This is a genomic window from Paenibacillus sp. FSL R5-0923, assembly GCF_038009145.1.
GTDB lineage: Bacteria > Bacillota > Bacilli > Paenibacillales > Paenibacillaceae > Paenibacillus_AQ.
Genome location: NZ_JBBPAT010000001.1, coordinates 2940388 through 2998058 on the forward strand (window position 1 = coordinate 2940388; position 57671 = coordinate 2998058).

Here is a 57671-nt window from a genome sequence, read left to right on the forward strand (position 1 = left end):
ATTCCTTGGCTCCCACGGCGACAAAATTGAAGCGGTTCTTGCTAACAACGATGATATGGCCCTCGGTGCAATCGAAGCTCTGAAAGCCTCAGGCTACTTTACGGGTGACAAATTCATGCCGGTAGTAGGTGTGGATGCAACTGCTCCTGCGATTCAAGCGCTGGAAGATGGAACAATGCTTGGAACGGTGCTAAATGATGCGAATAACCAAGGTAAGGCTGCCATCACAGTTGCCGCTCTGCTTGCTAAAGGCGAAACGCCTACGAAAGATAATGTAGGCTTTGATATCACTGATAACCAATACGTATGGATTTCCTACAAAAAGATTACGAAAGACAACATAGCTGACGCTAAGTAATTAACCTCGGCTACAGAGTTACTCATGATCATATGACAGCACGGGGAGCGGATAACCGCTCCTCGGTATTTCTTTTAGGCAGGGAACAGGATGGAACCGCTGTGCCTCTCATAAAAAAGAAAAAAAGCGTAGGGGGCGTAACAACATGGAAAAAGCTGAGTTTTTGCTGGAAATGAACAACATTACTAAAGAATTCCCCGGCGTCAAAGCGCTGGATGATGTTAGTTTAAAGGTGAGACCGGGTTCGGTGCATGCCCTTATGGGCGAGAATGGTGCAGGTAAGTCCACACTTATGAAATGTCTTTTTGGTATTTATTCACCGGATGCCGGTGAGATCTTTTTGGATGGCGAGAAGGCTTCCATCAGCAGTTCAAATGATGCTTTAAAAAGTGGTATTTCGATGATTCACCAGGAGCTGCATCCCGTGCCGTTCCGAAGTGTTATGGAGAATATCTGGCTAGGACGTTTTCCAACGAAGGGAATCGGACCGATTCAGTTTATTGACCATAAGAAAATGTTCACTGACACGGAAAATTTGTTTAAAGATCTGGATATCGACCTGAATCCCGAAACATTAGTGGGTAAGCTTTCCGTATCCAAAATCCAATCCATTGAAATTGCGAAGGCTGTCTCTTTTCACTCCCGAGTTATTGTAATGGATGAACCCACTTCTTCCTTAACCAGTGTGGAGGTGGAACATTTATTCCGGATCATACGGGATCTCAGAAGTAGAGGCGTAGCTATTATCTATATATCTCACAAAATGGAAGAGATTCTCGCAATCTCTGACGAAGTTACTATTATGCGTGACGGTAAAAAAATCGGAACCTGGCCAGCCGCGGAATTAACTACAGATATTATCATTTCAAAAATGGTGGGCCGCGATTTGACCAGCCGTTTCCCTGAACGCTTCAACGTACCTGGTGAAGTATACATGAAAGTGGAAGGCTTAACCTCTCCGGAGGAAAGATCTTTTAAAGATGTGTCTTTCGAATTAAGACGTGGAGAGGTCCTTGGTGTTGGGGGTCTGGTAGGTGCCCAGAGAACTGAAGTAATTGAGGCGTTGTTCGGTTTGCGAGCCTTGAAATCCGGAACGATCTCTATTAAAGGCAAGGTTGTTACTATCAATTCTCCGAAAGATGCTAAGAAACACGGAATGGCTTTGCTTACCGAAGAGCGTCGTGTAACCGGTATCTTCCCAGTTTTATCTGTCCATGAGAATGGTGCGATTGCTAATCTCCATCGTTACCAAAAACCGTACCTCTTGCTGAATAGCAAGAAGAAAAAAGTTGAAGTAGATAAAATGATTGAAAAATTACGAACTAAAACACCTACAACCAAAACGTTAATCATGAATCTTTCTGGTGGTAATCAGCAAAAGGTGCTACTCGCCAGATGGCTGCTTACTGAGCCCGAAATCCTCCTTCTGGACGAGCCGACCCGTGGTATCGACGTAGGGGCTAAATTCGAGATTTACTCCATAATTGCCGACTTGGCCCAGCAAGGGAAAAGTATCATTATGATCTCCTCTGAAATGCCGGAGCTGCTCGGAATGTCTGACCGTGTAATGGTCATGTCGGAAGGACGACTTACAGGAATATTAGAAGGCGAGCAAGCTACGGAAACCGAAGTTATGCGTCTCGCTGCACAGCATTAAGGAGTACGGATAGGAGAATATGCTTGCGTAATTTTAAGGGGGATCACTACTAATGAACGTTAAAAAAGCTCAATCCTTTGTGACTCAAAACGCAATTTACATCGTGCTGGTACTGCTGATTATGGGGATCATCATATATGATCCAAACTTTATGTCCATCAACACCCTGCGTGACGTACTGATTCAGTCGTCTACACGCGTTATCATCGCGCTTGGGGTTGCCTTTATCCTTATTACGGCAGGTACTGACTTGTCCGCTGGACGGGTGGTTGGTTTTACGGCGGTTATCTCCGCTTCGATGCTGCAAATCCCAGACTATTCCCGTCGGTTTTTTCCAGATCTTCCGCAAGTGGAAGTAATCCTTCCTATAGCAATTGCTATCATTGCTGGTCTTCTCTGTGGACTTATAAATGGTATTGTCGTTTCCAAGCTTCACGTTCCGCCATTTATCGCTACCCTGGGTACAATGCTCATCGTGTACGGGCTGAACTCCCTGTACTTTGATATGGACCCGAACCAATCCCAGCCGATTGGTGGTCTGCGTCCTGACTTCACCAAAATTGGTTCCGGCTTTATCGGAAGCGGTCAATATTCAATCCCCTATATCGTGCTGATAGCCCTGGCGGTCGCCGCCATTGTGTGGGTGGTATTCAATAAAACCAAGCTGGGTAAGAACATGTATGCGATTGGCGGAAATATGCAGGCAGCTAAAGTATCCGGTATCGATGTTTCCAAGAACCTGATATACATCTATGCCATTGCTGGTGCGCTTTATGGTCTGGCAGGTGTTCTGGAAGCTGCTAGAACAGGTGGAGCAACTAATAACTACGGTAACATGTATGAGCTTGATGCCATTGCAGCTTGTGTAGTTGGTGGTGTATCTACAACCGGGGGTATCGGTACTGTGCCGGGTGTTCTAGTGGGGGTTATCATCTTTACTCTCATTAACTACGGTCTGACCTTTATCGGTATTAGCCCGTACTATCAGTTGATTATCAAAGGTTTGATTATTATAGCCGCTGTCGCATTTGATATGCGGAAGTACTCTTCGAAGAAGTAGCAGCGTGGTCGCGTGGTGATTAAGGGCTAACTCCGGGGAATATTGGGCTTACGATCGCTGTTGTTCTCAGATTCCTTGATTGATACCGCGTTAGCGGTTGGAATCTGAGAACAAAGGCGACCACTTCGTTTCTACAGCTCCAAAATTCCCCTCCGTTATCCTTATCACCTCGCTGGGGTAGGGCAGAAGAAGCGTTTGCTAGTTATCGCAAACGCTTTTTGGCATGCCTGTTTCGATGGCTTCGCTTCGAAAAAGTAGCAGGTAAAAACAAACAACTAACACTGTCACAACTAAATCTGCCACAACCAAAACTGTTATAACTAAAACTGCCGCAAAAACACTGATACAACTAACACCGTCACAACCAACATTGCTACATCCAATACCGCTACAACAACACTGCTGCAACTAACACCGTCACAACCAACATCACTATATCCAATACCGCTATAACAATATCGTGCGAACACCTTCTCCTACTGCCGCCATTAACCCTATAGCGATTTAGCCACGTCTAAGACCAACTTATATTAGATGCAGACACTTCACTCGTTTTTGTTTGAAATGTGGCAAATGAACGGTAAAAATCCCGTAGAATCAGCTGAAATGAGCTACAGGTGGCAAATGAACGGTAAAAATCCCGTAGAATCGGCGGAATTGAGCTACATGTGGTAAAAGAACGGTAATAATCCCGTAGAATCAGCTGAAATGAGCTATATGAAGCGGAAGCGTGAAGAAACAAGGGCGTAAATACCCCAGAAATAACGGAAAAGAGCCAAAGTGGAAGAAAAAAGGGCATAAATACCCCAGAAATAGCGGAAAAGAGCCAAAGTGGAAGAATTAGGGGCATAAATACCCTAGAAATAGCGAAACGAGCTACTGTGGAAGAACAGGAGGTGTAACTGCCTTGAATCGATAGAAACGAGCTACATAGTGAGATAGTGTTGACGTAACACGCTGATAGCAGCGGAGAGAACAGAATGATTGTGTACAAGCGGTAGCGTTCGCCTATGTCTCCGAATTTCATCCGAAACTGAGGTACAAATCAAAATTTGGAGACAGCAGCGATGGGAGCAACGTTCCGTTCGTGGAGCGGCCGCTCAGCACATACCGCATCATCACATCAATCGCACTTCCGTGCTCGCTCAGCACATCTCGCACAAATCAAACCCACCCACATACTTACTCTGCACATCCTACGTTACTCCTCGCTCCAGGCGTGCTCTATCCAAGTCCCTCCGCCCGTTAGTCCGATCACGCAAGCCCTCTCACCACTTGCACAGCTTTCAGTCTCGCCGTCACGTTCTCCCTCACGCTCCACCTATTACACACCCTAACCCTTCTCCCACACCTCAAAGATCAAAATCACATAAACCAACATTCTCCCATATTCTATAGGCAAATGCCTTTGTTAAAGGGGAGCGACTCGATGTTAAGGATTAGATTGAATGAGCTGGGGAAAGGGAATGACAATGGTCCATTGCAAGCGGATGTATGGAGATGGGACGGCATTGGCTGGAACGAATATATTACGCAGCAAGAAGAAGATTTCATACGCACAGAAGAGGAGCTGTTCGTTACGATCCCGGCAGAGGCGGGATTATATCGTGTAGACTACTCTAATAAGCCTTATGAGACGCCGTATGTATTACCGGAGTGGGTTGATGACGAATTAAGGAATACTGGGCTACATCCGGCGCCCTTTAATCTTAAAGAGGGTATGCTCTGGGGATATATTAACGACGAAGGTCGTGCTCAGATTGAACCTAGATACGAATATGCTGAGGATTTTCAGAAGAACGGGCTAGCAATTGTACAACGAAAAAACAGTAGCGGACTGATCGACAGCTCTGGAAGGGAGCGGGTGAAGCCCATTTACTCGTTTATTGCCCCTTTTTCGGAAGGACGCGCAGTAGTATCAGATGCGAAAGGGTACACATTTATCGATGAAAAAGGTAAAGAGGTGACTCCAGCCCGTTATGATTATCTAAACTCATTGCATGAGGGACTTGCATTATTTTCGAAACAAATTACAACGGGTGGTCCATCACTATATGGGTATGTAGATGCGCAAGGCAAAGAGGTTTTGCCTGCAATTTATGTGGACGCCAATGATTTCATGAATGGTGTGGCTTTGGTCAAGATTAAAGAGGGAGAGTACGCACTCATTGATCCTGAAGGGAAGATTCTCTATACGTACAATCACCCATTCGTAGGGAGTCCGGGTGATGGGCTGCTCTCCTATCAAGCGACTGAGAACGGTAAGTACGGCTATTTAAACACGGATGGAACAGTAGCTATTCAGCCACAATTTACTTCTGCCTTACCTTTCTCTGAGGGGCGTGCAGTGGTGAATACCGCTGAGAACTATGGCAACGCCTACGGGCTGATTGATAAACAAGGAAAAATGATTATCCCCGCGAAATATTATGAAGTCCTGCAGCTTGGTGAAGGTAGAGCAGCTATAGGAACACCAATATTCCCTAGTCAACCTTATCGAGGCTCACGTTACATTATCGCTGATGCAGAGACAGGAGCAATTCTGAGCAATCATACCCTGCTTGGTGTGAATAATTATCAGGACGGACTGGCATCTGTATATGATGCTAAGGAGACTTTTTTTATAGATCGAACTGGAAAAAGAGCAGCTCAGCCTCCAGTTATTCAAGGGACGGGAACACTTACCCTCAGTGGACGCCTAATTAGAGCAGATATAGATCAACGTACAGCATATTACGATCGTCAAGGGAAGCAGATTTGGAGGCAAAATGGAGTCATCCCACTGAGACCTCCATATTCCGTAGTCGAGAAGAAGTACAAACCGAACAGGGATTATCTGGTTTACTATCCGGTTGTTGAAGGAATTGCAAGCGCGGAAGTTTCTAGAGAGGTTAATGATAAATTACGGAAGCTTTCGCTAGTCGAAGACCCAGGTAGTAATGGAGCAACACAGGATTTCAGTTATAATGGTGATTTTTCAGTGTCCTTTTTCCGCAAAAACCTTCTAGTGCTGGAGTTAACGGGTTACCGTTATCCTTTTGGAGCAGCCCACGGCATGCCTACCAAAATCTATACACATACTAATGTACGTAACGGAAGGTTCTATAAGCTAGGTGATTTGTTCAAGCCAGGAAGTAGATACGTGGAGAAGCTCAGTAAAATCGTAGGTAAGCAGATTGAGAATGATCCTGAGTACTCCTATGTTTTTCCGGATACGTATAAAGGAATTACCTCAGCTCAGCCTTTCTTTGTAGATAATGAAGCGTTATATCTTTATTTCGCACCTTATGAGATTGCTCCTTATTCTGCGGGTTTTCCTACTTTCCGTATTCCTTATGCAGAAATTATGGGACTTATCTCTACTGAGGGAGAATTTTGGCAATCGTTTCACTAGTTACTTATTATCTATTAGCACACAGAAGTTGCTATTCTCTCGAGAATGGCGACTTTTTTTGCTTTTTAACGCCAATATCGAATGCAATTCATGCTCAGGAAACTTACAATCAAGACTAGTAAATGTTAAAAATTAGAAGAGCACAGCTGATAGATTTATGCTACAATGACTGAGGAACAAATTACAACTTTGTAACATTTGTAGCTAGTCACTCTAAGCAGAAACATATATTACACACAAGAAAGAGGAGATGGCAGAATGAAGAACAAGAGATTAAGAGCAATTATTGGTGGTAGTGTAGCAGCTGTTATGGCACTTAGTATTTCTCTTCCACTCGAAGCGAATGCGGCCTCAACTGAGGTAACAGTAATTAAATCAGGTACTAGCTATGAGCAGGTTTTACAATATTTAAAACAAGCTAACCTACAGGGACTCCCTATTTTTAATAGCACAATCGTGGTAACCAAGCCTCAAACAGGAACGGTTCCAAATAAAGATACATCTACCGGAACTCCGGTTACTAAGCCTTCGGATACAACTACTGTAACTAAGCCTGTAACTAAGCCTTCGGATACGACTACTGTAACTAAACCTACAGAAACTACACCTACTACAGGTGCTGCGAGCAATAAAGGAACTTATGTTCAACAGATCGTAACGCTGGTAAATAAAGAGCGTGCAGCAGCTGGTTTGAAGCCTGTTTCTGGGTTGGACAGCCTTCATAAAGTAGCAGCTACAAAGGCTACGGATATGCGTACTAATAACTACTTTTCACACACTTCACCTACGTATGGTTCACCATTCGATATGATGAAATCCTTTGGTATCACTTATAACGCTGCAGGCGAGAACATCGCTATGGGCCAAAAAACACCAGAAGAAGTAATGAAAGCATGGATGAATAGTCCTGGTCACAAGGCTAATATTTTGAATGCTAATTTCAATTATATCGGTGTAGGTTATGACAATAACTACTGGGTTCAAGAATTTATTGGTAAATAATCGAAAAAAATGTTGCTGGAATCAAACGTTCTCCGATGAAAATCGGGGAACGTTTTTTTGTACCCAAACTTTAATCGCTAAATTTTTTTGAAAAATTTTCGTATTCAGATTCGGGTTAAATAAGCGGATTAGCTGGATTTATTTCTATTTTAGACATTTGCAAAACCGGTATGGAAGATTTATGTTTATGTACATAGTTAAGATCTTTGTAAAATGTGGAACAATACATAATAGAACGGCACACGGAGGGATGGCTTTGAATGATTCAAAGTGGACATGGCGCACGGTCAGCCTGATTTCCATAGTAACAACAATAATTCTAATTGTAGGTTTAGTTTATGCGGTCAGAGACATCATCTATCCGGTTGGAGAAGCGTCAGGGACCAACTTACCTCAGCAAACAGCCGCTCCAGTGACGGAGACGGTTAAGAAGCTCAAAGTTGTTGCTCTCGGAGATTCGCTAACCAAGGGAACTGGTGATAACACCGGAGAAGGATTTGTTAAGCGTACGGTTAGTGGTTTATCCGCTAAAGGTGTCGAAGTTGATTTACTGGGTAATATGGGAATTAATGGTTTAACAACTGCTGGACTGCAAAGCAAGCTGGATGAAGATGGTATAGATTACGCGCTGCATATGGCGAATGTCATTCTGCTCTCGATCGGAGGGAATGATTTATTCAAGGACTCCAATATTTTGCAGAATAGTGGCGCACTTCAAAGTGAATCCACGACTGATCAAGAGCTGACTCCAGAGTCTTTGCTAGCAGCCCTTCCGGAAGCAGTAGAAAGATTAGGTAAGATTCTGGAGAAAATCACGGAAATCAATCCAAACGCTCAAATTTATTATATGGGGTTATACAATCCCTTTGGTGATATACCAGATCTACTTGTACCAGGTAATCAGGCGGTTGCGAAGTGGAATAATGCAGCAATGGATATTATTAATAAGCACAGCAATATGACATTGGTTCCAACCTTCGACTTGTTTAACAAGCATTTGGGCAAATACTTATCAACGGATCATTTTCATCCGAATGGGGATGGCTATCAACGAATTGGAGAGCGATTCATTCAGGCTATACACTAGAACAGAAGTGAGAGCCAGCTTTCTAAGAATGATGATTTGTATTAGATAAAATATCCTTTGAGCAAGTACTAGCCGAGGAAATGACAGTAACAAGGAGCTAAGGAGAATATGACAAAAGCGAACAGTGGAGAATCCAGCCCGGTCGTCTTGTCTGTAGACGGGGTACGGAAAAAAATAGGGCGAAAGTGGATTATAGATGATGTTACGTTTGATGTGAGAGAAGGAGAAATCTTTGGCTTCCTCGGACCCAATGGAGCTGGGAAGACAACTACGATTCGAATGCTTGTCGATTTGATTCGTCCAAGCGAGGGCAAGATTACGGTATGTGGTTACAATGTGAACCGAAATCCGGAAAAAGCGTTGCAATTTGTCGGCTCTATCGTTGAGAATCCTGAGGTATATACTTATTTGACGGGATGGGAGAATTTACAGCATTTTGCCCGAATGCAGCCAGGTATAGATAATGCACGTATTAGTGAAGTTGTAGATATCGTTCGGTTGGATCAACGAATCCATGATAAGGTAAGTACATATTCGCTTGGGATGAGACAACGACTTGGTATAGCGCAGGCTCTTCTGGGACGTCCGCGTCTGCTTATTCTGGACGAGCCTACAAATGGCTTAGATCCAAAGGGAATTAAGGAGCTGCGAGAATTTATACGCAAACTAGCAGATGAGGGTTTAGCGGTATTTGTATCGAGTCATTTACTTAGTGAAATCCAGCTTCTCTGCGACCGTGTTGCAATTATTAGTAAAGGGCGAGTACTTGCAGTGGGTGCGGTTGATGAGCTGATCGCTCGAAATTCTCCGTATGTACTTTGGGAGCTGGAGCCTTTTGCTGTTGCTAAGGGATTACTGACTGATCGCCCAGATATTCAGATTCAGAATCTGGAAGACGTTACCTTGGATGATTCAATAATTGCAGGTATGGGCCCGAATTCTTTAATCACAATTATGGAGCAGGATTTGATCCCCGAGATTGTGGCTGTTATGGTGACTGCTGAAATCGAAGTTAGGGCTGTGCATAAAATCAATCCGACACTGGAACAGCTATTCTTGAAACTAACGGAGGGTGAGAACGTTGAATAATATGCTTCCGCTAATCCGTAATGAATGTTTAAAAATCATAAAAAAGAAACGGTTTTATGTTATACTGCTGATTCTGATTGTACTGGTGCCTATGTTCACCTACGCTCAAATGCGCTCAGCTGAGCGTAGCCGAGATAAATTCAACTCCGATTGGCGCCTGGAGATCCAGCAGCAGATCATTGATAATCAAAATTCTTTGGGTAGCGACCGAATTCCAGAGGAATGGAAGACTTATCGGCGAATATTTGTACAGCAGCTTCAGTACTACCTTCACCATGATGTGAATCCGAACGAGCCAAGTGGCGTTACCTTTACCCGTGAGTTTATGGATAATTCCGTTACTTTATTTATTCCGCTGCTCATTATGGCGGTAGCCTCGGATTTAGTTTCTGCGGAGCGAACTACAGGGACGATCAAAATGCTGCTGACAAGGCCAGTTAAGCGTTGGAAAGTTTTGTTTAGCAAATTAGCGGCTCTGCTTATGTTTGTCTCGCTTATTGTGCTCTCCACCTTTGTGATCAGCTACCTTATCTCTGGTCTTGCTTTTGGATATAAGGGCTTTAATATCCCTGTCTTTACAGGCTTTAAGATCAGTGGAGACTCGGTGGATATGTCTACTGTGCATGCAGTACCACAATGGAAATATATGCTTATGCAAGGTGGATTGGTCTGGTTCGTAAGTGTCGTAGTTGCCCTGCTTGCTTTTATGATCTCTGTACTTGTAAGGAGCACTGCTGCTAGTATAGTGGTTATGATGGCAGCGCTGATCGCTGGAAATATTCTGACTAATATGGCCTCAGCCTGGACAACAGCGAAATATTTATTTATGGTAAATCTTGGACTGACCGGTTATTTGTCAGGAACTCCCGCACCCATAGAGGGGATGTCCTTGTCATTTTCCATGGCTGTACTGGCTGTATGGGGGGCTGCTTCGGTGATCATTTCATTCGCCGTCTTTACGAAAAGGGATATTTTGAATTAGAATGTACAAAGTGACGAAAACGTTTGTTTGCATTTCTAGAGATATAAGAAAGTATAAGTTTTGCACTTATACTGTATGTCTTATATTTCTCGCTTAAAGGCTTACCGTCTTTATAAGGACGCCGAAGGCGTTAATGCTTGAGTATAGAGAAAAGAAGGAGGAGCATGAATGCTCGAACAGATCGATATGTTTGCTGAAGTTTCTAATAACGGCGAGAATAGCCGTACTGGATACGATGCTGACGACATTCAAGTGCTCGAAGGTCTGGTTGCAGTACGCAAACGACCTGGCATGTATATCGGCAGTACAAGTTCTTCGGGACTACATCATCTAGTATGGGAAATTGTAGATAATGCTGTGGATGAGCATTTAGCCAAGTATTGTACGAAGATTGACTTACTACTTCGCAAAGATGGCTCAGTAACGGTGACGGACAACGGTCGTGGGATTCCAACTGGAATGCATAAGACAGGAGTGCCAACGCCGCAAGTTGTATTTACAATTTTGCATGCAGGCGGTAAATTCGGTGGATCTGGTTACAAGAAATCAGGCGGTTTGCATGGCGTAGGGGCTTCAGTAACGAATGCTTTGTCTGAATGGCTTGAAGTAGAGATTTATCGTGAAGGCAAAATCCATCGTCAACGTTTTGAATATTGGGTGGACAAGAAGGGGAAAGAGCATGTTGGCGAACCTGTAACGGGCCTTGAAATTCTGGGCAACACCAACAAAACCGGTTCGAAAATTACTTTTAAACCGGATATTCGCGTCTTTCCAAATGGAATTGCCCTGAATTATGATACGCTGGCAGAGCGAGTACAGGAGATTGCCTTTCTGAATTCCGGTCTGCGTATTACGCTGCATGATGAGCGGAGCAATCGTCAGGACGAGTTCTTTTACGAGGGTGGAGCAAGCCAATTCGTACAGTTCTTGAATGAGGGCAAGGATGTTCTACATGATGTTATTCACTTCAGCGCTGAAAAGGACGATATCGAAGTGGAAGTAGCCCTTCAGTACAATGGAGGCTATACAGAAACCTTGGCTTCCTTCGTTAACTCCATTCCTACTCGTAGCGGCGGTACTCATGAGACAGGCTTTAAGACCGCGTATACTCGTGTGTTGAATGATTATGCCCGACGTACACAGCTGCTTAAAGAAAAGGATAAGAATTTAGAAGGAAATGATTTGCGCGAAGGTATGATGGCTGTCATTAGTGTCAAAATGTCCGAGGTTGAATTTGTTGGACAGACGAAGGATCAGCTTGGTAGTGCTTCTGCTCGTAGTGCAGTAGACTATATCGTATCTGAGAATATGGCTCGTTTCCTGGAAGAAAACCCACAGGTAGCACAGAGCCTTCTGAAAAAATCAATTCAGGCCTCGAAGGCTCGGGAAGCGGCTCGCAAAGCCCGCGATGAGATCCGTACAGGTAAGAAACGTAGCGAGAGCTCGAATCTTGGCGGAAAATTATCACCTGCGCAGTCTAAGGACGTTACACGAACTGAGCTGTTTATCGTAGAAGGTGATTCAGCTGGTGGCTCAGCGAAGCAAGGCCGTGATTCAAAGATTCAGGCGATCTTGCCGCTAAAAGGGAAACCGATGAATCCGGAAAAAGCCAAGCTGCTGGATATCCTGAAGAACGATGAATATAAAGCGATCATTTCCACGATTGGTGCAGGAATTGGTCCGGATTTTACCGTCGAAGACAGCAATTATTCCAAAATTATCATTATGACCGATGCGGATACAGATGGAGCGCATATTCAGGTGCTGCTGCTGACATTTTTCTATCGTTATATGAAGCCGTTAATAGATGCCGGAAAGGTTTTTATTGCTCAGCCTCCGCTTTATAAGCTGACCCGCAAAACGGGCAAGCTGGAAACCGTAAGGTATGCATGGAGTGATGAAGAACTGCAAAATTACTTAAAGGAATTCGGCAAAAACTTCGAGCTTCAGCGTTATAAAGGATTGGGTGAGATGAACCCTGATCAGCTGTGGGAAACAACGATGAATCCAGAATCGCGTACACTGCTTCAGGTGCAGATTGAGGATGCTGCTAAGGCTGAGCGTCGTGTTTCTACACTGATGGGTGATAAAGTCGATCCACGTAAACGCTGGATTGTTGAGAATGTCGATTTCACTGAAATTGTAGAGTAGTTGCAGTTAGTAGTGCTGCAAGTGACGATAATCCCGATTTTCAAAAAGCTTGGTGATTCTTGGAACGTTGGGGAATTTTGGAACTGTAGGAGCGATAGCGCCCGCCTTTGTCTCCCGATTTTATCCGCATTAGCGGTGTAATCAAAGAAATCTGGAGACAACAGCGGCCGGAAGTCCAAAAATCCCTGGAGTGTTCATGAGAATTACCACACTATTTTAAAACGGGCAGTTTGAGGAACAGAAGGTGAGCAAAGTGAGTAGTTTATCAGAACAATTTTTGCCGGCTTTTCTGGAAGAGGTCGTCGGTGACCGCTTTGGTCGGTATTCCAAATATATTATTCAGGACCGGGCGATTCCCGATGTCCGCGATGGACTTAAGCCTGTACAACGCCGTATTCTTTATGCGATGTACGATTCTGGCAACACGCCTGACAAGCCGTACCGCAAGTCGGCCAAAACCGTCGGGGATGTAATGGGTAATTACCATCCACATGGTGACTCCTCGATTTACGACGGTATGGTTCGTATGGCACAGCCATGGAAGATGGGGCATGTTCTTGTTGACGGTCATGGCAACTGGGGCTCGATGGACGATGACCCAGCTGCGGCAATGCGTTATACAGAAGCACGCTTATCTCCGATTGCAATGGAGATGATGCGTGATATCGAGAAGCGGACGGTGCTGTTTAAGGACAACTTTGACAATACAGCCAAAGAGCCTGTGGTTGTTCCTTCCCGGTATCCGAATCTACTCGTAAACGGCACGAGTGGGATTTCCGCAGGCTTTGCCACTGAGATTCCGCCACATAACCTACGTGAGGTTATTGATGCTTGTATCGCAGTGATGCAGAAGCCGGATATTGAACTTGAAGATATCATGACCTTTATGAAAGGTCCGGATTTCCCTACAGGCGGCACTATTATGGGCGGAGACGGCATCATGGATGCTTACCGCACTGGTAAAGGCCGTATTTATTTACGCTCCAAGACTGAGATTGAAAATATGCGTGGAGGCAAGCAACAAATCGTGATTACGGAAGTTCCATTCCAGATTGTAAAATCACGACTAGTTACCTCCATGGAGAATATTCGATTAGAGAAGAAAATCGATGGCATTGCTGAAGTTCGTGATGAGAGTGGACGAGAAGGACTTCGGATTGTAGTTGAACTCAAGAAAGAAGCGGATGCCCAAGGCGTTTTGGCGTATCTGCTCAAAAAAACCGATCTTCAAATCACCTATAACTTCAATATGGTGGCGATTGTCAACAAGGCTCCGCAACAGCTTGGTCTTAAAGCCATCCTGGAGGCTTATATCGCGCATCAGCGTGAAGTAGTGACTCATCGCACCCAATTTGATCTGGAACGCGCAGAAGACCGTGCTCATGTCTTAGAGGGCTTGGTTAAGGCACTGAATATTCTGGATGAGGTCATCGCTGCCATCAAAGCATCGAAGAACCGTCAGGATGCTCAGAACAATCTCGTGTGGATGTTCGGGTTCAGTGAACGTCAAGCGGATTCTATTCTTACCTTACAATTGTATCGTCTGACGAATTTGGAGATTACTTCACTCCAAAAAGAATTGGATGAAATGATGGCAAAGATTACACATCTGCGTGGCATTTTGGAAAGTGACAAGAAGCTCGTAGCTGTAATCCGTAAGGAATTGCTGGAGATCCGCGACAAATACGGGATCGATCGCCGTTCGCTGATCCAAGGCGAAGTTGAGGAGCTTAAGGTTAGCCTTGAAGCGCTGGTCAACGCAGAGGATGTGTTAGTAGCACTTTCCGCAGACGGTTATATTAAGCGTACAAGTATGCTTTCCTTTACCCGCTCTGGTGGGGAACGTCATACATCAGGCGTTAAAGAAGGCGATCATATCGTTAAGCTGCTCGATGTGAATACCCGTGACAGTCTGCTGGTCTTTACGCGCAAGGGGCAGTACTTCTTACTTCCGGTTCACCAGATTCCAGAGTTTAAATGGAAAGAACCAGGTACTGCGATTGTTAACGTTATCGGATTGTCTAAAGGGGATGGAATCATTAGCGTGATTCCGGTCAATAATCTTGATGATCCGCAGCAAAGCCTCGTGTTTATCACCCGCAGAGGTCAGGTTAAGCGTACAGAGCTCAAGGAATACTCTACAAGCCGCTCTGGAGCCGTAGCAGCCTGTAAGGTAGCAGACGGTGATGAGATCATTACAGTGGCTACTAGTACGAATGACAAGGACATTGTACTCGTGACTCGTGAAGGAATGAGTATTAGATTCCATGAGAATGAAGTTAATCCTATGGGCCGTGTTGCATCCGGTGTAAGAGGCATTCAGCTTCGTGAGGGCGATGAGGTGATTTCTTGCTTCTGGGTCAGTGAAGATGAAGGTGAGATCCTTTCTATCTCCGATATCGGATATGCGAAACGTTCATTACTAGTGGATTATCCATCTCAAAGCCGCGGTGGCAAAGGGATGCCAACCTTTGAATTTAAGGAAGGCAAGCGAGTACGACCAAATGGCAGTAAATTGGCAGGGGCTTTCTATTGCAGAGAACCGCTGGAACTTAATGCAATTACACGGGAGAATGCACATCATACATTCTCTTCTGAATCTGCACCACTTGGAGAGCGTCGTTCTACAGGCAAACAGATTGTTCCTGTGGAGAAAAAGGATGAGATTGTTAATCTTTTCCCAGCAGTTAAGTAAAACAAACTAGTAATAAACAGATTTGTTAAAATAACTTATCAAGGTGCTTAGTCAATTCTTCTTGAGAACTGACTAAGTGCCTTTTTTTAATTTTCTCACTTATCAGTTTAGAAGATTTATTTTTCTTCTTTTGCAGGAAATGGAATTTGTTTCGCGAAAATGTAGTTATACCGGATAGAACCGCAAGGAAAGGAAGGAATCAGTGTGCACGCTTCTGAATTCAGTAAAATTTGGCATAAAATTTTAAAAGATTACAAACTACATATGGACAGTAATCTTGCCCCATCGCTAACGGATGCCCAACTCACAGTACTTGAACTGCTTCAGGAACGTGATGCCATGAAGCCTTCTGATCTGGCTCCACATCTGGCGACCAGTCCTGCAGCGGTTACTATGTTACTTGATCGGATGGAGAAAAATGGGCTTATCATTCGGGAGAGAGATGCTGCGGATCGCCGTATTGTATGGGTGAGTATAACGGAAATTGGAACGCAGGAGACTGTACGTGGTTTGAAGATCCGCAGTGATTTTTTTGCAGAAGCGCTTGATCCGATATCCTCTCATAATCAACAGCTACTACTCTATTTAATGGGCAAAATGGTTGTTACAACTGCACCGGAAGGTTCTACACCATGAATATATACAACAACACTTTATTTCAAAAAAAGAAGGCCATCCATTAACGGATAGCCTTCTTTTGTAATTCCTTGGACCATAAATCCCAAGGATGGGTTTGCGGAGGCAGGGAAATAAGTTCTACTTCTTCTTTAGTAACAGGGTGGGGAAAGCCTACAAGTGCAGACCACAGTGCAATTTGCTGTCCAGGTCTGTTCACCGAAGCCCCATACTTCTGATCACCGTATAAGGGGCAGCCGATGGAACTGAGCTGCACTCGAATTTGATGTGAACGACCGGTAAGTAAATCGATCTTGAGCAGGCTGTAACCCTCAGCGCTGCCAAGTACTGTGTAATCCAGAATGGCTTCCTTACCGCCGGGTGTTCCTTTCCGGACCACAGTGACGGTATTGCTCTTGGCGTCTTTAAGCAGCGTATCGGTAAGACGGCCATGAGATGCTGGTAGTTTTCCGTGCACGACCGTTAAGTACACCTTATGAAAGCTGTGAGTTCTGACACACTCGGATAGTCTTGATGCTGCTTTTGATGTCTTGGCAAAGATCATTGCACCCCCAACCGGACGATCCAGGCGGTGGACTAGCCCCATATAGACGTTGCCAGGCTTGTTAAAGCGTTCCTTCACATCTTCTTTGAGCAGGTTGAGCAGATCAGGATCTCCAGTAGCATCCTCCTGAACAGGAATATTCACGGGCTTCACTATGCCTAGAAGATGATTATCTTCGTATAACACTTCGAAGCGCTTCGACATTCCGTCCAGCGGCTCGTTGCTGCCAGATAAATGCTGTGTCATGGCTTACGCCTCCCAGCGTCCCAGAATACCGCATGGCAGGTTCATGCCGGAGGAAGTGATCGGAAGACCGATTTCACCGGAGGTGAGCTTCCCGCCATAACGTTTACCCATGGTCATCGACAACATATTACGTAGGACAGTTGGAGAAATCCCAGTGGTGTATGAATTGATTAGCATAAACAAAGGTTTGTCGCTCATAATTTGCATACAGCTCTCAAGGAAAGGATATAAGCTGGATTCCAGCTTCCACATTTCTCCGCCAGGTCCTCTTCCATAGGAAGGCGGGTCCATTATAATCGCATCATACTTACTACCACGACGTTGTTCACGTTGTACGAATTTGAATACGTCATCCGTGATGTAGCGAACTGGACGATCGCCCAGGCCGGACAGCTGGACATTTTCTTTTGCCCATTGCACCATTCCTTTGGCTGCATCCACGTGAACAACAGAAGCGCCGGCACTTGCGGCGGCTACAGTAGCTCCACCAGTGTAAGCAAATAGATTCAGTACTGAGATCGGACGGTTAGCAGCCGCAATCTTGTCCATCATCCAGCTCCAGTTGGCCGCTTGTTCAGGGAATAACCCTGTATGCTTAAAATTTGTAGGACGCAAATGGAATTTTAATTTTCCGTAACTAATTTTCCAATCATCCGGAATTGTTTTCTTCATTTCCCATTGTCCACCACCGGCTGAGGAACGGTGATAATGACCGTGTACATCACGCCATTTCGCTGTCTCATTGGAGAGTGGCCAAATAATTTGTGGATCCGGACGGCGCAGGATAATGTCACCCCAACGTTCAAGCTTCTCTCCACCGCCAGTGTCAATTACTTCATAGTCTTTCCAGTCGCTAGCTATATACATTTTTTAATCCATCCTTCAAAAATTCATTTAGCCTTTATTGTACATCATTTCACCATATAGCTACAAACAAAATACGCACAAGCCCAACACTCTACTTATTTTATCCAATGAAGATTATGTGTATAATATTTCCATGCTCACAGCTATTATTCTGGTAGATCAAGCAATGATTGTGTATGATCAGATATCAGAGTCTTTACAATATTTATGATCGGAGAATAGCAGCTTATGTTCAATCTTGCGCCTCTATATTTCCCGATAACTGCAAATCCAGCACAAACTAGTGAATTTCTACCCAGTCAAGCTTTGCAGCCATATATTCGCTGTTTCTGGGGTTCTGTTACACCGCGTATTCCTACAGAGGCCTCCGTTCACGTAGTGGACAAGGCATCTGGTTACGAACCTCGAATGGAAACAATTATTCCAGATACATGCATGGACATTATTTGGAATCTGAATGAGTCGACAGGCTTAACAACTACCGTTTTTTCCGGCATCAATGATGCTCCTTTTGAAGTCCCTTCAGACAGAGGGGAAGGTATGATCTCAACCTTTGGTATCCGATTTCATTTCTGGGCCGTTCATTTTTTTGCAGATGACCATCTCCGGGATGTCCTGAATGCATTTGTAGATGTGGACCAATACTTTTGTACTTTTAAAAAAGAGCTAGGATTTCTGCTGGAACAAGCAAATTCTATGAATGAAAGGATAGGGGCAGCTGAGGCTTATCTTTTTCAGCGTCTTGAGCGTGGTGGACGGACTAATGATCGGATGATGAATGCAATTTATACCCTAATTAAACAAAAGGGTGTGGTAACAGCTGAGCATTTGGAAACCAGCTCTAATCTAAGCAGACGTCAACTAGAAAGACTGTTTCAAGAATACATAGGTGTATCGCCTAAAAAAACAGCTGACCTTGTGCGATTTCAGAATGTATGGCGGGAAATGTATCAACTGCCTGTGCAGACGAAGAATATGCAGGATCTTATTTTTACGTATGGATTCAGCCACCAGCCTCATTTTATAAACAGTTTCAAGAAATATGCAGGAAGAACACCACTTGAGGCTTTAGTCTATGCGGGCAGATAAATGTCGCAATTTTGCAATACAAAGGGTGCTAGCCTTGTTAAACTCAAGTAAGAAATGAAAACAATGATGATGAGAACGAAAGGGGACAAATTATGATTTCGTCTTTTGAAGGTACTAACATCTACACTAAGGATACTGCTGCGTTGGCTGCATTTTATTCGGAGGTGCTAGGGATTCCAATTCCGTTCGAAGGCTACGGCAATTTTGATGGCGCAAAGATTGGATTCGACAAGAAGCAGCCTGGAATCATCATTTGGGATGAGACGAAATGGGAAAAGCTCACGACTGGCTTTGTTAATTTAGTATTCGGCTGCGATAATCTCGATGAGACGTACGAGCAGTTAAAGGCTAAGGGACTGGATTGTCAGCCACCGGTTACGATGGCGTATGGCGGGAAAGAAATGAATTTCCGCGATCCAGATGGTAATCACATTACCTTGCTCGAAGGAGCATACTAAATAATTTTGAACAAAAAAGGGATTGAACGCAAACATCAACCGTGTGAATAAACGGGAGTTTGCGTTTTTTTTATTTTATTCATTTGACAATGATAATCATTATCAAATAGAATGAGGGTGAAGCACACATCATTTAAATTTTATGTTTAGTAATGGGAGGAACAGAAAGATGACTAAAGTGCTAGTGGCATACGCCAGTCTAACTGGAAACACTGAGGAAATGGCTGAATTGATTGTAGAGGGAATACGCCAAGCAGGCGGTGAAGCCGTTTTGAAATCGGTCACTGAATGTAACGCGGTTGAGATAAATTCATATGAAGGCGTTCTGTTGGGAGCATACACTTGGGGAGATGGTGAGCTACCTGATGAAGCTCTTGATTTCTATGAGGAGATGGATGAGCTTGATTTGACCGCTATGAAATCAGCAGTTTTTGGCAGTGGAGACACAGGTTACGCGATTTATTGTGGAGCCGTGGACTTATTCGTGGAGAAGTTAAAGGAACGTGGAGCTGTGATATTACAGGATAGTCTTAAGATTGAATATGGCCCGAACGCTGCTGAAAAAGAAGCTTGCCGTCAATTCGGTCGTCAATTTATCGAAGCTTGTATGGTGGCATCATAGGATGGGCGGGCCAGCGGGAAGTTGGATGAAGAAACAAGTGAATTTACATACGCCTCCATATAAACGACTGCATGATTATCGAGTGGAGCACATTATGCTTGGAGGGGCCGAGAATTTATCAAGCGGAGCTCCAGCGACCGGGCTCCCACGCTGGCGCCAGCAGGTTCAATATGCTGTAGGGCATACACTTAACGACTTTTATAGTTTGCTGCCTGAAGTTCGAAGGGAGACACCGATACAATTTCTGTTAGAGCGTCGTTGGCCACCTAGGGGGGATGCTTTTCCTTCATTACTGCAATATTGGGATATCAAGACGAGTATAGCGGATGAACTAATGCGTATCGTTTCGACCAATCATTTACTGGAAATTCCGGTAATGCTATACGAGCAGTGGTATGTGCCAGTCCCGGAGCTGAGCTTGGAGCTTTCGATGATTACTCAATTAGCTTGGAATTCTACTCAGAATGGTCGAAGCCTGAACATTCAGAAATTTATGGTGAATGGCAATGAGGATACTATTGCGGGCTTTTTGCATATGACAAACGTCTTTTGTTATGCGGCTTACGGTGAACCTGCGGAGACCGTGGAAATCTACTCCTTGCTAGACGGTCGTAAATACTCTTACAAGGGAAATGCAGTCCCGTATAAGGAGTCTTTGGATTATGTTCGATTGTTATCTGTATTTCTGGAGCAGGAAGTGCACGCTGATGGCTCATTAAACTGTAGCGACCTTAGAAATGATAGAGGCGAAGCTAATGTTGGAGGCTTTGGGCTCATGTGATTACTCCTAATAATAAAATAAGGCCTCCTGCTCTACAGGCGAGAACGCCCATTAGACAGGAGGCTTTAATTCTATGGATTAGCCGATATAACGGTAATAATCCTGTTTATTCTGAATGATAAAGCCACAGCTTTCATATAGCTTAAGCGCATTGGGATTATCTAGAGCGACCTCGAGATTAATTCCATTATAGTTTTTACGTTCTCGTTCGATCGTTTGAAGAAGTGCACTTCGTCCAATGCCTAGCCCACGTAGCTTCTTGCTGACAGTAAATCCATAAATCCAGGTTTCATTATCTTCGGTCCACAGCCGCATTTTACCAACAGGTTGTCCGTCCATTTCGATCATAATATGTTCTTGCAGGCCTTCCTGTTTCTGCAGGTCATAGAGTTCGGCAGCATCTTCAGTCTTTATGTCAAAGCCTCCACAATCCAGCTCAACGAGAATTGGGGCTTCGTCTTCACGAGCAGGGCGTAAGATCACAGTCCCTGTGGCTGAGCTTGCTTCAGAAGAAGCAACCGAATTTCCGCCCCATTTCATTTGGTATTCCGCGTGATTAAACTCTAGTGGTAGCGTTTGAAGGAATGCTACACCAGATGATGAGGCAGCAGGAGCGTTTAGAAGTAGGGTATCAACATTGCCTCGTTTGATAATAGTTTGCGCTCGGTTCCACAGTGAGGAGAAGATGCCCCGTCGGCGGTAGCCTGGTCGAACCATGCCACAGACCTCCATATCGCTTCCAAATCCATAAAGTCCTAAGAAGCCGACGAGTAAATCATCTTCATATGTCACGAGCCATTCCGTATCTCCTACGCTTGATGGCTGGCGAAGCATATCCCAATTCAATTTCAGTGAAATTCCATCATATTGCTCACAGCGTTCTTGTAATTCTTCTATATTTCTCAAAGTATCAGTAGTAGTCAAACCCGTTTCCTCCTAAAGTGTATTTGAACTAAGTGTATTAGTTCGAATAGGTTAATAAAGCTTCACGGAAACGGGAACGGAGATCAGTCTCGCTCGCCTGTGTTCCCGCTCAGCACGTCCTTATACTCCGGATGCTTCTCAAATTGATGAGCTGCATAGGAGCACACAGGAACAATTTTTAAATTTTCATTTCGAGCCTTATCTACAACAGCCCGTACAAGTTCTTCACCGGTACCTTGACCGCGCAGTTCCTCAGAGACACGAGTGTGGTCAATGACCAATTCCCCAGCATCTTTATCCAAACTGTATGTGATCTCGGCAAGGTCCTTACCGTCATTCTCAACAAAAAAACGTCCTGTTCCAGTTTGAATTTGCATCTTATGGCTTCACTCCTAAAATGTTATTGCCTATATTTTACTACCACGATTTGCAAAAAGCGAGGAACGAAGCAGATTGATTGCTCGCCCTGGACGTTTGATGGCTTTCCATAGATGGATTTATCGAGGAAGTTAGGATTATTGGTGTGAATGATGCGCTCATGTTACTCAAGGCAGTTGCTTTGTAATGTTTGTTCTGCAAGAAGTCTGGCTTTGCGGAATGGGGACAGGAGGCAGACGTGATCGAGTGACTTTTGGCGAGCCGAGAAGGTGGGAGGACTGGAATTTCTGGACAAGCTAGTGTGCTGGATACGCAAGCCGGCCCAGACATTCCTGGCACTCTGACGCAGGAACATCCAGGACAGCCGGACTCATGGGAATCCTTGAGACCTCAGCGTGGCCAAAATTCCTGTTATCATAATCATCCACTAGAGCTTTCGGACTCAGATGACGCTAATTGCAAATTTTTAGCCGTTTGATTAAAGTTTCGGACTCCATTGCAGCTATTCCTTAGGAAAAAGCACAAATTAAGACGATTTCTATGCCAATAGCGCCTATGGAGTCCGATAGAACCCCAAATTGGGGGGAATACTGCTTATAAGGTCCACTGTGCCCGATAGCAACTTCGTGAGGGTATGTGTTCACCGATGGAGCCGAACTGTAATGTCCTGCTGCATATGAGTAGCAATTCCCTTTTAGACTCTCGCAATCTCAAAATCAAAGTGAGATGCAAATAAATTCTGCATTCAAACAGTAGTCAAGCAGCAGTCAATGAATTTTTATACACTCCCGTTTATAAAGTAGCTTGCGTATTCTCAGGATAATACAATAAGATTAAGAGAATATCTCACTACTGAAAAGAACCGCTAGCAGGAGGAATCATTGTGGAATACAAAGTTGAGGTTGAATTTGGATCGATTTATGAGTTATTGAATAGCTTACATACTTATCTATGCAAAAAATCCTATAAGAAGATTGACCTAGGGGTAGCGTGGGTTACTGAAATTGAAAGCACCCTAAGTGAGGAACTATTATCCCGTCTGAAGGAAACTGAACTAAACAATGAATGGAAAATGTTGAATCTGCTCATTTACTGTTGTCCATTCAAGGATGATGTAGACAGTGTATTGAACTGGATTGAAGGGTTAACAGTTGGCGAGTTATATGAGACCTTATCAAAATATGTAAAGGTATTTCCAAGCCATATGGAGGATTACCGTAATCGCGTAGTATTTTTACTCTCCGAATGGAACCGCCAGTACTTTAGTCAATGCAATCCTGCGATTCTAAGCAAATTACAACAGCATACGGATTTGAAGAACATGGAGCTTAATGCACTGGAAACTGCTGATTTTGTGAACAAAACGACCAACGGATTCTATTTCATGCCTACTGATGGGCTTAAGAAGCTTGTATTAATTCCACAGTATCATTTTCAGCCTGCTAATATCATCTATTGCTATGGTGAATTAACAATCTGTCATTATGCGGCCTGGATTTCGATGGAGAACGAGGAAATTTCACCTTTTATGTATAGAGCCATTCGTAGTCTGGGTGAAAAAAGCCGCCTGAAAATTCTCCAAGCTCTTAGCGGTGGTCGCAAAACATTCACCGAAATTGTTAAGCATGCGGGAATCTCGAAGGGGATTGTTCACGATCATATTTTTAATCTTCGTTGTGCGGGTTTGCTTCATGCCTATATTGAAGGGGAGAATGTCACCGGATATAGTCTGCGTCTGGAAGGCATTCATCGGATGAATGAGCAGCTATTTGAGTATTTAAAATAATCATTTCACAAAAAAAATATAACCATCTAAAAGTCAGAATTCTCTTATGCAGAGAGGGTTTTGGCTTTTTTTAGTTGTCTTAATTCTCATTTGATTCTGTTTATAGAGAATTTTTTTAAAGTTCTCTCTTTACAGAACTCGAAAACCTTTCTATAATGAACATCAGAAGTTATTCATACTTAACAGGTAGGAATTATAGTTATTGTTCTATTAGAGAGAAAAGGGAGATAGGTACATGAGAAAAAATGCGATTGTAATCACTTCATTACTGCTTACGGGTTCACTGTTACTTTCTGCTTGCGCTAACAACAGTAATAACGAATCCTCGTCTGGTAACAACGCGGCTGCAGGGTCCAATTCAACCAATGTGGAAGCAACAACTCCGGCAGAGACTGTTCCTGCGGGTGCGCTAAGCGAGCCTTTTACCGCAACCGATTTGTCCAAACTTCCAGCAGTTGCACAGAAACGTACAGACACCATTATCGTAGGGTTAACGGACCCAAGCGGAGCTTTTACTCCGTATTTTCAGCAAAGTGGTTATGATGGCAATGTATCTTCACTGCTATACGCTTCTCTCGTAACTGTAGACGATAAAGGCGTTCCAACACCGGAGCTTGCAGAGAGCTGGGATGATTCGGATGATCAGCTTACATACACGTTCCACTTGAGAAAAGATCTGAAATTCAGCGACGGTTCACCATTGACAGCAGATGACGTGGCTTTTACTTGGACGATCCAATACGACAAATCGTATGACGGTAGCTCCCAGCTTCCATCACTAAATGTTAAAGGCGGCAAAGCCTATAAAGATGGTACTTCTACAGCAATAGAAGGGATTAAAGTGATTGATCCACAGACGATCTCAGTGACACTTGAGCAACCAAACGCAACAGCGCTGGTACAGCTCGGCTCGAATGTTCTGTCGAAAGCTTACTATGGCAAGGACTATAAATTTGGAGATCTTGAATACATCAAGAAGCTGCATGAGAAGCCACTTGGAGATGGACCTTACAAGCTGGAAAAATTTATTCCGGGGCAAGAAGTACGTTTTGTGGCGAATGAGAATTATTTCAAAGGTAAACCCAAAACGGAACATTTCATTTATAAAACTACGGAAGGCGATGTATGGCAGTTCGTAGAAACAGGTGAGGTAGACTACGCTTCTTTTAGTGCGACAGACGAGAATATCGAGAAGCTGAAAGCGCTCGGTTTTGTGAATATTATTCCTTACACTCCAAGTACCTACGGTTATTTGCAAGTCAATCTGAAGCATGAACAGCTCAAGGATAAGCTTGTACGTCAAGCCATTGTGTACGGTCTGGATCGTCAGAGTATTTATGTAGATGCAGCGCAAGGTGCAGGCTCAATTGCCAACATCCCGGCATCCCCTATCTCTTGGTCTTACACGGAGGAAGGCATTAATCCTTACAAATATGATCCGGAAAAAGCAAAACAATTGCTGGATGAAGCAGGCTGGACAGTAGGCGCGGGTGGTATCCGTGAAAAAGATGGCAAACCGCTTACCATTCACTACCTCGGCTCTAAGAGCAAAAATACAGATATTTTCATTGCTGTAGCTAAAGAGAATTTTGAAGCACTGGGTATCGATTTCCAGCCTGAGGTTTTTGCAGACTTTAACTCTTTGGTATCTAAGGTAGAAGGCGGGGACTACGATCTCGTATCCTTCTCCACTAGTATGTTGACTGATCCGGCTGACGGGTTTATGCAATTCTTCGATGGAGAAATCACGGATTATGACAATCCGAAATTCCTGGAACTGTACAATAAAGCCTTGGCTACTACTGATATTGAAGCACGCAAAGCGGTATACAAAGAGCTGTATCAGCTCTTCAATGATGAACTGCCTATTATTTTCACAAGTTACAAAAAGACTGTATACGCCTATAACGGACGTATTGAGAATCTATCGGTCAGCCCGTTCATCGGTCTTGCTGGCAGTCTGCCAACTTGGAGCCTGAAATAAATAAAACAGTGTCCCCTGCTCTGATGAGCAGGGGACAAATCATAAGGAGTCTGTCATGAGCGCTTACTTATCGAAAAGACTGTTGTACATGGTCATTATCTTATTTGCGGCATCATTATTGATCTTCTGCCTGTATGCATCAACCCCCGGCGATTTCATAACTGGAAATATCAAATTGACTGCAGAACGTAAAGCTGAGCTGCGTGAGATCTACGGCTTGAACAAGCCGATGCTTGAGCGGTATGGAATCTGGATGAAGAATGCGCTGCATGGCGATTTCGGGTATTCCTTAGCCCAACAAAAGCCTGTGCTGCAGCTTTTTAATGATTATATTTGGAATTCCTTTCTACTGGCTGCCGTTTCCACGTTTCTGACGTGGGTGATTGCAGTTATTATTGGTGTGATTTCAGCCTATAAGCAATATTCATGGTTCGATACTCTCGTGATGATCGCTATATTCGCAGCAATGTCACTGCCGTCATTTTTTATAGGTTTATTTCTGATCAAAATTCTGGCCGTCGATCTGAAGTGGCTGCCTCCGGGTGGAATAATCACTACGGGCAGTAATGCTACGGGTCTGGCGTATTTTAAGGAGATTGTAACGCATATGACCCTTCCGGTTGTTGTTATGACCCTCCTTGGATTGGGCTCACTCACCCGTTATTTCCGCAGTAATATGATCGATGTCTTAAAACAGGATTATATCCGCACCGCCCGTGCTAAAGGCCTAAGGGAGCGAAAGGTGCTCTTTACACATGCTCTGCGAAATGCTTTATTGCCTGCGATTACTCTGGTTGGTTTCGAGCTTCCAGCACTATTTGGCGGATCACTTATTATTGAAAAAATATTCAATTGGCCTGGGATTGGCCAGCTGTATATGCAGTCCTTCGGACTTAGGGATTATCCTTTGCTGATGGGCTTTACGATGTTTATTGCCATACTTACCGTCATAGGAACGTTGCTTTCGGATGTTTTGTACCGGATTGCTGATCCTAGAGTTCGGCTATAGAGAGGAGGAAGCTGACGTGGCAGTTCAAAGTAATGTAGCGGATATCTCGAAACCACAGACCACCAAAGGAAAATCCTCTTTATTCCGGCAATCCCTTCGGAGGTTGCTCAAGAACAAGCTGGCGGTATCCGGGTTTGTGGTAGTGATCTTTATGTTTGCGCTTTGTTTTCTTGGTCCTCTGTTCTCTCCCTATACGGATAACAAAATTAATATGGCACTGATGAACAAGGCCCCTAATATGAAGCATTGGCTTGGCACAGACGCGCTGGGCAGAGATATTTTGACCCGGGTGATGCAGGCAGGACGCATTTCACTAACCGTAGGACTGGCATCAATGGTTCTTTCGGTGTTTATCGGGGCCCTTTTGGGAGCCATAGCTGGGTATTACCGCGGAATCGCCGATCAAATCATAATGCGGATTGCGGATCTTCTATTGACGGTTCCGAGTTTGCCGCTGCTCTTTATTTTTGGAGCATTATTATCGGAGTGGAAGATTCCAACGGACTACCGGATGTATATCGTTATGCTTATGCTCAGCATTGTGAGCTGGCCAGGTATGGCGCGTATGGTACGGGGGCAAATGCTTAGTCTGCGAGAACGTGAGTTTATGCAAGCAGCTGTAGTATTAGGCCTTCGGGATCGCCGTAAATTATTTAACCATTTGCTGCCGAACATTATCCCGCTGCTGATCGTTATGGCAACGCTCAACATCGGTGGTGCTATTCTGAGTGAATCGGTTCTTAGCTTTTTTGGGCTAGGTGTTATGCCGCCAACGCCAACCTGGGGCAATATGATTGACGCAGCGAATAATATGATCGACTTCAAGGATCGGCCGTGGCTGTGGATTCCGCCTGGGCTATCCATCTTCGCGACAGTAATCGCGATCAATATTTTTGGTGACGGACTCCGGGACGTACTTGATCCTAAACAGAAGAGGTAGGTGACCCTCACATGAGTGATTTAATGAATATAGACGGTCTAAGTACATACTTCTTTACGGAAGAAGGAAAAGTGAAAGCCGTTGATGATGTAAGCTTCCGTGTCCGTGAAGGAGAGACGGTCTGTATCGTCGGAGAATCGGGCTGCGGCAAAAGTGTAACTGCGATGTCCATCATGGGTCTTGTTGAAGAGCCAGGGGGCAAGGTTGCCCATGGTAAAATTGATTTTCAGGGTGAAGATTTGTTGCAAATGGACAAAAACACACTGCGAGCCATCCGTGGCAACGAGATCGCGATGATATTCCAGGAGCCCATGTCCTCTCTTAATCCTGTAATCAAGATCGGTGAACAAATTATGGAGCCGTTGATCGTGCATTTGAAGATGAATAAGAAGCAGGCGCGTATCCGGGCGATTGAACTAATAAAACAGGTAGGCATATCACGACCTGAGCAAATTGCTGATAGTTATCCACATGAATTAAGTGGAGGGATGCTGCAGCGGATAATGATCGCTATTGCTATCGCATGCAGTCCAAAGTTATTGATTGCAGATGAACCGACAACGGCGCTGGATGTAACGATTCAAGCACAAATTCTGGATATGCTTCGTGAAATTAAAGACAACTCCGGCATGTCTATTCTATTAATCACCCATGATCTGGGTGTAGTCGCGGAGATGGCTGATTACGTGATTGTTATGTACTCCGGAAAGATTGTGGAGGAGGGGGAGGTTGTTGAATTGTTCAACAATCCCAAACACCCTTATACGAAAGGGCTGCTCAAATCGAAGCCAGTTATCAATCAGCGGCAGGATGAGCTGTATTCCATACCAGGTCAAGTGCCAAATCCGCTAGAGCTGGTACCCTCTTGTTATTTTCATGACCGCTGTGAGCATTGCATGCCTGTATGTGTCAGCCAGCAGCCCCAGCTTAAAGAAGTGGCCAGCAGACAAAAGGTAGCTTGCTGGTTGTATGAGGAGGCGGTTGTTCATGCCTGAGGCACTGCTTGAGGTCAATCATCTGAAGAAATATTTCCCTGTCACTAAGGGATTGCTTAACCGGACGGTTGGGCATGTAAAGGCTGTTGATGATATTAGCATCACGCTTCAGCCAGGGGAGACGTTTGGGCTTGTAGGAGAATCCGGGAGCGGAAAGAGTACGGTCGGACGGACGATTTTACGGCTAACGGATAAAACGGCAGGCGAGATCAAATTCAAAGGGATAGACATTCATTCTTTGTCTCCCGCTGCATTGCGAAATATCAGACCCCAAATGCAGCTAATCTTTCAAGACCCGTATAGCTCACTTAACCCTCGGGTCCGCATAGGTGATGCTATCGGAGAAGCTTTACTGGATCATGGGTTATGCTCAAAATCAGAGGTTCGTGATCGGGTGCTTGAGGCGCTTGAGGCATGTGGTTTATCCTCTTATCATATTGATCGCTTTCCGCATGAATTCTCAGGAGGACAGCGACAACGGATCGGAATCGCGCGTGCGCTTGTGCTGAATCCTGAGCTAATCATTGCAGACGAGCCAGTCTCGGCCTTGGATGTGTCCATCCAAGCACAGATTATTAATTTATTTAGTAAGCTGCAGCAGAGCCGTGGGCTCACCTATTTGTTTATCTCCCATGATTTGAGTGTGGTTGAGCATTTATGTTCAAGAATCGGTGTTATGTATCTTGGATCTATGATGGAGACGGCTTCTAGAGATGAATTATTTAAGAATCCGCTCCACCCGTATACCAAGGCATTGCTATCAGCTGTTCCAATACCTATACCCAAGCTGAAAAGGGAAAGAATTGTCCTTAAGGGGGATATCCCAAGCCCAGTGAACCCGCCTTCCGGTTGTAAATTTCATACCCGGTGTCCCTATGCACAAGAGGTTTGCAGATCTGAAATCCCGGTATTCCGGGATGCCGGCAATAACCATTTTGTAGCTTGTCATTTGGTCTGATAGCTGTCAAAGATACAATGATGATTCGCTCCTAAGTCTTGAATAATTAAAGTTGAATTGTATAATAATACAATTTGACCTTATTTTTGCCTGTGCTCAAAAATTTTTAAGGGTTTCGAAGCCAGGTTAATGGGGTAATAGAGAGTGGTTAGGTTAGACGTACATATCTAATCGGTCTAGTATAAAATCCCTACTTAGGAGGAATCATCGTGAATACAACAGTACGTTTGACAGAAAGATCCGGCTCGACTTCTTCACAGCGCAGAAAAGGCTTTGTACCGGTAGTCGTGTACGGTGCAGGTTCAGATAGCCAGTCCTTTACAGCGGATGCTAAGACAATTACCGGGATTTTGGCTAATAACCCTCGGGCAGTATTAACCTTGGAATTACCAGACTCGGGTAAAAAGAACGTTGTCATCCAAGAAATCCAGCGCCAGCCAGTATCCAAACAACTGCTGCATATTGATTTTCAACAAATTGATATGAAGGCTAAATTGGATACAAAAGTGGCATTCCACTTTACAGGTGATCCAGTAGGTGTGAAGAGTGGCGGCGTGCAGCAAATTGAATTGCATGAGCTGGATATTCGCACACTTCCAGATAAATTAACGGCATCCTTTGAGGTGGATCTCAGTGGACTAGATATTGGTGATCAATTGCTGGTGTCTGATCTTCCGAAGCATGAAGGCTGGGAAGTATTGACGCCTGAGGACACTTTGATTGTCCGGATCGCACCTCCAGCAGCTCAAGAGCCAACCGATGAAGATGCTGCTGAACCAGCTGCAGTCGAAGCTTCTGGTGAAGATAAAGCAGAATAGAATAGTGATTAAATCATAAAGAGCAGATAGAATCCTACCCAAGGAGCTGTCTGCTCTTTTTGTTTTGTCTTCGTGAACACGAATTAATAAAATAAGTGCGGTCTTTCGTATAGTTTCTTAAATGGGATTTATGGTTGTTTCGCCTCATTTAGTTAAAATTTTACAGAAAATCGTTGACGAATAGGCCGCGAAGGCTGAAAATGAGGACAATTACCATGGTAAAGAATTCAAAAGTTCCTGTTGTCGCTGTTTGAAAACGCTTTAGTATTATGCTTCAAAGAACTCTCATTGCCCAGTTCATCATGATTATGAGGAGGAAAGTTATGAAGATGAGGAAGCTGTTTTCGATCTTAATGACAAGTCTGTTGGTGCTTGGGGTAGCTCTACCTTTTGGTGGAAAAGCGAGTGCAGATGCCACAAGTGATGCTTCAAATCGTGCTTTAATCTGGTTGAAGGCCCAGCAGGATGCAACAGCGGGGTATGCTTTTGAGGGATTGGTAGATAGCTTTGAGGATTTCTGGGGTCCAAACAACCCCAAACAGATTGTATACACGTATGATCAAGCTGTTGCAGCCATTGCCTTTATTGTAAAAGGTGAGCGGGCACGGGCAGAGCAGGTGTTGAACAAAATGCGGGACATTCAGGACCCTTCGGGCTTCTGGCTGAACTCTTATTGGTATAACAATGGCTACGGAGAAGAAATTCGTAAACATGTGGGGCCGGTTGTATGGATGGCAATGGCAGCTATGGCTTATGAAAAGCAATATAATGACACGCGATATCGTCCGATGGCGCTCAAAGCGCTCGATTGGAGCTTACAGTATAAAAAAGCAAATGGCAGTATCGCAGGAGGATGGAGTGCTTGGAGTAACTCTGATGAGCCTTGGAGCTCTACCGAGCACAATATCGATATTTACCGGGTGCTGCAGTATTATGCTTCGGTAGATTCCTCCAAGGCAGCCACGTATAACAGTGCAGCTTCTGGAGTGAAAACATTCCTGGATAATTATGTGTGGGATGACAGTGTCAAACGCTTCAAGGGAGGCTGGAAAAACGATACGAATTTGATCGACCCTAAAATTCCATTGGACGTGAATCCATGGGGAGTATTGGCCTTAGGAGTATCCGGCACCCATAACTACGGTGCAAGCTTAACTTATGTGGAAAATGCCTCCGGCACCCCGGGGACCCTTGCAAATCCGCGTTACAAGCAGACGCTTACTTACAATGATGCTGGGAATACGCTGACCGGCTATGATTTTGACTGGACGGATGAAGTTTTACCCGCATATGACGATAACGGGAATCAAATCGGTAATACGGGTGCTGATGTATGGTTTGAAGGAAGTGCATTTATGTCGCTCGCCTACTTTATGCAAGGCAATGTATCCAAAGCGGATGCCATTAACACTGAAATTATTAAAAAGCAAGGCACAAGCGGCGCTTCACTAGGGGGAATCCCCTATTCGCTGAAAGGGACCAGCAACAGCTATTGGGTGATGGCACAGCAAAACTGCGTGTCCAGCACGGGTTGGTTAATTCTATCACTACACCGGTTTAATCCATTCACAGGTCAATACTTGACGGGTGGTGGTAATACTGGAGATACGACAGCACCTACTGCACCTGCTAATCTGACAGTAACCAGCAAGACGGATACAGCAGTTAACATGAGTTGGTCTGCTTCAACTGATAATGTTGGTGTAACGGGATATCTTGTTTATCGTGGAACACAGCAGGTAGCCTCTGTGGCAGATACTACAGCTACTGTTACTGGACTAACTCCAAGCACAGCCTATACGTTTACAGTAAAAGCTACGGATGCAGCGGGTAATCTATCATCCGCTAGTAATGCCGCAACAGTTACTACAAATCCCACTGGAGGCAGCGGAGGCGGTGATCATGTGACGGCTGACTTTACAGCAGGGGTAACGAGACTTTCTTCAACAGAAGCGAGCATTTATATTACACCTGTGACCAGTGCTCTTTATGTAGATGTGCATTATAAGGTTAACGGGGGGCCACAACTTAATTACCGGATGACCAACAGCTCAGGTACATGGGAGCAGACGGTGAGTGGGTTAAGTGCTGGCAGCAGTATTGAGTACTGGTTCACTTATGAGAAATCCGGTCCACAATATGATTCAGCGCATTATACCTATGTGCAGTAAGGTTAATGAAAGACTTAAACGATAAGATTTGTAGATAGAGCAAGTGAAATAAAGAAGGCTGTCCCAGATGCCATAGTATTGGCTCGGGAGGGCTTTCTTTTCTTTGTTTTAGGCTATGTTAAATCATATTGTTGATATTTAAGTTTTACGAACGTTTGTTCTGTTATTAAGATGACACTATGGTAAGGAGTTGATTACCCATTGGATTTGAAGGAAATGAAGTGAATTCCAACGGAATCATTCCAAGGTATCGTCGAAATGGACGAGGGGTTTAGTGCAACAAATTTACTTTTACAACGTATATATAGTGCTTCCATATTTAGGGATATTAAAGGGATTAAGAGGAATGTTACTGAAGTATATCTACGAACTAACAAGGTTTTCCATTAGTATTAATTCAAATAATTAGAGGTGATTTCATGAACAAATCTGGATTTTTATTTTTTATTGCTGCAATTATATTTTTAATATCAGGATGTCAAAAGGCTGGTTCCAACGATGAATTAGCTAAAGCGCAGGTGCAGGTTAGTGCATTAGGATCATCATTTAGTATCCCTACACTGGATGGATATGAAGTTAGTTATGTACAACATAAATTCCCTCCAAAGGACAAACAAGGCAACTTTATTGGAGATAATCAAGAAGTTTTAGTCACATATACGAAAAACAAAGGGAAACAGGAGAAGTTAACAAAGGAACAAAAAGCGTCCAATGAAAGAGAAATCATCTACGGACCTTATCAAGGAGAAACACTCATTGAAATAACCTATAGCAATACTCAAGTTGATTTGAACGATGCTGATATTATTGATATTAGCGGCAATCAGGTGCAAAAAATAAAAAAAGTGATTATACGTTTTTAGCATTCAATACTTCAAAAGGTTCAATCACTTTAAAGTTCAACAGTTTGGATGAGGATACAATTCTAAGCATTGCTCAACAAGCAGTAAATGAAAATAAATAGGATGGAGTCAGAGACTGCTTATGCTATCATGGATGCTTCGGAAAAACTTTCAATTGCTTTGAAGAGCTTGTTTAAACCTGACGGTAAGAATTTGTCAAGATGGAGGGAAGTTTAACGACCTTACCCATTACCATATGCATCTCATTCCGAGGTACGAAGGTGATGGATTTATCTGGGGTGAACCATTACACCCACATGGTGCTGAAAAACGATTAAGCCAAACCCAAAAAAGATTCTGAAGACATTAAGTGAGGAAAAGAGAAGGAGTCGATAAAGACTCCTTCTCTTTTTGTCATAAATTAATATGCCTAGCTTAAATCAAAGAATACAGTGAGGGTAAAAGAGCGAAGATCCTCCTCTAGACGGAGGTTCACTCTTTTCTTGTGTCGTAAAATCTTGGAGGGAAACTTTAATGCAATGATTTGTTGCAGTAGGAGATTTAAGGAGGAGTGTTTTATTTACAACGTAACAGTGTTATGTTACGATGTTTTCGAGGAGTGATCGCATATGGAAGATGATTTGATTTCGAAGAAGCAACTACTGGATTTAACCGGTATTTCATATGGGCAATTGTACCGCTGGAAAAGGAAGCAGTTAATCCCCGAGGAATGGTTTATTCGCAAATCTACCTTTACTGGACAAGAGACTTTTTTTCCTAAAGAGATGATCTTGTCGCGAATTCACAACATTGTGAATATGAAAGATGGGCTTTCTTTGGATGAAATGGCTGATAAGCTATCGGATAAGGCATCCTTTGAGAAGGTGAGTTTAACTGCTAAGGAAATTATAGAACGTAACATTGTTTCGACAACAACACTGAGGAAATTTGGAGAAAGTCTCGGTGATGAAAGTAAATATACTTTTGAGGAGCTCGTTCATTTATTCGCTGTAGACCGCCTGCTTAGTGCTGGGGAAATGAGTATGGAGGAGGCGGAGCTTCTGTTTCGCACTTTGCAGGAGAAAGTTTCAAGGCTCAAGAGTGGAAGCTGGGAGTTGTTTTTTGTCCGGAAAATGGGGGTTTCATCTTTCATTCTGGCACAAGCGCCTGCGGAGTTATGGTTTGATGAAGGGGTTAGATTAGTCAGTAAAATGACATATGCAGATTTGATCGAACAATTGAAAGGTAAGCTTGCCTACAAGCTTGTTGAATAGGAGGAAGAGTAATGGACAAACATCAGCTGCCTGATTTGATAATAAACGGGGTTAGTGGTGGGGCCGGAGGTACTTACAACAACGTAAACATGGATGGTGTAGGTAAAGTAGTCGGACCGATTGTGGCGCGAATGTTTAAAGGAAATGGGCATATGAATTTGAATGATGATCTCGCAGCAGAAGAAGCAGAATGCAACGGGGTCATCAAAGTGATGGGTAATATGCGTTTTGGCACCCTAAAGGTGGATGGGGTTCTTAATGTAGGTAAGAGTTTTCGAGGTGAAAGCTGTACCCTTAACGGAATGGTGAGTGTCAAAGGGGATTGTGAGCTTGAGGATTTCGTAGGTGAAGGTAGCTTTAGTGTTGGTGGTTTACTAAGTGCCGGTCATGTGGATTTCAAACTGCAGAGTCAAGGGAAGGCTAATGAAATTGGTGTGGAGAGCCTCGTGATACGGCAAGTGAATAATGGGTTTTGGAGTAAGATGTTTAGCGGAATCATCCCTAAGCTTCGGCCTGAGCTATGTGCTCGAACGATCGAGGGAGATTTTATAGATGTAGAATATACAACTGCGGATATCATCAGAGGAAATATTGTCATTATTGGCCCAGGCTGTACACTCGGACGGGTAGAGTATCGCGAACAAATTACAGTGCATCCAGAGGCTAAGGTTGGAAAGGTGGAGAAGGTCGGTGAATGATAATCTGAAAATAATTGGAACAACATCTTCAGCCGGTGGTTCTTTCAAAGATGTTAAGATCACTGGAGAATGCAAATTCGCTGGAGATGTGAATTGCGAGAAGATGAATCTGACTGGAAATGCCAATATAGCTGGAAATCTGCATATGAAGCAAATGAAAATCACTGGCGAAATTGCACTCGAGGGTAATCTTGAAGGGGATTCCTTACGTGGACAGGGTGAAATAAAAGCAGCCTCCGTAAAAATCGATGAGCTTCATCTCTACGGAAATTTGGATGTGAAGGGTGATTGTGAAGGGGAAAAATTGCAAATTTCTGGTGCCTTAAGCGTAGCTGGATTACTTAGTGCTGAGCATTTGGAGATTAAATTGTTTGGTCCAAGTAGTGCGAAGGAGGTTGGGGGCAGTATCTTAACCATTAAGAAGAGTAAAACGGGGAGACTGCTGCATATGATGAAGCCAACTTCGAAAATACTGTTTGAAGCGGGGCTAATCGAAGGCGATGTTATTGATCTGGTCAATACAAAGGCTAGTATGGTAAGGGGAGAACGTGTAATCATTGGTCCGGATTGTGAAATAGAAACGGTGGAATTCCGCGATACACTAGAAGTTAATAAGCACGCAACAGTGAAGCATCAAGTGAAGATATAAAGACAATATTATAGTTATTTTTTGAGAAAAAGAGGAGTGGAACATATGAGTGCTGCCAAATCGCCCAATCTGGGTATTGTTATCGCAGGTCTCCTATTAGGAATTCTTATGGCCTCCATGGACAGCACCATCGTTGCAACTGCAATGGGTAATATTGTTGGGGAGCTTGGCGGAATGGACAAATTTGTCTGGGTGACATCAGCCTATCTCGTAGCCGAGATGGCGGGTATGCCCATTTTCGGCAAGCTGTCTGATATGTATGGTCGTAAGAAGTTTTTTATTTTTGGAATTATCGTATTCATGGCGGGTTCGGCTCTCTGTGGAACGGCTGATACAATAACTCAGTTAGCTGCGTACCGGGCCATTCAGGGCATTGGTGGCGGGGCGCTGGTGCCAATCGCTTTTGCCATCATGTTCGATGCTGTTCCGCTGGAGACGCGGGGCAAGCTCGGCGGGGCATTCGGAGCAGTATTTGGATTGTCGAGTATATTTGGTCCATTACTGGGTGCGTATATTACCGATCATATTGCTTGGCAGTGGATATTTTATATTAACTTACCCCTTGGACTGTTGGCTTTTGCGATGGTCGTATTCTTTTATAAAGAATCGCATGAGCATTCTAAACAGCCCATTGACTGGTTGGGCGCGGGTACGCTGCTTGGTTCAGTCATTTGCTTAATGTTTGCGCTGGAGCTAGGCGGGAAAGAGTATGCTTGGAATTCTTCCATGATTCTTGGTTTATTTGCAGCCTTTGCCATCCTTGCAGCAGTGTTTCTTGTTGTAGAGACTAGAGCGAAAGAACCGATTATTTCCTTTGCTTTGTTTAAAAAAAGATTATACGCGGTGAGCATTATCTGTGCACTATTTAGCGGTGCAGCCTTTATTGTGGCTTCTGTGTATATTCCGATCTTTATTCAAGGGGTATTGGGCGGATCAGCTACAAATTCAGGACTTGTATTGCTGCCAATGATGGTTGGCTCAGTGGTTACAGCTACGATGGGCGGATTTCTGATGTCAAAAACCAGTTACCGCAGCCTGCTGATTCCTACATTCGCACTTTTGGTGATCGGTACTGGACTTGTAGCGACACTCACGCCGGATGCTTCACGACTGCTTGTTACTTTATATATGATTTTAATTGGGCTAGGGATTGGTGCTTCATTCTCAGTGCTAAGTACGGCATCTATTCATGGATTGACGGCACAGCAACGCGGCTCTGCCAGCGCAACGCTGAATTTCATTCGTTCATTGGGCATGACAATAGGCATTACTACCTTCGGTATCATTCAAAGTCACTATTTCTCAGGCAGTCTTACCAAGCTACTATCGGCTAATGGTGGAGGAGCGGCTCCGGCGGGAGCTATGGATTTTAAAGATCCGCATGCTTTGCTCTCACCTGAGACTAGGGCGCTCATTCCACCTGAAATTCTGGGTAAGATTACAGCCGGTTTATCCTCATCCATTGTAAACACCTTTGCTTGGGCGGTGATTCCTGCAGCTTTAGCGTTATTGGCTTCGTTCTATATGGGACGTCAGAAGATGGATGCCTCTGCGGAGGGGGATGTTCAAGCGTCTGGGCATTAGCATGTAGTCTAGATAATATTCGTTTGATTATGTTTCAGTGAAAATAGACATATAAAAAAACGACCACCACTTCGTGGTCAAGCCCCCATTTTATAGACACTGAAAAAAGACCCTAGGCAATAAGCTGTTTCCGGTACTCTACCGGAGGCAGCTTATTTAGCTTTCGTTGTGGCCGATGTTGGTTATAAAATCGAATGTAATCTTCAATTTTCCTTTGTGCCTCATCGATATTTCGGATATCATAAGGATAGAGTCCTTCCGTTTTGAGATGCGAGAAGAAGCTCTCCATAGAGGCGTTGTCATAACAATTGCCTCGGCGAGACATGCTGATTCGGGCGCCAACCTTTGGCAGCATGTCGTGGTATGCATGAGACGTGTACTGGAACCCCTGATCGCTGTGAACGATCAGTCCGGTCACGTCTTTTTGTTGACTCCACGCCTGCTGAAAGGTCCGGAGAACCAGTTCATTGTCGTTCCTAGCGCTCATTTGATAAGCAATAATTTCGTTATTGAACAAATCTTTAATAGCTGAAAGATAGAGCCACTTTTCGCCTATGCGATATTGCGTAATGTCTGTCACCCATTTTTGGTTGGGAGCATCCGCTTTGAAATCCCGTTTCAATATATTTTTCGCCACACGATCTCCTTCGGAAGTAGCATAATTAAAACGATGTTTTCGGCGGATCCTCGAACGAATGCCTAAATCCTGCATAATTCTGAGTACCTTCTTATGATTCATCCAAACCCCGTGGTCTTGTAGCAAGAATAATTGAATTTGGCGATAACCGTAGACTCCGTTATACCGTTCATATACCTTTTGAATGAGCGCCTTTGCTTCCTGATCCCGATCTGTTCCTTTGCGCTTCAAGAAAGCGTAGTATCCACTTCTGGAGACCCTAAAGAGTTTACACAGGTCGCTAACGGCATACTCTTTTGCAGCGCTCTCAATGGCTCTATATTTGTGCGTTTCACCTCCTGCATCCAGATTTCCAAACACTTTTTTAGCATTTCATTTTCCCGTCTGAGCTTTTGAACATACCTATCTTGATCGATATATTCTTTACGACGCCCCCGTTGATCTAGTAACCCAAATTCCCCTAGCTCTCGGTATTTCTTCATCCATTTCTTTACCCGCCCTTGGTCTTGAATCTCAAAATGCTCCGTAATTTTCCGGTAAGTCCATCTTTCCTCCACATGTAAACGAATGGCCTCTTTTTTAATCTCATCCGAGTAAGTTTTGAACTTCTGTCCTTTAATCGCCATAAAAATACACCCCCTAGAATTTCATCGGACAAACCAGGGGTTTTATCCAATGTCTATTCTAAGGGGTGCACTTCATCGGGTACTTCCTAAGTGGTGGTCGTTTTTTGTCTAAAGACATATATGCCCTCCATCACTAGTCCCGCAAACAGGTAGAAAATGGTCGATTGTACTGCGAATTTGGTTCACAAGTATCTGACGGTTTCCCTGATAAGGCGTTCTGCTCTCTATCTCGCCAGAAGCTCAGATTCTGATACTCTGAAAACGTAATCAAAATCTGGGTATAGGAGATTCCGATATGGGGGTACCTGCTGGCGAACTGCTTCCCAGCGTCGATCCGGTTCATCGATCCCGCTGGAAGATGAAGAACAAACATAAGTTGTTCTTCATGGCTTTTCCATTTCTTGTTGTCACCTTTATTTTCTATTATCTGCCGATCAGCGGATGGATTTATGCCTTTTATGATTTCATTCCCGGAATACCGTTGTCTGACACGCCTTACGTTGGTTTGAAATGGTTCAAGACGATTGTATCTAATCCGACACAGACCGCAGAGGTTCTGCGGGTGCTGAAGAACACGCTTGCCATGAGTTCACTCGGATTAATTACATCCATCTTTCCAGTGATCTTTGCCATTATGTTGACTGAGATCAAGTCAGGCTGGTACCGCAAGTTGGTGCAGACACTAACCACGATTCCAAACTTTATCAGCTGGATTCTGGTATATGCATTGGCATTCTCGTTGTTCTCTGTAGATAACGGTGTCATCACTCACATTTTAGTGCAGCTTGGAGTGGTTGATGAAGGGTATAACTTCTTAGCCTCCAGCTCAAATATTTGGGTCACGATGATCGTTTGGTACTGGTGGAAATCGTTAGGCTGGGGTGCCATCCTCTATCTTGCTGCAATCGCAGGCATTGATCAGGAATTGTACGAAGCTGTTGAGGTGGATGGTGCAAGTCGGTTCCGCAAAATTTGGCATATCACCATTCCAGGTCTGATTCCAACTTTTTTTGTACTGCTGCTGCTCTCCATAGGTAATCTAGTCAATAACGGGATGGAGCAGTACTTTGCCTTTCAAAATGCGATGAATAAGGATTCTATTGAGGTGCTGGATCTTTATGTATACAACATCGCTTTCGCGAACAACTTTCCTTTTGCCACGGCCGTCAGCATGTTGAAATCGGTTGTCAGTGTAATTCTACTATTCGCAGCGAACACGTTGTCTAAGATGGTGCGTGACGAATCTATCATTTAAGTCAGGGGTGATCCCACTTGAGAAAGAAAAAACTAACGGCTGGAGAATTTATCTTCCAGATTATGATCTATACGCTCTTTGGATTGTTCACCCTGTCATGCATCTACCCATTCTATTATTTGTTCATCAATACGATCAGCTCGAATGATCTTAGCGCAGCGGGGGATATCAAATTTTATCCAAGACAGATCCATTTTGATAACTATAGTAAGGTGCTAAGAATCAGCGGTTTAGGACATGCGGCAACAGTCTCCGTGTATAGAACGGTTGTCGGGACGTTGCTTACTGTGGGGTCTTCAGCTTTTTTAGGATATTTGTTCACCAAAAAGGAAATGTGGGGCCGGAGTATTTGGTACCGGAGTGTCGTGGTTACGATGTATTTTAGCGCAGGTCTGATCCCTTGGTATATAACAATGCACAATTTGCATCTGACCAATAATTATCTGGCTTATATTTTGCCTACGATTATTACCCCATTCAACATCATTTTGGTCAAAACCTTCGTTGAGGCCATTCCTCCATCCCTTGAGGAGTCAGCGTCTATGGATGGTGCTGGTTACATGCGGGTGTTCTGGAGCATTATTGTACCGCTTACTACGCCAATTTTGGCTACGATTACGATTTTTTCCGCAGTGAATCAGTGGAACTCATTTATTGATACGGCGTTTCTGATGACAGATACGAAGTACTTTACGCTCCAATTCTTGTTATGGCGTTATTTGAACGAGTCCAGCTCTCTCGCAGCTTTAATTCGTAATTCACCAGATATGGCCGCTAGTGTAGCGAATATGCAGACTCCAACCTCTGTACGGATGACCGTAACGATGATCGTCGTATTGCCGATTCTAATCGTGTACCCATTCTTCCAGCGCTTTTTCGTCAAAGGGATTATGATCGGTGCGGTTAAGGGCTAATGAGCTACCGGATCGGTAACGAAATGGGGTTTTCCTCTGCTAGGAGCAGAGTTGAACTATAAGTGAAGAGTTGAAAGGGAGGGTATAAAGCAATGAGACTAAGAAGAGCATCGCTTGTCATGCTATCCGTAATCCTGGTCTTCGTTCTGGCAGCATGTGGTGGGGGGAATAATACGGCTAACTCAGGAAAAAACACGAGCACAGAAAAGCCCACGTCCGCTGCAACGAATGCGCCGGCGGAAGAAACAGCAGCACCGGATGACGGAGCACTTGATCATTCCAAGCCGCTGAAGCTGACCGTATTCTCTACAACAGCTAACTATGCGGGTCCACAAACCGGATGGTTTGCCAAAATCATCAAAGATAAGTTCAATATTGAGATGGATATTGTAGCTTCAAACCTTACAGGTGGAGATACCAAAATCTCTGCAATGATGGCTTCCGGAGATCTTGGGGATATCATTATTTTCGGTGATGACAAAAACCATTATCCAAATGCGATCAAAGGAAAGCTTCTCTTAGACTGGACACAAGACGGACTTCTGGACAAATACGGAAAAGACATTGGGAGTACATTTCCAAAAGCTATTGAGAAAGCAAAGGTTGCTTTTGGTGGTGGATCATCCGTTTTTGGCATCGGAAACAGCGTAGCTTCTAATCCATCTGGACCTTCTGAAGGGAAAGATATGACTTGGGGGCCAGACCTGCGATGGGATCTTTATCAACAAATCGGAGCACCTGAAATTTCAAAGATTGAAGATTATCTGCCCGTGCTGAAAAAAATGCAAGAGCTTGAACCAAAAAATGAGCAAGGAAAGAAAACCTATGCTTTCTCGATGTGGTCTGACTGGGACGGCAACTATAAAATGACACTGGCTAAACAGTTCGCCAACATGATGGGCTATGACGAAATTCCTGATACCGCTGTATATGTTAAAGCAGACGAAGAGAAATATTATGACTTCTTATCCGAAGACAGCTGGTATATGAAGTCGCTCAAACTGTATTTTGAAGCTAACCAAATGGGTCTGGTGGATCCAGATTCTATGACACAAAAATTCGACGATGTTGTAGCGAAATACAAGGATGGTCGTCTGTTATTCTCTTGGTTCCCGTGGCTAGGGGCAGCAAACTACAATACACCGGAAAGAACAGCAGAAGGAAAGGGGTTTGCATTAGTTCCGTTCAAGGATGAGCTGATGTATTCCACTGGCTTCAATGTATACGGTGGTAACGGTATTATAGCAATCGGTGCAAAAGCTAAAGAACCTGCTAGAATTATGGAATTCATTAACTGGATGTATACTCCGGAAGGTGCAATGATCTCTGCAGGAAGCGGAACAGCGGTGCCTAACGGACCTAAAGGTCTGACTTGGGATATGGATGCAAGCGGTAAACCTGTCGTGACTGACTTTGGTTGGAAGGCTTATGCCGATCAACAGAATACGCAAGTGCCTGCAGAATATGGTGGTGGTGATTACTACTACGGCTCTAATCAAATGAACTTCTCTTTTGTAGTTCCGGCGATGGTGAATCCAGACAATAAAGAGCCATACGATCACAATCTATGGACGACAACCCTAGAGCGTAATCCGTCTAAGCTTGATAGTGACTGGAGAGCGAAGATGGGCGTTCTGACGCCTAAAGAGTATTTTGAGAAAAATAATCTATTGGCCGTAGCACCACAAGGCTTCACTGGAAAAGAACCATTGATGATGGACAAAACACTGGAGCAAAAGAACAAACAAATTGGTACGGTCATTCAACAAATTTCTTGGAAAATGGTTTTTGCTAAAGATCAAGCTGAATATGACAAATTGAATAAAGAAATGCATGATAAGGTGAATGGCCTCGGCTATGCCGAAGTTATGGATTTCTCGATTAAAAAGGCTGAGGAACTGTTCGAGGCTCGTAAAAGCGTGAAATAAGGTGTGATTAGAAAAATACAAATAGGGCGGGGCGGCGTGGAGGCTGTTCTGCCCTATTCTATTCAATTAAGGATAAATGTGGTATTCTCACATTGATATATATATATATATATATATAGAACGCTTACAGGAAGAAGGAAGAGGATCATTCGGATGGTAAGAGTACTTAAGCGTAATCATACCCCAGTTGTCAAATCCTTACGGAATACCTTATTCATCTATCTAGTTATCGGAACACTTCTTCCGCTTCTCTTAGTAGGATTCGTAACCTACACCTCTATTTACTCTATTCTTTCAGGAAAAATTGGCAATGGTATAAGTGCAAGCTTGAAACAGGAAGCCTCTAGCTTGGAGATTGCCATCGACAATATGGATTTTGCCTCTAAACAGTTTGCGCTGGATGGTCAGATTGTGGAAGAAATGTCCTCATTTATTCAGGAAAAGCAAATTTATCGCAAATCGCAAATGATGAACTCCATCAACCAGAAGATCAACCTCGTTAATTTCACGAATCCCTACATTGGACTTACAGCCTACATTATGCCAAGCAGTGATGATCCGGTTCTGTTTACGAATATGAGTGCGCGCAGAAATTTCGATATCAGTACGTTACCTTCTTTTATGCGATATAACGGAGCTGATTATTATGGACCGCATTCTACGATGTATGCCGTCGGCGATAATCTCGTGTTCTCAGAACAGCGCATTGTACGCGTACCAGGTGAACATAAGCTATATATTTATTTAGAGACGAATTACAGCCTGCTTCGCAAAATATTTAATCAGGAATCTTACGGAATGAAAGTAAACCATCTACTTGTGAATCAAGAGGGCACTAGCACTTATGTCATTGATGGTAAATTACCTCAAGGAATTATCAAAGCTGCTGGAAGCAACTCTAATCTATCACATGAAACACTTACCGGATATCATCTGTTTCGATACGCTAGTCCACAGGGATGGAAGCTTATTGCAGTAGTTAAAAAGTCCGAATTCAACAGTGAAATTTATTCTTGGTTCTATAAAATGATCCTGCTCGCGTTCTCGACACTACTCTTTGCCGGAGTTCTGGCTTGGATGATTTGGAAAAAGATTTATGGTCCTTTGCGCAAGGTTAACCTTGAAATTAATCGAATGGCGGAAAATGTTACCTCTCCGGTTGCCTACACGAATGTGGAAGAGTTTGATTTTGTGCTTAGTAACTTCCAGCAGATGAAGAAACAGGTGAATGAGCTGATTGTTGCGGTAGCCCATAATGAGAAGCAGAAAAGCCAATTCGAGATTGAAAAGCTACTTAGCCAGATTAACCCTCACTTTTTGCATAATACATTGAATACGGTGCAGTGGATGGCAAGGCTTAACGGTCAGAAGGAGATCGACAAGCTGGTTACTCTTCTTGTAAAGGTGCTGCATTATAATCTGGGCAAACAAAGCATCATTGTTACCCTTGGAGAGGAAATTGAAGCGATCCGAAATTATATGGAACTGCAGCGCATCCGTTATGACTATGAATTCGAATTTAACGTGGAGGCTGATGAGGATGTATTGTCTGTGGCTGTCCCCAGATTCTTACTTCAACCTCTTGTTGAGAACTCGATTTATCATGGACTAAGCGATAATGGCAGGGTGGACGTCTTGATTACAGAGCATGGTGAAGGAGAAGTTCAGCTGTGTGTAAGAGACAATGGGGCTGGAATGGATGTGGATACGTTAGATCAACTGCTGTCAGAGGATGGCGCCAAGAAACGGGGGCTCGGAATCGGATTCTCGTACGTGAACCGGATGCTCAGAACCTACTATGGAGAACAAATGAAGCTAGAGATGTACAGCAAGCTAGGGGAAGGTACGGTTGTATCTATCGTGATTCCGAGGAAAGGTAAGGAGGACTTCGATGATTAAGGCTGTAGTGGTTGATGACGAGAGACTTGTGCGGAAAGGCTTCATATCTCTAATTGATTGGTCATCCTTAGGGGTTGTGATTGTCGGCGAGGCGGGAGATGGCAAATCGGCCTTGGAGCTACTTCAACAACAGGATGTGGATCTGTTATTTGTAGATTTGACCATGCCCGGCATTTCTGGGTTCGAGCTAATTAAACTAGTAAGGCAGCGTTTCGCAGGTATTCGCTGTGTTGTGCTTACTTGCCATCATGAGTTTGACTATGTGCAGGAGGCCATGCGTTTAGGAGCCGTTGATTATATTGTCAAAACTCTATTGGAGATGGAAAATGCGGACGAGACTATACGTCGCCTGGTCGATCGCATCAAATGGGAGGACAATACAAGGGATGCACTGGTTCATGGTGAAGGTAAAAGGATAGCTGCAGACAAGGCACTGCTCTATTTACCATTAAGCAGCCACTGTAATGAAGAAGAGTTATTTCACCTATCCTTCGTGAAGAATAATCCGCTGATTACCTTTCATGAGATGTGGATGTCGCCCTTGCTTCACCGGTTCTCGGAAGAGGAGGGGAAGCGTGAGCTTAAGAACCAGCTTTCTGGGAGATGGCAGACCGCGCTCATCAGTGGGTTAAGAGATCAGTCACTACAGGAATTGGAGGAGCAGCTCACCACGAAGCTTCGGCATATGCTATTTTATCATTCTAGTGCTGAAGAACTGACCTTTCTGAATTATGAGGAACTAAAGAAGGAAATAGCGATTCCCCATTTAAAACCGGATGAAGCTGATCTATTCGTGCAAGCTCAAAATCTCAAGTGGACGATTGATGGAAACGAATGGGAGAATTTTGTAACGAACATACTCCTGCAGAAGCCAAGGCAAGATAGATTTCTAACGTTCGCCCATTCCCTTTTGCAAAGCTGGAGTTCTTTACTTTTGAAGTCAGAGGATGCTGTTCAACTGGAACGGGATATTTCTTTTAATTTGAACTGGTGCCATTGGAAGACCTGGCTGCGCCGATTTTCTGATCATGTGGGAAGGAGAATGCTCGAGCTAGGATTGACTAAAGAGGTGATGTCTTGCCTTATTCGCGCAGTTCGTTACATGCAGAGCCATGCAGGTGACAAAATCAATCAGAGCGACGTAGCGGCGGAAATTAATATGAGCCGTGGTTATTTCAGTCAATGTTTCGCTCGTTTTGCCGGGGAGACATTCGGTGAATGTTTACGGGGAATGCGGCTTGTGTTGGCTAAATCATTATTGCGGGAGACTTCATTACCCGTCTGTGAGATTGCTTCAAGGTCTGGCTTTGAAGATGACCGTTATTTCAGTAGACTGTTCAAAGAACGTATTGGTCAACTCCCGAGTGAATATCGTGCGGAGGGGAAGGACCAATGATGAGATTGTGTAAATTTATCCTCTTACTTGTAATGATGATCGGACTTACATCATGCCGTGACCAGAACAAAACAGTAGATTCTACTCGAAGTCCTCAGGGTGAGGTCGAAGATGCTTCTGTAGCGTATAGCAAATACGAAGATCCGATAGTGATTCGTGTAGGATTTAAGGTTCCCGATTCCAGGCTAAATACAGGTGACAGCAACGACAACAATCCAATCACCCGTTATTTGGAGAGCATTACGAATATCAAGGTAGTTCACTCTTGGGAAGCGAAGGGTGAAGATGCTTTTAATCAAAAAGCACAGCTTGCGATCGATAGCAATGATTTGCCGGATGCGATGGTTGTTGATCGAGATCAATTGAAGAAACTCATTGATAATGACATGATAGAGGATCTTACAGAGACCTACAATGTATATGGCTCTGATTTAATTAAGGATATGTACAATTCTACTCAGGGTGAGGCATTATCCGATGCTTCTCGATACGGCAAATTATACGGATTGCCTAATGTAGCCATAGATGCGGATTCGCCTGTTCTGCTCTGGGTGCGTCAGGATTGGCTGGATAAACTGGAGCTGCAGGCACCGCAAACCTTCGAAGATATTGAGAACATAGCGAAGGCTTTTATTGAGAAGGACCCCGATGGCAATGGCAAAAGAGATACGGTCGGACTTAGCGGCTACAAGAATATCATCTATGGGACAAAGCCATTAGTAAATGGTCTGGATGCTGTGTTTAGTGCATTACATGCTTTTCCCACCAATTGGATCAAGGATAACGCTGGGAATATTGTATATGGATCCATTACACCTGAGACCAAACAAGCGCTTGCCAAACTGGCTGATTGGTATAAAAGAGGGTTGCTGGACCCTAATTTTGCACTTTATAAAGAAACGCAAGAGCCTATTATTACAGGGAAATCAGGCATGTTCTTTGGCCCGTGGTGGATGCCATATTATCCTTTGTCAGAGGCGGTTGCTCTCGATACGAAGGCAGAATGGAGAGCGTATGCTGCTCCACTTGATGAGTCTGGTAAGTTTGTTGCTCATTTGGCTCCGGTAACAGACCGTTACCTTGTTGTGCGTAAAGGTTTCGAGCATCCAGAGGCGATTATGAAGCAGTTGAACGTGTTTACAAGACTTGAGAGAAGACAAGACCCTAATTCGGAGGAAGTTAAGAAGCTGGATGATTTCTCTGCGCAAACAGGAATTCAGCTGCGTGCTTATTATCCGTTTGACCTTTTAATTGATTATTCGGATGCGATAGAGAAACATTATGCAGATATCCAGCAAGCTTTGCATGGCAAAATAGACCCGGATACATTAAATCCAGATACCCGTCTCATTTATGATCAATGGGTGGAGGACACTGAACAACCAAAGAAAGATCTGGAAGGCTGGAAAGCAGCGAATGCATATAAATATGGAGTTGCCGTCTTAACCTCAACTGCTATTGAGGGAGTGCGGGGAGTATTTTACGGAAACACCCAACTAATGAAGAGTAAGTGGACGGAGCTGCAAAATCTGGAGAGCGAGACATTTTTGAATATTATTGTGGGCGATTCACCGCTTAGTGACTTTGATGTTTTTGTAGCGAAATGGAAGAGCCTTGGTGGGGATGAGATTACGAAAGAAGTTGCTGAGACCGTAAAATTGAAGTGAACACGGGATGATATAGGTTTTTTCTCTAAAAGTAGCGGAGTGAATGGACTGATTGTGGAAAAGTGGAGTGTCCTCACCAAGGAAACGGGAGCACTGATCGATAATTAGGGAATTCCTCCCTGTAATTCTGAGATTTCTGCTCATCTGACTAATAATTAGGGAATTTCTCCCTATAATTTCGCTGATTCGTTGGCAAATACCGATATTACTCTGATTATTAGGGAGGATTTCCCTAATAATTCTCAAAAAAAAGAAGCTGTCCCTTAGGTAGCCTTTACTACTTTTGAGACAGTTTCTTTTTTTGTCCTATTCTTCGTCAGTGCTGATTTTTTGAAGTAAGTAGCGAAGCTGCTCTACTTCCTCGCTGGTTAATTTACCAACTAGGCTCTTGTTGTAATCATCTAAAATAGACTGAAGAATTGGCGAGAAATCGATTGCTTTAGGCGTTGGATACAGTAGTTGAGAGCGTCGATCATTAGGATCTGGTTTACGTTCAATATAGCCCGAATTCTCTAATTGCTTCACGGAGCGTGCGGTGGTGGCTTTATCGAATTTTAGTTCAGAAGTTAGTTGATCTTGTGTAATCCCTGGTCTGGAAGTAATTAGTTTTAGAAAACTATGTTGCCCGCCACTACCTATTCCATAGGGCATGAATTTTTTTACCAATTGCTTTTGATTTTGACGATGAAAATAGGAAATCAACTTTCCTATAGGCTCTTTTTCCAAGATATAGACACCTCTTTGGGTTTATAGTTCGCGTATTTGCTACTCTGAGACAAAGTGTACAATAAAGTCGTTGCGTGCGCAACTAAATTGATGTACACTAGGTAAGTAAGTTTTGTTGCGTGCGCAACTAAACGTTGATTATATATTCAATGAGGTGTTAGTTTATGAGTTCTATTAGCGCAACCTATCAGGAAGACAAGGAAATTCAGAAGAAACGCTGGATGATTTTAATTGTTCTGAATATTTTCACCTTCATGTCCACACTTGATGGTAGTATTGTCAACATCGCTCTGCCAGAATTATCGAAACAATTGAAGCTGCCTATGGCACAAATCGAATGGGTAACCACAGGATATTTGATGGCGATTTGTGCTGCGATTCTTTTCTTCGGGAAGCTTGGAGATATTGTCGGGAAGATTCGAATCTTTAAGATTGGTACGATAGTTTTTGTTATTGGTTCTATGCTGTGTGGATTTAGTTTAAGTTTACCTGCATTACTTGCTTCGCGTGTCATTCAGGCTATCGGAGCTTCGATGACAATGGCGAACAGCCAGGGAATCGTTACGGATATCTTTCCTGCCAATGAGCGGGGGAAAGCGCTTGGTTTCATAGGTACATTCGTGTCTCTGGGAAGTATAGCTGGCCCTAGCTTAGGTGGGATTATGGTTTCGACATTAGGCTGGGAGTATATTTTTTGGGTGAACATTCCTATTGGAGTGATCGCTATCCTGTTAGGCTGGAAGGTACTGCCTAAGGATTTAACTAGGACGAAATCTACAATAGACGTTCCAGGTAGTTTACTCTTCGCTATTTTTATCATAAGTTTGTTCGCAGGGCTTTTATTGGGACAGCAGCTCGGTTATGGGGATAGCTTAATTGTGACGTCTTTAATCGTAGCTATAGTCAGCTTCATTGCTTTCTTATGGACGGAGCTTCGCCGGAAAGAACCGCTACTGCAATTGTCATTATTTAAGAATCCGTTGTTTTCATTAAGTATTTTGTGTGGGTTTCTCGTGTTTACAGCGAACTTCTGCTTTAATATCATCGCGCCGTTTTATGCACAGAATATGCTGAATCTATCGCCCTTTGAAGCGGGATTCCTGTTGATGTTATTACCGATATGTATGGTAGTCGTAGCACCAATAAGCGGTGCTTTATCGGATAAAATCGGGTCTGAATTCCTAACTTTTGCAGGGCTGGTAGTCATGGTTATTGCTCAGTTTGGATTAGCTGAGCTTCATGAAGGAAGCACTGTTGTGCTGGTAGGCGTGTGGATCGCTATGTTAGGAATAGGGAGTGGTCTGTTTCAGTCGCCAAATAATTCGCTTGTGATGTCCAAGGTGCCTAGAACTCAGCTTGGTTCTGCGGGCAGCGTCAACTCGCTTGTTCGTAATGTGGGGATGGTCGTTGGTATTACGACAGCTACGACGATTCTCTTTCATGTGATGAGCAGTGAAGCTGGTTATCGGGTAACAGGCCTAGTTCCAGGCCGACCAGAGTTATTTATCAGTGGGATGCATGTAGTGTTCATGACTTCGGCATCCATATGCTTTGTGGCTGCACTGCTAACGGGTTGGAGAATGATTAGTGCAAGAAGCGCCAGAGTGCAGACTTCGGAAAGACCATAAGGAATAAAAGAAGAAGATCCTTCTGACGCTACGGCGTGGAAGGATCTTCTTTGTGATGATATTGAAGGGCTTTCTTAATGGCTTGCAAGTATTGATACCGATAATGATCATCCGGTTCTAAATAGGCACCCTCAGCCCACTCGTTCCAAGCGTTAATATAAATAAAATCACTTTTGAACATCTTCTTGGTCCTCTCAATTTGTCGTGACAGGTATTGACCGAATTTGTGAGGATTTGCACCTAAAGTACTTTGTCCGGCAGCACCTTTGCGTGGTGTATTATCCCAGTTAACAAATGCTCCCGGATATATAATTTCCCCATCCCTATGAGGTGTCCGTTCTAACATAGATTCCCATAACTCATCGTAATCAATCACAATATGCTTTTGATCCTCCACCTGCTTGGAACTCCATAAGTGCTTTACACCACCATGTGCGAATGTGTAGTGAGGCTCGAATTCTAGACTGGCGTCGAACCCGTGCTCTGCCTTTAGGGGGAATCCGCCCAGTGTCCGGACAAGATGAAGCCCCTTAAGTCCGTTTTGCTGAGCTAAATCACGCCAACATTGAAGCATTTCATCACACCGAGGGATGCTGGAGGATCTATAGATAATAAATACTGGTTTGCCGTCTACGCAAATATATCGTTCATCTTTGAAGGCCTCCAACAAAGCATAAAAATGCATTCGCCAATCCCGTTCTTCTCCATATTCTTGTGGCATCAAGACATCTTCTTCAGTGCCATCCCAGCTTCGTGTCCAAGGTTCGTTAGCCCAAGACAGACAAAAGGGGAAGTCAGGCTCTTTGCTGGCAAGAATCTGCTGAACCGGTTGTTCCAGAAGTCGCCTGCCATTGAACCAATAGTGATAATAACAAAAACCATAAATGCCATGAGCTTTTGCAGTTTCTGCCTGCCATTGTTTCACATTAGGGTCCGTTAAATCGTAGTAGTTATTATTTAATGGTTTTTTCGGTTGATCATGTTCAGGATAAAGGGCTGTAGCCTTCCTGACATTTGTCCATTCTGTAAATCCCTCTCCCCACCAGGAATCGTTTTCTGCTATCTGATGAAACTGAGGCAATACAAAAGCGATGCATTTCAAGTCAAGTCACCCCCTATGGTTCCGTGAATATTTTTTTGAGAAGCAGCTTTCCCTGCTGAAGATAAGAATGATTGTACTTCACTTCCTTTAGAGCACGAGAAGCCGAACTTCTCCTTGCATCACTATGAGCAATATAGTACTTGAAGCTCTCAGAGAGCTCTTTAAGGTTCTGGAAACGAATAAGGTCTTCTTCTGTGATGGGGTAACTTTGAAAATGGGGATGATCTTCCACGAACTGAAATACGCCGCAAGCAGCGACCTCCATAATTTGCTGCACAGATCCTGTGCAATTGATGATGATCCTTGCTCCATTATAATAGTTAGATATTTCTGTTTTATCGTAGGTGATGTCTATGAAATTTTTGGTGGGCTCCCACCCGCTACCAAAGGTCATTATCTTGAGACCATGAAGTAGTTCCGAATGAGCTAGGGTTTCAAGAACACTATTCATTTGAAAATGGCCGAGAATGAGTACGTCACTGTGGTAACGGTTCTCCACACGTCTTGGATAATAGAGTTCTGTATCTGGAGCATAAGGGAGGTAGCACGAATGTTTCTCACGTAAACCTTGATAATAGATTAGATTAGCTATGTTCTGTGTGAAAATATAATCGAATAACAGCGCTAGATTACGTTCTGTTCGCGTAAGGCAGGTCGCATCTGCCATCCATACGGCCTTAGGAGCGTTATAAGCTTTGAGGGCAGGAATATTCTCCTCAGGGAACAGGGATTCTGATCCCAAGGCTAATATCAGATCAGGCTGATACTGGGCTAAATATTCTTCTAGATTATGATGTAACTTAATGGCAAGCACTTCTTTGACCAGATGCCTTAGCTGATCTTTAAAAAGTCGTACATTAGGCATTTTATCACTTATCTCTGAGGGGACCAGAAGCAATACTCTTAATTGCTTTAGTTCCCGTGTTATGGTTTCCGCTCTGTAAGAGTTCTCGAGAATGAGATTATGGTGTTGCGATTGATGAACTTGGCTGATGGAGACTTCGTGAGTTGAGGGCCTTTGAGGAGTGAGCCTAGTAGCTGTCTTCTTCATAATTCCTCCTGTATTCATTGGAGCCAGTCGTTCGCTCTAGCACCTAGTCTTGCTAATCATTATATGTGTAGGGGGTTCATTTGACTTTAGGTATAAGACCATTAATCTGAATCTTGAAGGAAAAAGCGGATTTAGTAAAAGATGTATATCTATCTATGACCGGATTGTCTTGTCTAACATAAAATATACTATAAAACCTGAAAGGGATGATCGTCTTGCCAACCTTCGATAATATTCTTGTTACAGGAAGTCAGACCATTCAAAATGATCTGCATGTTAACGGGAATGAGACTATCGATTCAAATCTGCACTTGAATGGTAGTCAGACGATAATGGGAAGCCTTAATGTGAACGGTAGTGAATCTATACTTGGTCATTTGGGTGTAACCGGTGAAATTAGTGGTGCAGGTACCATCAAAACTGCGACCCGTTTGATCGCGGTGAATCAGGCTTTGTCACCAGTTTCAGCACCTACGAGCCTTCAACAAGTCAGATATTTCGCTGTGGGAGTTTCAAGTCAGACAGGACTCGTGCTGAAGGGCACGGATGGAAATGACTATGTATTATTTATCGATTTGACCGGGGGAACACCTAATATTGGGATCCAGCGGGCTTAAATCTGATAACATTAACATCTTCAAGCTCTGAACAATAAAAAACAGCAAGTCGCCTAGGTACAATTAGGGACTTGCTGTTTGAGGTTTCTATTAGTTCTTAAAGCTGTGAATTGGAGCAGGAATTCGTCCGCCTCGGTTGATGAAGTTGGCACAATTGAAGCCGTTAACAGCCATGACAGGCGCATATCCAAGTAGGCCGCCAAATTCTACGATTTCGCCTACATCCTTGCCAATGACAGGAATGACGCGAACAGCGGTTGTTTTGTTGTTGACCATTCCGATAGCAGCTTCATCGGCGATGATGCCAGAGATCGTCTCTTTGGTGGTACTTCCCGGAATAGCAATCATGTCCAGTCCTACAGAACATACACAGGTCATGGCTTCTAGCTTCTCAAGCGTAAGAGCACCACGCTGTACGGCTTGAATCATTCCGTGATCTTCACTAACTGGAATAAAGGCTCCACTGAGTCCACCAACATAGGAGGAGGCCATCACGCCACCTTTTTTAACATTGTCATTTAGAATCGCCAGAGCGGCTGTTGTTCCTGGTGCGCCAGCTTCTTCCAGACCCATGACTTGAAAGATCTCCGCAATGGAATCGCCAATTTCTGGTGTTGGAGCCAGAGATAAATCGATAATCCCAAAAGGCACGTTCATCCGTTTCGATGCTTCCTGCGCAACTAGTTGTCCCACACGCGTAACTTTAAAAGCAGTCCGTTTGATCGTTTCACACAAGGTTTCGAAGTCCTGACCTTTTACTTCCTCTAATGCACGCTTGATTACACCCGGGCCACTGACGCCAACGTTGATGACACATTCCCGTTCACCGACCCCATGAAAGGCTCCAGCCATAAAAGGATTGTCCTCGACAGCATTACAGAAGACAACCAGCTTAGCACAGCCGATGGAATCCCGATCCTTGGTGCGTTCCGCAGTTTGAATAATGATATCACCCATTAATTTCACAGCATCCATATTGATTCCACTTCTGGAGGAGCCGACGTTGACGGAAGAACAGACTCTTTCAGTGACTGCGAGTGCTTCTGGGATACTGTCGATTAGAATACGATCACCTTTGGTGCACCCTTTTTGCACAAGCGCAGAGAAGCCGCCAATAAAGTTAACGCCAACTTCTTTGGCAGCCTTGTCCAAAATTTCCGCTACAGGCACATACGTATCCGTCTTCACGGCACCAGCAGCAATAGCAATAGGGGTCACAGAAATCCGTTTATTAACAATGGGTACACCGAATTGTCTTTCCAGATCTTCACCTGTTTTGACGAGCTTCTCGGCGGATCTAGTGATTTTGTCGTATACGTTTTGGTTAAAAGTTCTCATATCTGTATGTGCACAATCCATGAGGCTGATCCCCATCGTTATGGTACGTACATCCAGATTCATTTCACGGATCATCTTATTCGTTTCTTGTACTTCCACCAGTGATATCATGGTCATCCTCCTAAATGCGGTGCATAATATTAAAAATATCCTCATGCTGAAGCTTGATTTCCACGCCGATTGCTTCTCCGATCAAATGTAAATCCTCAACAATATCCTCAAATGCTTTAGTCGCGCCAGAAATGTCTACAATCATCATCATGTTAAAATAATCTTGTACAATCGTCTGAGAAATATCCAGAATGTTCAAATTGTGCTCGGCAAGATATGTACATACCTTGGCAATAATCCCTACTTTATCTTTTCCTAATACAGTAATAATCCCCTTCATAAATACAGCCTCCCTTTGTATATGGTGATTACGCCGTGTAAACGGAATGAACCATTCCAATCATTATTACAAATGCTGAAGCAAGCTTCAACCAAAGGTTTTTTGTCCGTTTGATCATTTTTATATAAAGTCCTATGAATTTAAAGAAAATTCGATTGACAGTATATGAAAAATATGATGAAGTGAGAGATTGATACGATACTCTGAAGGAGTAAATATGACTACACAAAAATATAAAAATATGGTTGAAGAGCGGACCAAACAAACCCTCCAGGAATGGTCGGAACTGTCGGAAGTTAACGAGAAGGACATTTATCGTTTTTTGCATAATTTGAAAGGTACGGCAGGAACAGTGGGGTTACAAGAAGTTGAACAGTTTGCCGATGCAACGTTGCCCTATTTCATGGAAAGTAGCCTTAAGAGCTGGTCTATTGAAGAGTGGGGCGATTATTTGTATCCGCTTATTCCACTGTTTAACCAAGATTCATCGGTTTCTCTAGGTTCAGTTAAGACGTTAGACAAAAAAGGAAATGATGATGCGCTCCCACATAATGATATTTTGCTTATTGATGATGATGTAGAATTAGTGGCTTATTTAAAAGAATCATTGGAGAAGCAGAACTATTATGTAAGCATTGCCTTGTCCGCTGAACGAGGTCTCAAGATTTTTTATGAAACCAAACCGGATCTAATTCTTCTGGATATTCTTTTGCCTGATATCAGCGGAATTGAGGTCTTGAATCAAATTATCGGCAAAGCCAAAAAAGAACGTATTCCAATCATCATTATAAGTGGGGAGTACTCCAAAGCGACTCAACTGCATGCGTATAGGCTGGGTGTGATGGATTTTTTATCGAAGCCTGTAGATATTGATTTATTTCTGGCTTTGATTAAAAACCGCTTTGAGTTAAAGCGGGAGTGGCAGGAATCCATCATTGTGGATGAATTGACGGGTGCGTTTAATCGAAAACACTTTAATCAAGTGATGAAGCAGCTGATTTGCGATTTTAAGCGCACGGAACGGGTGTTTTCTTTAGCACTGATTGATCTGGACTATTTCAAAAAGATTAATGATACATATGGTCATCTAATCGGAGATGAGGTATTACAGTCCTTGTCTGAGCTTGTAAAGGGTTCGATTCGCATGGAAGATACCTTTTGCCGCTTCGGTGGAGAAGAGTTTGCTGTGTTTCTGCCAAATACGGATGCAAGTTCTGCATTGACAGTAATAAACCGTATTCAGGAGCAATTTGCTGCCACCGACTTTTTTGCGAAGAATGAAGTCTTTCATGTGACCTTCTCGAGTGGGATATCAGAGGTAACAGAAGCTGAGAATATTGCCGATAAAATTGTAGAAGAAGCAGACCAAGCTCTCTATGCCAGCAAAGATGCCGGAAGGAATCAGACTACACTCTACACGGACCATTTATCGTCGACTAAAAAGCATTCGGTTCTAAATGTAATTGTTGTGGATGATGATGCGTTGATTCGAAAAATAGTGACTCATCAGATTGATACTTGGGAGCCGGAGGATATTGCTGAGGTGAATATCAGCAGTTATGCGAATGGGCTGGATTTCTTGCAATCGGATTGGTATTCCATAGATGAGAAATATATCATTCTACTAGATGGTGTGATGCCGGATCTTGATGGCGTTGAAGTCCTGGAAAGAATTCGCAAGACGTATCCGGAAGTGAATATATTAGTGATCATGCTGACAGGGAGAAATAATCAGGCGGATATTGTACATGCTCTGCAGATGGGTGCCGATGATTATGTAGTAAAACCTGTCCATATGCCTGAGCTGTTGTCCCGAATGGAACGGTTGGCTCATAGATTTTTGTTCTAACACGAAGGGAATTGTGCGAATATGCAAAAAATAATGGTAGTGGATGATGAAGAAGTATTACGGATGTTAATCGAGGATACATTGGAAGATTTGGAGAATGTTGAGATTCACACAGCGGAGAATGGGTTGGAAGCTCTAACTAAGCTGTCTACGGATCCTTATGATTTGGTGATTCTGGATTATATGATGCCGGAAATGACAGGGATTGAAGTGCTTCAGCAGCTGGATGAGGAGAAAAAGAAAACTACAGCTATATTAATGTTAACGGCCAAAGCTCAAGATGTAGATCGAATTCGAGCAGTTGAAGCAGGTGCGCGTTACTTCATGCCGAAACCATTTAGTCCGATGGAACTCTTGCAGATTGTGGAGGGGATCCTGAGTGGTGAAGAAAAGTAACGCTAATCACAGCATCAAAAATAAATATTTCCGCATCATTGTATTAGTGTTTTCTTTAATCATTCTTATGGGAACTGTTTTTTTTATTTTCATAAACTATGAGCAAGATGAATTAAGTAGAGAACGTGAAAGTTTGCAGTATAAAGCAGACACGATCAGTGAGATGGCGAGCACGTTAAATGAGGTGTTTTTCCGAGCTAGGGGATTCACTTTGCTTAAGGACGAGAATGAATTAAAGCTCTTAAATGCAGCCCTAGTAAAATTTGATCAAATTCTGGATACGTATTCTAATCTTAATTTATCCGCCGAAGAAGCCTTGTTTAGAGATGGTTTAAAATCATTTTATGTCCAGTATAAAAATAAAACGCTACCGGAAGCAATTCGGCTTGTCGAGGCTGATGATTATGCAGCTTTGAGAGTACTATCCGGAGATGGTATTACTAAATCAGTGAATGATTTTCTTACGTATACGAAAGAGTACAGACAGCGATCCGATGCAGCATTAAATACCATGGCTATGGAT

53 protein-coding genes and 1 pseudogene (2 of these 54 only partly in view) are annotated in these 57671 nt (G+C 43.6%); 41 read left to right on the forward strand and 13 right to left on the reverse strand.

Translation table 11 applies throughout. The annotated features are described in order from the left end of the window. The 3 genes from MKX35_RS13070 to mglC form a co-directional block, all read left to right on the forward strand. Nucleotides 1-358, forward strand: partial view of a galactose ABC transporter substrate-binding protein gene (locus MKX35_RS13070; protein WP_143759461.1) — the end only. The gene continues 719 nt to the left of window position 1, outside the view; only the last 358 of its 1077 coding nucleotides appear in the window; the start codon falls outside the window, past its left edge; it ends in the stop codon at nt 356-358. Nucleotides 359-503: 145 nt separating this feature from the next. After that, nucleotides 504-2015 (forward strand): sugar ABC transporter ATP-binding protein, encoded by a 1512-nt coding sequence (locus MKX35_RS13075; RefSeq protein ID WP_076284598.1) that lies wholly within the window; start codon nt 504-506, stop codon nt 2013-2015. A 52-nt stretch (nt 2016-2067) separates the two neighbouring features. Next, on the forward strand, nt 2068-3075 hold the full coding sequence (mglC, locus tag MKX35_RS13080) for a galactose/methyl galactoside ABC transporter permease MglC (RefSeq protein ID WP_076284599.1): 1008 nt from the start codon (nt 2068-2070) through the stop codon (nt 3073-3075). A 320-nt stretch (nt 3076-3395) separates the two neighbouring features. Here mglC and MKX35_RS13085 read toward each other — a convergent pair whose 3' ends face one another. After that, a complete protein-coding gene (locus MKX35_RS13085; protein WP_179085767.1) occupies nt 3396-3545 on the reverse strand; it encodes a hypothetical protein in 150 nt (49 codons plus the stop codon). A gap of 553 nt (nt 3546-4098) precedes the next feature. Continuing rightward, complete coding sequence (locus MKX35_RS13090) at nt 4099-4236, reverse strand: hypothetical protein (RefSeq protein ID WP_179086698.1); 138 nt, start codon at nt 4234-4236, stop codon at nt 4099-4101. Between the two features lie 268 nt (nt 4237-4504). Between MKX35_RS13090 and MKX35_RS13095 the strand changes: the two genes are divergently transcribed. The 8 genes from MKX35_RS13095 to MKX35_RS13130 all read left to right on the forward strand — a co-directional run bounded on the left by MKX35_RS13095 (nt 4505) and on the right by MKX35_RS13130 (nt 16111). Beyond that, nucleotides 4505-6469: a WG repeat-containing protein gene (locus tag MKX35_RS13095; protein WP_076299599.1), complete on the forward strand. Its 1965-nt coding sequence runs from the start codon at nt 4505-4507 to the stop codon at nt 6467-6469. A 258-nt stretch (nt 6470-6727) separates the two neighbouring features. Beyond that, entirely contained in the window at nt 6728-7471 is a 744-nt protein-coding gene (locus MKX35_RS13100) for a CAP domain-containing protein (RefSeq protein WP_076299600.1), read from the forward strand. A gap of 250 nt (nt 7472-7721) precedes the next feature. After that, nucleotides 7722-8558, forward strand: a complete 837-nt coding sequence (locus MKX35_RS13105) for a GDSL-type esterase/lipase family protein (protein ID WP_076284602.1) — start codon at nt 7722-7724, stop codon at nt 8556-8558. Nucleotides 8559-8666: 108 nt separating this feature from the next. After that, nucleotides 8667-9647, forward strand: a complete 981-nt coding sequence (locus MKX35_RS13110; RefSeq protein WP_076299601.1) for an ABC transporter ATP-binding protein — start codon at nt 8667-8669, stop codon at nt 9645-9647. Then, nucleotides 9640-10629, forward strand: a complete 990-nt coding sequence (locus tag MKX35_RS13115; protein WP_042190048.1) for an ABC transporter permease — start codon at nt 9640-9642, stop codon at nt 10627-10629. The genes MKX35_RS13110 and MKX35_RS13115 overlap by 8 nt, the downstream gene beginning before the upstream one ends. Nucleotides 10630-10797: 168 nt before the next feature. Next, the gene (parE, locus tag MKX35_RS13120; RefSeq protein ID WP_042190046.1) at nt 10798-12780 is read left to right on the forward strand and encodes a DNA topoisomerase IV subunit B; all 1983 of its coding nucleotides are present in this window, start codon (nt 10798-10800) and stop codon (nt 12778-12780) included. Nucleotides 12781-13033: 253 nt separating this feature from the next. After that, on the forward strand, nt 13034-15475 hold the full coding sequence (gene gyrA, locus MKX35_RS13125) for a DNA gyrase subunit A (RefSeq protein WP_042190043.1): 2442 nt from the start codon (nt 13034-13036) through the stop codon (nt 15473-15475). Between the two features lie 204 nt (nt 15476-15679). After that, complete coding sequence (locus MKX35_RS13130) at nt 15680-16111, forward strand: MarR family winged helix-turn-helix transcriptional regulator (protein WP_076284605.1); 432 nt, start codon at nt 15680-15682, stop codon at nt 16109-16111. Nucleotides 16112-16154: 43 nt separating this feature from the next. Here MKX35_RS13130 and MKX35_RS13135 read toward each other — a convergent pair whose 3' ends face one another. Further along, nucleotides 16155-16901 (reverse strand): RluA family pseudouridine synthase, encoded by a 747-nt coding sequence (locus tag MKX35_RS13135; protein WP_256716308.1) that lies wholly within the window; start codon nt 16899-16901, stop codon nt 16155-16157. Nucleotides 16902-16904: 3 nt separating this feature from the next. Then, nucleotides 16905-17768 (reverse strand): class I SAM-dependent methyltransferase, encoded by an 864-nt coding sequence (locus tag MKX35_RS13140; protein WP_042129425.1) that lies wholly within the window; start codon nt 17766-17768, stop codon nt 16905-16907. A gap of 228 nt (nt 17769-17996) precedes the next feature. Between MKX35_RS13140 and MKX35_RS13145 the strand changes: the two genes are divergently transcribed. The 4 genes from MKX35_RS13145 (at nt 17997) to MKX35_RS13160 (ending at nt 20718) form a co-directional block, all read left to right on the forward strand. Further along, a complete protein-coding gene (locus MKX35_RS13145; protein ID WP_076299602.1) occupies nt 17997-18857 on the forward strand; it encodes a helix-turn-helix domain-containing protein in 861 nt (286 codons plus the stop codon). A gap of 92 nt (nt 18858-18949) precedes the next feature. Next, a complete protein-coding gene (locus MKX35_RS13150) occupies nt 18950-19315 on the forward strand; it encodes a VOC family protein (RefSeq protein WP_076299603.1) in 366 nt (121 codons plus the stop codon). 169 nt (nt 19316-19484) lie between these two features. Then, nucleotides 19485-19937, forward strand: coding sequence for a flavodoxin (locus tag MKX35_RS13155; RefSeq protein ID WP_042190032.1), 453 nt, complete (start codon nt 19485-19487; stop codon nt 19935-19937). 25 nt (nt 19938-19962) lie between these two features. Beyond that, nucleotides 19963-20718: a hypothetical protein gene (locus tag MKX35_RS13160; protein WP_143759463.1), complete on the forward strand. Its 756-nt coding sequence runs from the start codon at nt 19963-19965 to the stop codon at nt 20716-20718. A 78-nt stretch (nt 20719-20796) separates the two neighbouring features. Here MKX35_RS13160 and MKX35_RS13165 read toward each other — a convergent pair whose 3' ends face one another. Continuing rightward, nucleotides 20797-21642 carry a GNAT family N-acetyltransferase gene (locus MKX35_RS13165; RefSeq protein ID WP_076299605.1) on the reverse strand — a complete coding sequence of 282 codons (846 nt, stop codon included), beginning with the start codon at nt 21640-21642 and terminating at the stop codon, nt 20797-20799. Between the two features lie 83 nt (nt 21643-21725). Next, nucleotides 21726-22019 carry a GNAT family N-acetyltransferase gene (locus MKX35_RS13170; RefSeq protein WP_076299606.1) on the reverse strand — a complete coding sequence of 98 codons (294 nt, stop codon included), beginning with the start codon at nt 22017-22019 and terminating at the stop codon, nt 21726-21728. 254 nt (nt 22020-22273) lie between these two features. Here MKX35_RS13170 and MKX35_RS13175 point away from each other — a divergent pair, with 254 nt between their 5' ends. The 15 genes and pseudogenes from MKX35_RS13175 (at nt 22274) to MKX35_RS13240 (ending at nt 37728) form a co-directional block, all read left to right on the forward strand. Beyond that, nucleotides 22274-22498: a hypothetical protein gene (locus MKX35_RS13175; protein ID WP_076299607.1), complete on the forward strand. Its 225-nt coding sequence runs from the start codon at nt 22274-22276 to the stop codon at nt 22496-22498. A gap of 405 nt (nt 22499-22903) precedes the next feature. Next, nucleotides 22904-23806, forward strand: coding sequence for an ArsR/SmtB family transcription factor (locus MKX35_RS13180; RefSeq protein WP_076284609.1), 903 nt, complete (start codon nt 22904-22906; stop codon nt 23804-23806). A 235-nt stretch (nt 23807-24041) separates the two neighbouring features. Next, entirely contained in the window at nt 24042-25790 is a 1749-nt protein-coding gene (locus MKX35_RS13185; RefSeq protein WP_076299608.1) for an ABC transporter substrate-binding protein, read from the forward strand. A gap of 55 nt (nt 25791-25845) precedes the next feature. Next, nucleotides 25846-26799: an ABC transporter permease gene (locus MKX35_RS13190; protein WP_042190021.1), complete on the forward strand. Its 954-nt coding sequence runs from the start codon at nt 25846-25848 to the stop codon at nt 26797-26799. Nucleotides 26800-26815: 16 nt separating this feature from the next. Continuing rightward, the gene (gene opp4C, locus MKX35_RS13195; RefSeq protein ID WP_256716309.1) at nt 26816-27739 is read left to right on the forward strand and encodes an oligopeptide ABC transporter permease; all 924 of its coding nucleotides are present in this window, start codon (nt 26816-26818) and stop codon (nt 27737-27739) included. Between the two features lie 11 nt (nt 27740-27750). Next, on the forward strand, nt 27751-28734 hold the full coding sequence (locus MKX35_RS13200; RefSeq protein WP_076284612.1) for an ABC transporter ATP-binding protein: 984 nt from the start codon (nt 27751-27753) through the stop codon (nt 28732-28734). Continuing rightward, nucleotides 28727-29692 (forward strand): ABC transporter ATP-binding protein, encoded by a 966-nt coding sequence (locus MKX35_RS13205; protein ID WP_076299609.1) that lies wholly within the window; start codon nt 28727-28729, stop codon nt 29690-29692. Before MKX35_RS13200 ends, MKX35_RS13205 begins: the two co-directional genes overlap by 8 nt. 209 nt (nt 29693-29901) lie before the next feature. Next, nucleotides 29902-30510 (forward strand): 50S ribosomal protein L25, encoded by a 609-nt coding sequence (locus MKX35_RS13210; protein ID WP_052404365.1) that lies wholly within the window; start codon nt 29902-29904, stop codon nt 30508-30510. Between the two features lie 323 nt (nt 30511-30833). Beyond that, nucleotides 30834-32681 carry a fibronectin type III domain-containing protein gene (locus tag MKX35_RS13215; protein ID WP_081382895.1) on the forward strand — a complete coding sequence of 616 codons (1848 nt, stop codon included), beginning with the start codon at nt 30834-30836 and terminating at the stop codon, nt 32679-32681. A gap of 419 nt (nt 32682-33100) precedes the next feature. Beyond that, nucleotides 33101-33544: a hypothetical protein gene (locus MKX35_RS13220; protein ID WP_076299610.1), complete on the forward strand. Its 444-nt coding sequence runs from the start codon at nt 33101-33103 to the stop codon at nt 33542-33544. A gap of 114 nt (nt 33545-33658) precedes the next feature. Beyond that, nucleotides 33659-33884: pseudogene (locus tag MKX35_RS31870) on the forward strand (HIT family protein); the annotation flags it as partial. Between the two features lie 268 nt (nt 33885-34152). After that, nucleotides 34153-34797 (forward strand): YhbD family protein, encoded by a 645-nt coding sequence (locus MKX35_RS13225; RefSeq protein WP_076299611.1) that lies wholly within the window; start codon nt 34153-34155, stop codon nt 34795-34797. A gap of 11 nt (nt 34798-34808) precedes the next feature. Then, complete coding sequence (locus MKX35_RS13230) at nt 34809-35495, forward strand: hypothetical protein (protein ID WP_076299612.1); 687 nt, start codon at nt 34809-34811, stop codon at nt 35493-35495. After that, a complete protein-coding gene (locus MKX35_RS13235) occupies nt 35488-36144 on the forward strand; it encodes a hypothetical protein (RefSeq protein ID WP_076299613.1) in 657 nt (218 codons plus the stop codon). Before MKX35_RS13230 ends, MKX35_RS13235 begins: the two co-directional genes overlap by 8 nt. 45 nt (nt 36145-36189) lie before the next feature. Then, on the forward strand, nt 36190-37728 hold the full coding sequence (locus tag MKX35_RS13240) for an MDR family MFS transporter (RefSeq protein ID WP_076284618.1): 1539 nt from the start codon (nt 36190-36192) through the stop codon (nt 37726-37728). A 112-nt stretch (nt 37729-37840) separates the two neighbouring features. Here the strand turns inward: MKX35_RS13240 and MKX35_RS13245 are convergent, their stop codons facing one another. Next, nucleotides 37841-38677 carry an IS3 family transposase gene (locus MKX35_RS13245; protein WP_256716456.1) on the reverse strand — a complete coding sequence of 279 codons (837 nt, stop codon included), beginning with the start codon at nt 38675-38677 and terminating at the stop codon, nt 37841-37843. Continuing rightward, nucleotides 38593-38991, reverse strand: coding sequence for a helix-turn-helix domain-containing protein (locus MKX35_RS13250; protein ID WP_076301175.1), 399 nt, complete (start codon nt 38989-38991; stop codon nt 38593-38595). The genes MKX35_RS13245 and MKX35_RS13250 overlap by 85 nt, the downstream gene beginning before the upstream one ends. Before the next feature lie 295 nt (nt 38992-39286). Here MKX35_RS13250 and MKX35_RS13255 point away from each other — a divergent pair, with 295 nt between their 5' ends. The 6 genes from MKX35_RS13255 to MKX35_RS13280 all read left to right on the forward strand — a co-directional run bounded on the left by MKX35_RS13255 (nt 39287) and on the right by MKX35_RS13280 (nt 48050). Then, nucleotides 39287-40246, forward strand: a complete 960-nt coding sequence (locus MKX35_RS13255) for an ABC transporter permease (RefSeq protein WP_042190003.1) — start codon at nt 39287-39289, stop codon at nt 40244-40246. A 17-nt stretch (nt 40247-40263) separates the two neighbouring features. Then, nucleotides 40264-41160: a carbohydrate ABC transporter permease gene (locus MKX35_RS13260; protein ID WP_076300552.1), complete on the forward strand. Its 897-nt coding sequence runs from the start codon at nt 40264-40266 to the stop codon at nt 41158-41160. A gap of 92 nt (nt 41161-41252) precedes the next feature. After that, nucleotides 41253-43088, forward strand: a complete 1836-nt coding sequence (locus MKX35_RS13265) for an ABC transporter substrate-binding protein (RefSeq protein WP_076300551.1) — start codon at nt 41253-41255, stop codon at nt 43086-43088. Between the two features lie 153 nt (nt 43089-43241). Further along, complete coding sequence (locus MKX35_RS13270; RefSeq protein WP_076300550.1) at nt 43242-44987, forward strand: sensor histidine kinase; 1746 nt, start codon at nt 43242-43244, stop codon at nt 44985-44987. Continuing rightward, entirely contained in the window at nt 44980-46383 is a 1404-nt protein-coding gene (locus MKX35_RS13275; protein WP_076300549.1) for a response regulator transcription factor, read from the forward strand. The genes MKX35_RS13270 and MKX35_RS13275 overlap by 8 nt, the downstream gene beginning before the upstream one ends. Beyond that, on the forward strand, nt 46380-48050 hold the full coding sequence (locus tag MKX35_RS13280) for an extracellular solute-binding protein (protein WP_076300548.1): 1671 nt from the start codon (nt 46380-46382) through the stop codon (nt 48048-48050). Before MKX35_RS13275 ends, MKX35_RS13280 begins: the two co-directional genes overlap by 4 nt. A 306-nt stretch (nt 48051-48356) precedes the next feature. On the opposite strand, the gene MKX35_RS13285 is transcribed toward MKX35_RS13280, so the two are convergent. Further along, entirely contained in the window at nt 48357-48776 is a 420-nt protein-coding gene (locus MKX35_RS13285) for a MarR family winged helix-turn-helix transcriptional regulator (RefSeq protein WP_076284623.1), read from the reverse strand. 164 nt (nt 48777-48940) lie between these two features. Between MKX35_RS13285 and MKX35_RS13290 the strand changes: the two genes are divergently transcribed. After that, entirely contained in the window at nt 48941-50404 is a 1464-nt protein-coding gene (locus tag MKX35_RS13290) for an MFS transporter (RefSeq protein ID WP_076300547.1), read from the forward strand. Nucleotides 50405-50432: 28 nt separating this feature from the next. Here MKX35_RS13290 and MKX35_RS13295 read toward each other — a convergent pair whose 3' ends face one another. After that, entirely contained in the window at nt 50433-51506 is a 1074-nt protein-coding gene (locus tag MKX35_RS13295; RefSeq protein WP_076300546.1) for a glycosyltransferase WbsX family protein, read from the reverse strand. 13 nt (nt 51507-51519) lie between these two features. Then, on the reverse strand, nt 51520-52557 hold the full coding sequence (locus MKX35_RS13300; RefSeq protein WP_076300545.1) for a glycosyltransferase family protein: 1038 nt from the start codon (nt 52555-52557) through the stop codon (nt 51520-51522). Nucleotides 52558-52763: 206 nt separating this feature from the next. Here MKX35_RS13300 and MKX35_RS13305 point away from each other — a divergent pair, with 206 nt between their 5' ends. Then, on the forward strand, nt 52764-53174 hold the full coding sequence (locus MKX35_RS13305) for a hypothetical protein (protein WP_256716382.1): 411 nt from the start codon (nt 52764-52766) through the stop codon (nt 53172-53174). Nucleotides 53175-53264: 90 nt separating this feature from the next. On the opposite strand, the gene MKX35_RS13310 is transcribed toward MKX35_RS13305, so the two are convergent. Both MKX35_RS13310 and MKX35_RS13315 read right to left on the reverse strand, forming a co-directional pair. After that, nucleotides 53265-54620, reverse strand: a complete 1356-nt coding sequence (locus MKX35_RS13310; protein WP_256716384.1) for a PFL family protein — start codon at nt 54618-54620, stop codon at nt 53265-53267. A gap of 13 nt (nt 54621-54633) precedes the next feature. Continuing rightward, on the reverse strand, nt 54634-54903 hold the full coding sequence (locus MKX35_RS13315; protein ID WP_042189980.1) for an ACT domain-containing protein: 270 nt from the start codon (nt 54901-54903) through the stop codon (nt 54634-54636). A 217-nt stretch (nt 54904-55120) separates the two neighbouring features. Between MKX35_RS13315 and MKX35_RS13320 the strand changes: the two genes are divergently transcribed. The 3 genes in view from MKX35_RS13320 to MKX35_RS13330 are tightly spaced (at most 21 nt apart) and all read left to right on the forward strand, a layout consistent with a single transcriptional unit that may run on beyond the window. Next, entirely contained in the window at nt 55121-56752 is a 1632-nt protein-coding gene (locus MKX35_RS13320; protein ID WP_076284628.1) for a diguanylate cyclase, read from the forward strand. A gap of 21 nt (nt 56753-56773) precedes the next feature. Further along, nucleotides 56774-57148, forward strand: coding sequence for a response regulator transcription factor (locus MKX35_RS13325; RefSeq protein ID WP_076284629.1), 375 nt, complete (start codon nt 56774-56776; stop codon nt 57146-57148). Then, nucleotides 57135-57671: the 5' end (the start) of an ATP-binding protein gene (locus tag MKX35_RS13330; RefSeq protein ID WP_143759559.1), read on the forward strand. 2721 nt of this gene lie beyond the right edge of the window; only the first 537 of its 3258 coding nucleotides appear in the window; it begins with the start codon at nt 57135-57137; its stop codon lies off the right edge, out of view. Before MKX35_RS13325 ends, MKX35_RS13330 begins: the two co-directional genes overlap by 14 nt.

Excerpts from the sequence above, each read along its gene's own strand:
- MKX35_RS13075 (WP_076284598.1), top strand. The coding sequence starts at position 504 with ATGGAAAAAGCTGAGTTTTTGCTGGAAATGAACAACATTACTAAAGAA.
- mglC (WP_076284599.1), top strand. The coding sequence starts at position 2,068 with ATGAACGTTAAAAAAGCTCAATCCTTTGTGACTCAAAACGCAATTTAC.
- MKX35_RS13095 (WP_076299599.1), top strand. The coding sequence starts at position 4,505 with ATGTTAAGGATTAGATTGAATGAGCTGGGGAAAGGGAATGACAATGGT.
- MKX35_RS13100 (WP_076299600.1), top strand. The coding sequence starts at position 6,728 with ATGAAGAACAAGAGATTAAGAGCAATTATTGGTGGTAGTGTAGCAGCT.
- MKX35_RS13105 (WP_076284602.1), top strand. The coding sequence starts at position 7,722 with ATGGCTTTGAATGATTCAAAGTGGACATGGCGCACGGTCAGCCTGATT.
- MKX35_RS13110 (WP_076299601.1), top strand. The coding sequence starts at position 8,667 with ATGACAAAAGCGAACAGTGGAGAATCCAGCCCGGTCGTCTTGTCTGTA.
- parE (WP_042190046.1), top strand. The coding sequence starts at position 10,798 with ATGCTCGAACAGATCGATATGTTTGCTGAAGTTTCTAATAACGGCGAG.
- MKX35_RS13135 (WP_256716308.1), bottom strand. The coding sequence starts at position 16,901 with ATGACACAGCATTTATCTGGCAGCAACGAGCCGCTGGACGGAATGTCG.
- MKX35_RS13140 (WP_042129425.1), bottom strand. The coding sequence starts at position 17,768 with ATGTATATAGCTAGCGACTGGAAAGACTATGAAGTAATTGACACTGGC.
- MKX35_RS13145 (WP_076299602.1), top strand. The coding sequence starts at position 17,997 with ATGTTCAATCTTGCGCCTCTATATTTCCCGATAACTGCAAATCCAGCA.
- MKX35_RS13150 (WP_076299603.1), top strand. The coding sequence starts at position 18,950 with ATGATTTCGTCTTTTGAAGGTACTAACATCTACACTAAGGATACTGCT.
- MKX35_RS13155 (WP_042190032.1), top strand. The coding sequence starts at position 19,485 with ATGACTAAAGTGCTAGTGGCATACGCCAGTCTAACTGGAAACACTGAG.
- MKX35_RS13160 (WP_143759463.1), top strand. The coding sequence starts at position 19,963 with ATGAAGAAACAAGTGAATTTACATACGCCTCCATATAAACGACTGCAT.
- MKX35_RS13170 (WP_076299606.1), bottom strand. The coding sequence starts at position 22,019 with ATGCAAATTCAAACTGGAACAGGACGTTTTTTTGTTGAGAATGACGGT.
- MKX35_RS13185 (WP_076299608.1), top strand. The coding sequence starts at position 24,042 with ATGAGAAAAAATGCGATTGTAATCACTTCATTACTGCTTACGGGTTCA.
- MKX35_RS13190 (WP_042190021.1), top strand. The coding sequence starts at position 25,846 with ATGAGCGCTTACTTATCGAAAAGACTGTTGTACATGGTCATTATCTTA.
- MKX35_RS13200 (WP_076284612.1), top strand. The coding sequence starts at position 27,751 with ATGAGTGATTTAATGAATATAGACGGTCTAAGTACATACTTCTTTACG.
- MKX35_RS13205 (WP_076299609.1), top strand. The coding sequence starts at position 28,727 with ATGCCTGAGGCACTGCTTGAGGTCAATCATCTGAAGAAATATTTCCCT.
- MKX35_RS13215 (WP_081382895.1), top strand. The coding sequence starts at position 30,834 with ATGAAGATGAGGAAGCTGTTTTCGATCTTAATGACAAGTCTGTTGGTG.
- MKX35_RS13220 (WP_076299610.1), top strand. The coding sequence starts at position 33,101 with ATGAACAAATCTGGATTTTTATTTTTTATTGCTGCAATTATATTTTTA.
- MKX35_RS13225 (WP_076299611.1), top strand. The coding sequence starts at position 34,153 with ATGGAAGATGATTTGATTTCGAAGAAGCAACTACTGGATTTAACCGGT.
- MKX35_RS13230 (WP_076299612.1), top strand. The coding sequence starts at position 34,809 with ATGGACAAACATCAGCTGCCTGATTTGATAATAAACGGGGTTAGTGGT.
- MKX35_RS13240 (WP_076284618.1), top strand. The coding sequence starts at position 36,190 with ATGAGTGCTGCCAAATCGCCCAATCTGGGTATTGTTATCGCAGGTCTC.
- MKX35_RS13250 (WP_076301175.1), bottom strand. The coding sequence starts at position 38,991 with ATGGCGATTAAAGGACAGAAGTTCAAAACTTACTCGGATGAGATTAAA.
- MKX35_RS13255 (WP_042190003.1), top strand. The coding sequence starts at position 39,287 with ATGGGGGTACCTGCTGGCGAACTGCTTCCCAGCGTCGATCCGGTTCAT.
- MKX35_RS13265 (WP_076300551.1), top strand. The coding sequence starts at position 41,253 with ATGAGACTAAGAAGAGCATCGCTTGTCATGCTATCCGTAATCCTGGTC.
- MKX35_RS13270 (WP_076300550.1), top strand. The coding sequence starts at position 43,242 with ATGGTAAGAGTACTTAAGCGTAATCATACCCCAGTTGTCAAATCCTTA.
- MKX35_RS13275 (WP_076300549.1), top strand. The coding sequence starts at position 44,980 with ATGATTAAGGCTGTAGTGGTTGATGACGAGAGACTTGTGCGGAAAGGC.
- MKX35_RS13280 (WP_076300548.1), top strand. The coding sequence starts at position 46,380 with ATGATGAGATTGTGTAAATTTATCCTCTTACTTGTAATGATGATCGGA.
- MKX35_RS13290 (WP_076300547.1), top strand. The coding sequence starts at position 48,941 with ATGAGTTCTATTAGCGCAACCTATCAGGAAGACAAGGAAATTCAGAAG.
- MKX35_RS13300 (WP_076300545.1), bottom strand. The coding sequence starts at position 52,557 with ATGAAGAAGACAGCTACTAGGCTCACTCCTCAAAGGCCCTCAACTCAC.
- MKX35_RS13305 (WP_256716382.1), top strand. The coding sequence starts at position 52,764 with ATGATCGTCTTGCCAACCTTCGATAATATTCTTGTTACAGGAAGTCAG.
- MKX35_RS13315 (WP_042189980.1), bottom strand. The coding sequence starts at position 54,903 with ATGAAGGGGATTATTACTGTATTAGGAAAAGATAAAGTAGGGATTATT.
- MKX35_RS13320 (WP_076284628.1), top strand. The coding sequence starts at position 55,121 with ATGACTACACAAAAATATAAAAATATGGTTGAAGAGCGGACCAAACAA.
- MKX35_RS13325 (WP_076284629.1), top strand. The coding sequence starts at position 56,774 with ATGCAAAAAATAATGGTAGTGGATGATGAAGAAGTATTACGGATGTTA.